The organism is Streptomyces sp. NPDC088762, assembly GCF_044750905.1.
GTDB lineage: Bacteria > Actinomycetota > Actinomycetes > Streptomycetales > Streptomycetaceae > Streptomyces.
The window spans coordinates 115,344-173,014 of record NZ_JBIVKT010000016.1 but is presented as its reverse complement, the minus strand read 5'-3'; the positions used below and the strand labels follow the sequence as shown (position 1 = coordinate 173,014).

Below are 57,671 nucleotides of genomic sequence, written 5' to 3'. Positions count from 1 at the left end.
ACCCCGTTCCAGTCGGGTCCCTGCGGGGAGAGTTCCGCGTCGGTCTCGGCCAGGACCAGGAGGCCGGTGAGCCCCGTCATGAGGAACGAGAGCACGCCGAAGAGCCACAACGAGACCGTGATGCCGGTGCTGGGAGGCTGCTTCCCGGTCGCCCGCAGGTAGGCCGCGGCCAGGTCCGGCTGCGGGATGCGGGAGGGGTCGCGGGGCGGCATGCGGACCACGGACGAGGACGGAACGCCGGCGTCCAGGGGTGCCAGCTGCGCGGCGGTGATGCCGTGCAGGGTCGGTTCGACGGTGACCGTGAAGCCGTCGTCGCCGATCAGGTGGCGGCCGCCGTCGGGGTAGACCTGCATGAGGGAGCACTCGGCGTAGCGCACGGTTGCCTGGCCCTGCGGAGAGACCAGGCTGATGCCGTCCTTCGCGATGATCAGCGCCACGCTCCCGTCCTCCACGGACGAGTGACGACGGCCGCTGACGATGTCCGCCGACACGGCGGGGGCGGCCGTGAGACCCGCCCAGTCCACGCCCCGGCCGGGCACCTGCATCAGGGCGTCGGCCCATACGGCCCGGGCGACCCCGTGCAGGTCCTCGACGGTGACCGCCTCGATCTCGGCGCGCGCCTCGGCGAGGGTGAGGTCGCGGTGGCGCAGCAGCAGGTTCATGGCGTGCCCGGGGAGCCTGGCGGAAGCGAGCTCGGGGGTGTCGAACTGCGCCAGCGCGGAAGCCCGTACGGAATCCAGGTCGGCCTGCTCGATCCGGCCGGCCCGCAGCTTCGCCAGGACGTCCACGAAGGCTCCGACCAGCGCGTCCTGCTTCCGGGGCAGGGCGTCGGCGTACGCGGTGATGGTCGCGGAGTCGGTGTCGCGGGGGGAGTAGTCGGCGGTGGCCGTGTAGGAGTAGCCGCCTTTCTGGCGCAGGTCGCGGAAGAGCTCCTTGCCCAGCACCTCGGCGAACAGTCGCGCCGCCGTGGAGCGGGGCACGACGGAGGTCAGGACCACGGCGCCGTCCTCGCCGCAGAAGTAGGCGGGAGTGGCGGGCAGGGCGGAGGTGGGCGCGGGGGCGGGGTGCCACTCACCGGACGGGAGGGTGAGGTCGAGCCCCTCGGGGAGGCGGTCGGAGGTCATCCACAGGACGGCGTTCTCGGCGGTGAACCGGGTGCGGGCCCATTCCTGTACGTCGTCCGCGGTGAGCTCGGGGAGGCCCGCTTCCGGGTAGCTGGTGAGGCCGTAGGAGCGGGAGCCGTAGCGCCACAGGGTCGTGGCGTGGCCGATGCCGTGGCTCTTGCCGGCGGCCTCGGTGCGCAGGATCTCCTTCTCGGTCTCCAGCCGCTGCAGGGGCAGGTCGCGGAGGGCGGCGCAGACGCCGTTGAGGTACTCGACGACGTCGGCGGGCGTGCCGGTGACGTGGAAGTGGGTGTAGGCGGCGGCGGTCGCGCCGTTGTAGTGCAGGTCGCTCAGGCCGTGCCGGTGCAGCGCGAGGTGCTCCACGAGATGGGTGATGCCGCTGGTGGCGAGGGTCTCGTCGGCGCGCCCGACGCGGAAGAGGAGGCCGGCGGTGACGAGGCCGGCGGCCGGGGCGAGGACGGTGCGGATGCCGTCGACGGTGGTGGTGGTGATGCCGTCGGCGTCGGTGGTGGCCTTGGTGACGGATTCCATGGGGCCTCAGCCCTTCCTCAGCGCGGTCTTGCGGTGGCGGACGAACTCCGCCTCGGGGTCGTAGCTGCCGAAGTAGCCCCAGAGGGAGTCGTCGGCGTGATCACCCAGCGCGCGGAAGTGGGGGGCCGCCTCGGCGTGCCGGCCGGCGGCGCAGTGCACGGCGGCGAAGGCGCTGTGCGCGCTGACGGCCGCGTACGCGTCGGAGCGGGAATCGGGGTGGAGCACGGAGTGCTCGGCGGCCTCACGGAGCCGGGCGTGGGTGTCCGGCTGACGCAGATACGTTTCTGCGGGGCGGGTGCCGCCCTTCTCCGACATCTCCAGGTACTGCTCCATCTGGGCGGTGGCGACCAGCGCGCCGTTCGGGCTGCCGGGCGGCGAGGCCTTCGCGCACTCCTCGGCGAATCCGTGGGCGTCCTCCCAGGTGCCGCCCCACTTGGGGCAGAGCTGCTGGAGCAGCTGCTGCTGTCCGGAGAAGTGGTGCGGGTGGTGCTCGGCGAGCCGGTCGTAGCGGCGCCGGGTCTCGCCCGGGCCGAGCTCGAGGCCGCGGGCCGTGATGATGCGCAGGTACCAGGCGAGTGCGAACTCGGGGTGTTCCGCGCAGACGTCCATGAGCAGCAGCTCCGCACGCCGCAGGTGGGCGTGGAAGTCCGTGAACTGCTGGTGCGTGACGTGCTGGGCGCGATGGGCGGTGCGGACGGCCCAGCCGGCATGGATCAGCCGGTCGGCCTGCCAGCTCCGGACGAGGGGATCGCGGGGGTCCGCCGCCGCGACCCGGTTGAGGAAGACGTCGGAGCCGCTCCTGGAGAGGGCGCGGCAGGCGACCGCGCGGTCGTTCTCGTCGGGCAGGGCCTGATAGGCGGCGGTGACGGCATCCCAGTCCTGGCGGTGGAGGCACTCGCGCAGGGCGGCGAGGGCGGGGATGCGGTCGGCGGGTGCGAAGACGGGCCGACCGAGCGGGGGATGAGCGGGCACGCGCGGATCATATGGCCGCGGGCGAGGGCGTCAACACCGGGTTCCGGCGTCGTGCGATCGCTGTCGTGCCTGCTCAGAGCCCCTGCGGGCGGGGCTGGGCTCAGGCCGCGGTCTTGCGGGCCACCTGGAAGGCGGCGTAGCCGCCGACGGCGAGGAAGAGGAACGTCATCGGCTCGGCGTTCTCCTTCCAGCCGTCGAAGAGCAGGGAGACGCCGAGGTTCAGCACGTCCGTGGTGGAGACGCCGGCCTCGTCCGCGGTGATCATGGCCATGCCGAACATCTGGCCGCCGAGGATGGCGGCCAGGGCGAGCAGGGCGCTGAGGACCGGCAGGAGGGGGTTGCGGCCGCCGAGCTTGCCCGCGGCGAGGCCGATCACGGCGCCCACGGCGAGGGAGGCGTAGCTGATCTCGTACTTGGTCGCACCGATGATCGCGCCGTAGGCGGCGGCGGTGGCCACGGCGGCCACGACGGCCGCGACGATGCCGAGGCCGACGTTGCCGCTCGCCTGGACGGGGGCCGGGGCCGGGGCCTCGGTGTACGAGGAGGGCGCGGGCGGCTGGAAGTTCTGGCTCATTGGGAAATCCCCCCCAGGGATTTTGGGCGCACGTCTGTCCGTCGGTCATAAGTGCGGGATAAGTGACGCCGCAGGTTAGCAGTCGTCCACGACATCCGTGAGGGGGAATTTCCCGGTCGAGGGGTGGGGTTGCGGGCCGGTCAGAGCCGGTGGGCCGCCCCCGCCGGGCTGGCGCCGCGGGTGTCGAGGAGCAACTGGGCCTTGACCGCCAGTCCTTGGAGGTCGTACGTGCGGTGGTGCTGGAGAAGGATCGTCAGATCGGCGTTGGCGGCGGCCTCGTACAACGATTCGGCACGGGGCACCGGCTGGTCCCTCACCCGCCAGCCCGAGATGAAGGGGTCGTGGTAGCTGACGAGCGCGCCCAGGTCGAGGAGGCGGCTGGCGATCTCGCGGGCCGGGGAGCCCTCCTGGTCGGCGAGGTCGGGCTTGTAGGTGACGCCGAGGAGCAGGACGCGGGCGCCGCGCGCGGATTTGCCGTGTTCGTTCAGGAGGGTGGCGGAGCGCTGGATGACGTACTGCGGCATCCGGTTGTTGATCTCCTGCGCCAGGCCCACCATGCGCAGGGGGTGGCCGGGGGTGCGGGTGGTGTGGGGGAGGTAGTTCGGGTCGAGGGGCACGCCGTGGCCGCCGACGCCCGGGCCGGGGCGGAAGGCCTGGAAGCCGTACGGCTTGGTCTCGGCGCAGCGGATGACGTCCCAGAGGTCGACGCCGAGGTCGTGGCACAGGACCGCCATCTCGTTCATGAGGGCGATGTTGACGTGCCGGTAGTTGGTCTCCAGGAGCTGTACGGTCTCGGCCTCGCGCAGGCCGCGGGCGCGGACCACCTTCTCGGTGAGGCGGGCGTAGAAGGCGTGCGCGGACTCCGTGCAGGCGGGCGTGAGGCCGCCGATCACCTTGGGCGTGTTGGAGATGCCGTGGGTGCGGTTGCCGGGGTCGTGGCGGCTGGGGGAGTAGGCGAGGTGGAAGTCCCGGCCGGCCTGGAGGCCCGAGCCCTCTTCGAGGATGGGGCGCAGGTAGTCCTCGGTGACGCCCGGGTGGGCGGCCGATTCGAGGATCACGGTGGTGTGGGGGCGCAGGCGGGCGGCGAGCGCGCGGCCCGCCTCGCCCACGGCGGAGAGGTCGAGTGCGCGATCGGCGCCGAGCTGGGTGGGGGCGCAGATGACGGCGGTGCGGACCCGGCCGAGCTCGGCGGGGTTGGTGGTGACCCGGAAGCCGGCCGCCGACATGCGGCGGATCTCGGCGGCGGTGAGGGTGGAGTCCGTGACCGGACCGCTGTCGTAGCCGACCGTCTCGATCCCGGCGGCGACGGCCGCCTGGGCGAGGGGGAGGCCGAGATGGCCGAGTCCGATGACGGCGAGGTCTGCGGGCATGGGGGTGCCGTCCCTTCCCTGACATGAGGGGGATGCGCGCGCAAGCCCTGTGGACAGGGACAGCCCCGAGAAGCTGGCGCAATGTCAGGTTAGGCGTATATATGACAGATATGCCGCATTCTGGAGTGGTGGTCACCCTTGTGTTGTCCACAGCCGGTGGCTGATGTGGGCGCCGGCGGTCAGAATCATGAAAACGGGGGATGTGAGCGGGATCACCCGCAGCTACGGGAGGCAGCCGTGAGGACAGCGACACTGGGGCCGGCGCAGCGCGCCGAGGCCCTCGCCCGGATGGCCGAGCGGGAACTGGACCTGCTGGTGGTGGGCGCGGGAGTGGTCGGTGCGGGCACCGCGCTCGACGCGGTGACCAGAGGGCTGTCGACGGGGCTGGTGGAGGCGCGCGACTGGGCGTCCGGCACGTCCAGCCGGTCGAGCAAGCTCATCCACGGCGGGTTGCGGTACCTGGAGATGCTCGACTTCGCCCTCGTACGGGAAGCGCTGAAGGAGCGCGGGCTGCTCCTGGAGCGCCTCGCCCCGCACCTCGTGAAACCGGTGCCGTTCCTGTACCCCTTGCAGCACAAGGGGTGGGAGCGGCTGTATGCGGGCTCGGGCGTCGCCCTGTACGACGCGATGTCGGTCTCCAGCGGGCACGGGCGGGGCCTGCCGGTGCACCGGCACCTCTCGCGCAAGCGCGCGCTGCGGGTGGCGCCGGCCCTGCGCAAGGACGCGCTGGTCGGAGCCCTCCAGTACTACGACGCCCAGATGGACGACGCGCGGTACGTGACGACGCTGGTGCGGACGGCCGCGGTGTACGGGGCGCACTGCGCCAACCGGGCGAGGGTGGTCGGCTTCCTGCGCGAGGGCGAAAGGGTGGTCGGCGCGCGGGTGCGGGACGTCGAGGGCGGCGGTGAGTACGAGATCCGCGCCAAGCAGGTCGTGAACGCCACCGGGGTGTGGACCGACGACACGCAGGCGCTGATCGGGGAGCGCGGACAGTTCCACGTGAGGGCGTCGAAGGGCATCCACCTGGTCGTGCCGAAGGACCGGATCCATTCGAGCACCGGGCTGATCCTGCGGACCGAGAAGTCGGTGCTGTTCGTCATCCCGTGGGGGCGGCACTGGATCGTGGGCACCACGGACACCGACTGGGACCTGGACAAGGCGCACCCGGCGGCGTCGAGCGCGGACATCGACTACCTGTTGGAGCACGTGAACTCGGTACTGGCGGTGCCGCTGACGCGCGACGACGTCCAGGGCGTGTACGCGGGCCTGCGGCCGCTGCTGGCCGGGGAGTCGGACGCGACGAGCAAGCTGTCGCGCGAGCACACGGTGGCGCATCCGGTGCCGGGGCTCGTGGTGGTGGCGGGCGGAAAGTACACGACGTACCGGGTCATGGCGAAGGACGCGGTCGACGAGGCGGTGCACGGGCTGGACCAGCGGGTGGCGGAGTGCGTGACGGAGGACGTGCCGCTGGTGGGGGCTGAGGGGTACCGGGCCCTGTGGAACGGGCGGGCCAGGATCGCGGCCCGGACGGGTCTTCATGTGGTGCGGGTGGAACACCTGTTGAACCGCTACGGGGCGCTGTCGGAGGAACTGCTGGACCTGATCGCCGTCGATCCGGGGCTGGGTGAGGCGGTGACCGGGGCGGAGGACTACCTGCGGGCGGAGATCGTGTACGCCGCCTCGCACGAGGGCGCGCGGCACCTGGACGACGTGCTGACGCGGCGGACGCGGATCTCGATCGAGACCTTCGACCGGGGGACGCGGTCGGCGCGGGAGTGCGCGGAGTTGATGGCGCCGGTACTGGGGTGGGACAAACAGCAGATCGAGAAGGAAGTGGAGCACTACGAGAAGCGGGTCCAGGCGGAACGGGAATCGCAGCGCCAGCCGGACGACCAGACGGCGGACGCGGCACGGCTGGGGGCGCCCGACATCGTTCCGTTGTAAGTCCGCGATGCGGAAAGGGGAACCGCGGACCCGGGGCTCCCGTCCGTTGCGGAGTGAGGAACAATGAGTGTTCCGCCGGGGCGGGTTATCGCGGACCCCGGCCGCCGGGTCGTTTCGGCCGCCGAGTCGCTCGGCCGCCGGGGCGGGCGGAGCAGCGGCACGATCGCAGAGGGGACGCATGTCGAAGCCGGAGACGCCTGCGGCGCAGCCAGACGGTGTGGAGCCCGTGCCCGTGCCTGTGCCTGCGGCCGCGAAGCCGGAGCCTGCCGAGGCGGGGGGTGCGGCTGAGCAGCCGAAGTCGGCCAAGGCCGGGGCTGAGGCTGCCGAGGCCGAGGATGCGGAGCCTGCCGCCAAGCGCGGGGCTGAGGTGAAGGATTCGGCCGGAGCCGGAGCCGGAGCCGGGGCCGGAGCCGGGGCCGGGACCGGCCGGACGGCGGAGGTCGAGGACGCGAAGCCTGCGGCTGCGGCCGTGCCAGCGGCCGAGAAGGCGGAGCCGGCCGAGCCCGCCGCTGCCGAGCCTGCGGACGCCGAGCCCGCCGCCGCTGCCGAGCCTGCGGACGCCGAGCCCGCCGATGCTGCCGGGCCTGCGGATGCCGAGCCCGCCGATGCTGCCGGGCCTGCGGATGCCGAGCCCGCCGCTGCTGCCGGGCCCGCGGATGCCGAGTCTGCCGATGCTGCCGGGCCCGCGGATGCGGAGCCTGCGGGTGTGAAGCCGCAACCGGCGGCCAAGGCCGAGCCTGCCGCTGCCACTGCCACTGCGAAAGCGGACCTGGTCAAGGGTGCGGCCGTGCCCGCGAAGGCGGCCGCTGCCGGCGAGCCCGCGGCTGGGAAGCCGGACGCCGCCGACGCCGGGGGCGTGGCCGACAAGCCGAAGACGGCCAAGGCCAAGGGCGGGGCTGCGCCTGCCCGGTCGGCGGAGGCCGCGGAGGCCGGAGACGCGAAGGCTGGGGACGCGAAGGCCGCGGCGAAGGCTGGAGAGGCGAAGGCCGCGGCGGCGAAGGCCGGGGACGTGAAGGCCGGGGACGCGAAGGCCTCGGCGGTGAAGGTTGGGGCGGCGAAGGACCAGGGGCGGTTGCTGGCCGGGCGGTACCGGCTGGGGGCCGTGCTGGGCAAGGGAGGGATGGGGACCGTCTGGCGGGCCGAGGACGAGACGCTGGGCCGGACCGTCGCCGTCAAGGAGCTCCGCTTCGGCCACGGGGTCGACGAGGACGAGAAGCGCCGCCTCATCACCCGCACCCTGCGTGAGGCCAAGGCCATCGCCCGGATCCGGAGCGGAGGCGCCGTCACCGTCTACGACGTGGTCGACGAGGACGCCCGGCCGTGGATCGTCATGGAGCTCATCGAGGGGCCCTCGCTCGCCGAGTTCATACGCGAGAACGGCCCCCTCACCCCGCACCGCGCCGCCGAGGTGGGCCTCGCGGTGCTCGACGTCCTGCGCGCCGCGCACGGCCAGGGCATCCTGCACCGGGACGTCAAGCCGTCCAACGTGCTCATCGCCGCCAACGGCCGCGTCGTGCTCACCGACTTCGGGATCGCCCAGGTCGAGGGAGACCCCTCCGTCACCTCCACCGGCATGCTCGTCGGCGCCCCCTCCTACATCTCCCCCGAGCGCGCCCGCGGCTACAAGCCCGGCCCGCCCGCCGACATGTGGTCGCTCGGCGGTCTGCTGTACGCCGCCGTCGAGGGTGTGCCCCCGTACGACAAGGGCTCCGCGCTCGCCACCCTCACCGCCGTGATGACCGAGCCGGTGGACCCGCCGAAGAACGCCGGTCCGCTGACCGAGGTCATCTACGGCCTGCTCGCCAAGGACCCGGCGCACCGGCTCGACGACGCCCGCGCGCGGGCGATGCTCACGGCGGTCCTCGACGCGCCCGAGCCGGTCCCGGCCCCCGAGGCGGTCCCGGCCGCCGACAAGACCCGGCAGATCTCGCTCGCGGACGCCAAGGAGGCCGCGGACAAGGCCGCCGCGGAGAAGGCCGCCGAGAAGGCGGCGAAGAGGGAACGCGAACGGCGGGAGCGCGAGCAGCGCGAACGCGCCCGCGCCGCCCTGAAGTCGGCCCGCAAGGCCGCGGCGGGCGCCGCGGCAGTGAAGGCCGCCTCGGCAGCGGAGGCACCGGTCGCGCCGAACGCCGGGCAGAAGCCGAAGCCGAGGACCGCCCCGGTGGCGGCGCCGCTCACCGACGTCATGCCGCGCCGCACCATCGCGCTCGCGATCGCCGCCGTGGTCGTGGTGCTGGCGGCGATCGGCTCGCTGATCGCCTATGCCGTCAGCGGTGACGACTCCGGCGGCCGGAAGAACGAGGGCAAGAGCGGCGGCAAGCCCACCCCTGCCGCGTCGGCGAGCAACTCGCCGGGCGCCACCCAGCCGGGCACCCCCCCGGCCTCGCCGCAGTCCACCCCGCAGACCGGCGATCCGGGCGGCGGCGGTCAGGGACAGCAGACGCCGTCGACCACCGGTGGCGGCGGCAGTGGCAGCCAGGGGCAGGGCGCCGCTCCCGGCGGCGCCGGCAGCGGACTCCCCGCGGGGTACGCCATGGTGACGGATCCCGGGTTCCACTTCTCGATGGCGATGCCCGAGGGCTTCCACCAGACGGGCACAGCGGGCAAGAAATCCGGCGCCATATACAGCCGTGACGGCGGCTTCCCGCGGATCCAGGTGGACTACAACAGCAGCCCGGGGGACGACGCACGCAAGGCCTGGATCGAACTGGCCCCCGGCACGGCCTCCAGCAGCACGAACTACAAGCTGATCGGGATCAGCCCGACGACCTACCGGAACTACCCCACCGTCGCCGACTGGCAGTTCGAGCGCGATCACGACGGGATCCGGGTCCGGGTGCTCAACCGCGGCTTCAAGATGGACGCGACGCACGGCTACGCCATCATGATCAGCTGCGCCGCCGACCAGTGGGACGGCGCCGAGTGCACGCAGATGCGTACCACCGCCTTCGAGACCTTCCAGCCGCTCGGCTGACCTCGGGACGCGGGCGGCCCCGGCGACGTATCGTGTCAGCGGGGCCACGGGGGTGCCCCCAGCACTCGGGGGAGGCGATGTGGAGGAGTACGCGGGCCGGATCCTGGCCCACCGGTACCGCCTGCCGCTGCCGCCGTCGGACGAGTACGAGCTGATCGAGACCCGCGCCTTCGACACGCGGAGCGGGCAGGAAGTCCTGGTACGGCAGGTGCCGTTGCCGGAGGTCGTGGACGCGGAGCTGCTCGACGGCCCGCGGGCCTTCCCGGCGGCCGGACGCCGCGATCCGGCGGACCTGCCGGCGGTGCGGCGAGCCATCGAGGCGGCGCAGGCGGCGGCCGCCGTCCCCGACCATCCGCGGCTGGACCAGGTCTTCGACGTGTTCGCCGAGGGCGGTTCGCTGTGGATCGTGAGCGAACTGGTCCCGGCGAGGCCGCTGGCGGCGCTGATCGCCGATCAGCCGCTGACCCCGTACCGGGCCGCCGAGGTGGCCTCGGACGTGCTGACCGCGCTGCGGGTGCTGCACGCGCACGGGTGGACGCACCGGAACATCACGGTGCGGACGGTGCTCGTGTGCGAGGACGGGCGCGTCGTGCTGACCGGCCTCGCGGCCGGCGCGGCGGAGGAGGCCCTGTGCGGCTACGACCCCCTCCCGGGCGGGGAAGCCCCGGGCGCGGACGGGGGTTGGGGCGGTCAGCCCGCTGCCGCGAGGTCCGCGGCCGGCTCGGAGCGGGACGCGTACGTTCCCGATGCCGGGTTCGGCGGTCAGGCCGTGACACCGGCGGACATTGACGCTGGGTTCGGCGGTCCGGCCCTGGCGGCGCCCGGGATTGACGCCGGGTCGGGTGGTCCGGCTGCCTCCGCGGCCGGCGGCGAGGACGCCGGGCCGGTCTACGCGCCGTTGGTGGCTCCGGGGTACGACACGGGGCCGCGGTACAACGACCACATCACCCCCGGGCGGCCCGAGGAGCGGCCGGACACCCAGGCCGCCGCGCGCGCCGGGGCCATCGCCGCGTACCGGGCCGGTGCCCGGGCGGCCGCCGCCAGGGTCACCGAGCAGCGCAAGGCCGGCTCCGACCCCATCGTGGTGTCGGAGCCGAGGCCCACGGGATCGACCCTCCCGCAGGGGTACTCGTACCCGTACGGCGCCCCGGAGACCGGCACCACCGCCTGGCACGGCGCGACCCCGCGCCGCCCGGCCCTTCTGGGGCCGGAACCGGATCAGGAACGGCCGCCGCAGGCGGACCCGTCCGGAGCCACGGTGGACCCGCAGGCCGGTCCGTGGCCTGAGTTGGAGCCGGGGCCCGCGGGCAGCCCGGTGGGGCCGGGACCGGCCGCGCGCCCGGGCGCCTCCCCGGAGGCCGAACGCGCCCGCGGGTCGGACAGTGCGAGCGGAACGGCGTTCGGCGCCCTGCTGGGACCCGGCACGCACCCCGCCCCGGCGGCACTGCCCGCGCAGCCGGCGCTGCCCCAGGGCTACCGGCAGGCCGACGAGGTGCCCGTCGTGAGTGGGCGGCACGCGCCGGCGCAGTCCGGTGCGTTGGGGGCCGAGCGGGCCCGGCAGACGCGCATGGCCGTCGTCGGGCCCGTCACCGAGCGGTGGGCTCCCGAGCAGGCCGGGCCCGTACGGGGCCACTGGCAGCTGGCGCCTCCCGTCGGTCCCGCCACCGACCTCTGGGCGCTCGGCGCGCTGCTGTACCGCGCCGTCCAGGGGCACGCCCCGTACCCCGAGGACAGCGTCGCCGAGCTCGTCGAGATGGTGTGCGCCGAGCCCCCGGCCTTCGCGGAGGAGTGCGGCGCGCTGCGCCCCGTCGTGGAGTCGCTGCTGCGTCAGGACCCTACGGAGCGCCCCGACTTCGAGGAGCTCCGCGGCTGGCTGCGTTCCCTCGTACGGTCCGCCCCCGAGCCGGAGGCGGCGCCGTTGCCGGAGCCGGACCCCGCGCGGCTGCCCGTCGTACGCCGGCGCGGCGACCTGCACGGGCGGCACCGCAATCCCGCGGCCCCCCGCAAGCCCCGCGCCCTCGGCCGGACCCTGCTCCTCGGCATCCTGGCCCTCCTCGCCGGGGCGGTGGCGTACGCGCTGCTGTTCATGCCCCGCTCCGCCGCCCCCGAGGAGCCGAAGCGGGAGCCGAAGCAGGGGCAGAGCCGGAGCCAGAGCCCGGCTCCGAGCCAGAGCCCGCGGGCCTCCCAGGCGCCCAGCGGGACTCCCGAGTCCGATCCGGCACCGCAGACGACCGCGCCCGCCGCGTCCGCCCCGCCCGGCTACACCACCCAGCAGGACCCGGAGCACTTCGAGATCGCCGTCCCCGACGGCTGGGAGCGCCGCGGCATCAACGAGGCGGGCCAGGTCCGCTACACCGACGGCGCGTTCGTCCTGACCGTCGTACCCGGCCGGGACAAGGTCCAGGGCAACCCGGACCCGGCGGCGTACCAGAAGGACAAGGAGCCGGAGCTGACGCCGTACCGGACCTCCACCTGGTCCACCGTCGGCGACATCAAGACCACCAAAGTCGGCCAGCAGCTGCGCGCCACGGGCCGCTACACGTGGATCGACGGCACCGGCCGCAACGTCTTCGCCCGCAACTTCGTCGTCGCGCTCGGCGGCAGCTACCACGTCGTCATGGTGACGGGCCCCGAGGACGAGCAGGGCAAGGTCACCGAGGTCTTCGAAAAGGCCACGACGAGTTACAAGTCGGGCGGCTGAACCGTGCCTGACGACGGATCAGTACGGCGATTGCGTCACAGTGCGGGCTTTCGACGGCCGGGCGGTTCCGGCAGCGCCCGTGCGCTCCGTAATCTGACCTGAAGTGCAGAGAGCGGCGGGATTTCGTGGAACAGCAGACAGGTGGGGGCGCCGTGCTGGCGGGCCGGTACCGGCTCGTCGAGCCGATCGGTCGCGGCGGCATGGGCAAGGTGTGGCGCGCGCATGACGAGCTGCTCCACAGGACCGTCGCGGTCAAGGAACTGACGGCGGGTCTCTACGTGGCCCAGACCGACCGGGACGTCATGCACGCCCGGACGCAGAAGGAGGCCCGGGCCGCGGCCCGGATCCAGCATCCGGCGGTCGTCACCGTCCACGACGTGCTGGAACACGACGACCGGCCGTGGATCGTCATGGAATACATCGACGGCCCCTCCCTCGCGGAAGCGGCCAAGGCGGCCGGCCGGATCGAGCCCCGCGAGGCCGCCAGGATCGGGCTGCACGTGCTGGGCGCGCTGCGCGCCGCGCACGCGGTCGGCGTCCTGCACCGGGACGTGAAGCCGGGCAACGTGCTGCTGGCCAAGGACGGCCGGGTGCTGCTCACGGACTTCGGGATCGCGGCGATCGAGGGCGACTCGTCCATCACGCGCACCGGCGAGATCGTCGGCTCCATCGACTACCTGGCCCCCGAGCGGGTCACCGGCGGAACCCCCGGCACGGCCTCCGACCTGTGGTCGCTGGGCGCCACCCTGTACACGGCGGTCGAGGCCCGCTCGCCGTTCCGCCGCACCTCGCCCATCTCCAGCCTTCAGGCCGTGGTCAACGACGAGCCCCCGGCGCTGAAGCAGTCCGGCGCGCTGGGACCGGTCATCACCGCCCTGCTGCGCAAGGATCCCGCGGAGCGCCCCTCGGCCGAGGAGGCCGAGCGGATGCTGATGGAGGCGATGGAGGGCCGGGAGCCGAAGGCGGCGCAGGCGTACGTACCGACGCGCGCGGTGACCCCGGAGGAACTCGCCCCGGCGCAGGACCGCCCTGAGGAGCCGGCCGCGCCGGCGGCGGAGACCGGGCGGACGGCCCCGCTGCCGGAGCCCCGCGAGACGGCGCCGGTCCCCGTGCCCGCTCCGGCGAACGGCTGGATCAAGCGCGCTTCGGTGATCGCCCTGGTGGCGGCGCTGATCGGCGGCGGTGGTGTCTTCGGCGTGCTCAAGTTCACCGGTGACGCCGGCAACGGCGGTGGTTCAGACCGGACCACGAGCACCTCCGAAGAGAAGTCGGGGGACGGGAGCGGGCAGAACCCGGCCCTCGCCCCGCCGGCCGGCTGGCACAAGGTCACCGACCCGGTCGGCCGCTTCACCCTGTTCGTCCCGGACGGCTGGACGCGCCAGACGTTCGGCGACCAGATCGACTACACCCCGGACAACGGGAAACACTTCATCCGGATCGCCGTCGACCCCTCCCCGGACTACCCGGACCCGTACGCGCACCTGCTCGACCTGGAGAAGCAGGTCCAGAAGCGGACGGACTACAAGAAGGAGCGGCTGAACCAGGTCACGTTCCGGGGCACCGTCCGGGCTGCCCTGTGGGACTTCTCCTGGACGGAGAAGCAGAACCACCCCGGTCCGCGCCGGGCCATCGAGCAGATGTACATCGCCCCGGACGAGACGGAGTACGCGATCTACATGTCGAGCCCGGCCGCCGACTGGGCGACGACCCGGCAGCAGTTCGAAGTCGTGCTCAGCGGCTGGGAGCCGCCCGCCGGAAAGTCCTGACGACGGGGCTGGTTCCGAGCCTGATCCCGTCATCCTGCCAGCGATCGCTGGCGGAAATGGCAAAATCCGGTTACCCACGGGTACCCAAAGGCCTCCGGGCGCAATACGCTCACCGCCATGACGGACTCGCAGGCCCCGGCCCCCCTCCGCACCGCACCGGAACCCACCAACCCGGTCGCCCCGGCCCCGGCGGGTGCCCGCACCGCCGCCGACGTGGTGACCCCCGATCTCGTCGCCCGCCTCACCCGCGGAGTCATCGGCTCCGGCCGCACCGCCAACCACACCCCCTTCACCGGGGACCGGCTCGCGGAGCTCCCCGAGGCCACCCCCGAAGACGTCGCCGAGGCCTTCGAGCGGGCCCGCGCCGCGCAGCCCGCCTGGGCCGCCGTCCCCGTACGCAAGCGGGCCGCGGTACTGCTGCGCTTCCACGACCTGGTCCTCGCCCGGCAGGCGGAGGTCCTCGACCTCATCCAGCTGGAGACCGGCAAGGCCCGCCTGCACGCCCACGAAGAGGTCCAGGCGGTCGCCGTCGCCGCCCGCCACTACGGCAGGAAGGCCCCCGCGTACCTGCGTCCCAAGGGCCACACGGGCGCCATGCCCACCCTCACCAAGGTCACCGAGCTGCGCCAGCCGCGCGGGGTCGTCGGCCAGATAGCCCCCTGGAACTACCCGCTCGAACTGTCGGTCGGCGACGCCCTGCCCGCCTTCGTGGCCGGCAACGCCCTCGTCATGAAGCCCGACACCGAGACCGCGCTGACCGCCCTGTGGGCCCGCGACCTGCTGATCGAGGCCGGCCTGCCCGCCGAGGTCTTCCAGATCGTCCTCGGCGAGGGCCCCGTCGTCGGCCCCGAGGTGGTCCGGCACGCCGACTACGTGTCCTTCACCGGCTCCACCCGCACCGGCCGCGAGGTCGCGCGCGGCGCGGCCGACCGGCTCGTGGGCGTATCCCTTGAACTCGGCGGCAAGAACGCCATGCTCGTCCTGCACGACGCCGACATCGAGAAGGCCGCCGCGGGCGCCGTCCGCGCCTGCTTCTCCTCCGCCGGCCAGCTGTGCATCTCGATCGAGCGGCTCTACGTGCACGCCTCGATCGCCGACGCGTTCGTCGAGCGGTTCGCCGCCCGCACCAAGGCCATGCGCCTGGGCAGCTCGCTGGCCTACGGCGCCGACATGGGCTCCCTCGTCGGCGAACGCCAGCTGGAGACCGTACAGCGGCACGTGGACGAGGCCGTCGCCAAGGGCGCCACCCTCGTCGCCGGCGGCACCGCCCGCCCCGACATCGGCCCGCTCTTCTACGAGCCCACCATCCTCGACGGGGTCGAGGCCCCCATGGCGGTGTGCGGCGAGGAGACCTTCGGCCCGGTCGTCTCGATCTACCGCTTCACCGACGAGGACCAGGCCATCGCCGAGGCCAATGCCACCGCCTACGGCCTCAACTCCAGCGTCTGGACCAAGGACTCCCGGCGCGGCCACGCCGTCGCCGCCCGCCTGCGCACCGGCACCGTCAACATCAACGAGGGCTACGCCCCCGCCTACGGCAGCGCCCAGGCGCCGATGGGCGGCATGAAGGACTCCGGGCTCGGCCGCCGCCACGGCTCCGAGGGCATCCTCAAGTACACCGAGGCCCAGACCGTCGCCCACCAGCGACTGCTCCCGATGGCGCCCTCGCTGGGCATGGACGACGAGAAGTACGCGGCGTTCATGACCCGCAGCCTCAAGGTGATGAAGACCCTCCGATTCCGCTAGGCACGACCGCCCGGGAGGCACAGCAGTGTCGTACGACTACGACTACGACTACGACTACGACTACGACTACGACGTCATCGTCATCGGATCGGGCTTCGGGGGGTCGGTCTCGGCGCTGCGGCTGACCGAGAAGGGGTACCGGGTCGGCGTCCTGGAGGCAGGACGCCGCTTCACCCGCGACACCCTGCCGAAGAACAGCTGGGACCTGCGCAACTACCTGTGGGCCCCGGCCCTCGGGCTGTACGGGATCCAGCGCATCCACCTGCTCGGCAACGTGATGGTGCTCGCGGGCGCCGGCGTGGGCGGCGGCTCGCTCAACTACGCCAACACCCTCTACGTGCCGCCCACCCCCTTCTTCGAGGACCGGCAGTGGGCGTCCATCACCGACTGGCGCGAGGAACTCGCCCCGTACTACGACCAGGCCAAGCGGATGCTCGGCGTCCGGCTCAATCCGACGCTGACGCCCTCCGACGTCCACCTCAAGGCCGTGGCCGAGACGATGGGCGTCGGGGACTCCTTCCACATGGCCCCGGTCGGCGTCTTCTTCGGAGACGGTGACGACGCCGAGGGGCAGCAGCCGAAGGTGCGGCCCGGGGACGAGGTCGCCGACCCCTACTTCGGGGGCGCCGGCCCCGCCCGCAGGGCCTGCACCGAGTGCGGCGAGTGCATGACCGGCTGCCGGCACGGCGCGAAGAACACCCTGAACGAGAACTACCTGCACCTCGCCGAGCGTGCGGGCGCCGTCATCCACCCCATGACCACGGTCACCGCCCTCTCCGAGCACCCCGAGGCCGGCTACCGCGTCCGCACCGTCCCCACCGACGGCCGGCGCCGTGGCAGGGCGAAGGTGCTGCGCGCCCGGTACGTGGTCGTCGCGGCGGGCACCTACGGCACCCAGACCCTGCTGCACACGATGAAGGACCGCGGCGAGCTCCCGAGGATCTCCGACCGGCTCGGCGAGCTGACCCGCACCAACTCGGAGGGCCTGGTCGGCGCGCAGACCGACGACCGCCGCTACCGCAAGCGCCACGGAGCGGACCGGCGGGCCGACTTCACCCGCGGCGTGGCGATCACCTCCTCGGTGCACCCCAACGCCGACACCCACATCGAGCCCGTCCGCTACGGCAAGGGCTCCAACGCCATGGGCTTCATGACCGTCCTGCAGGTGCCCTACGCCAGGCACCGGGTCCGCGCCTGGTTCGCCCGCACCGCACGGCACCCCCTGCAGCTGGCGCGCTCGCTGTCCAACCGGCGCTGGTCGGAGCGGACCATCATCGGCCTGGTGATGCAGTCGCTGGACAACTCCCTGACGACCTACCGCAAGCCCGGCGGCATCGGGAAGGGCCTGCTCACCGCCCGCCAGGGCCACGGCGCCCCCAACCCGGTCCAGATCGCCGAGGCCACGCAGGCCGCGACCCTGCTGGCCGAGGAGATCAACGGGTTCCCGGGCAGCAACATCGGCGAGCTGATGGGCACCCCGCTGACCGCGCACTTCCTCGGCGGCTGCCCGATCGGCGCCTCGGCGAAGGAGGGCGTGGTGGACCCGTACCACCGGCTCTACGGGTACCCGGGCATCTCGGTGGTGGACGGCGCGGCCGTCTCCGCCAACCTCGGGGTCAACCCGTCGCTGACGATCACGGCGCAGGCGGAGCGGGCGATGTCGTACTGGCCCAACAACGGCGAGCAGGACCCGCGGCCGGCGCAGGGGGAGGCCTACGTACGCCTCGCGGCGGTGGAGCCGGCCCGTCCGGCCGTACCGAAGGACGCCTTCGGCGCGCTGCGGCTGCCGTTCCTGGCGGTCCCGGAGATCCCCCCGAGGGCACCGGACCCGGCCGGATAGGCCGGGGCGGTACCGCACTCCCCCTCCGAGCGCGGTACCCACCGCGGTTACATGAGTGACAGGCGGTCGCTACGGAAGGTTGTACCGGAATCCCGCAGACCGGTCTGTGGCGTCCCTCACACGGTGAACGCGGCAGGTGCCGGACCACGCGGAACGGCCGGCCCGGGGCGTCCCCTGGGCCGGCCGTTCTTTACGGGGTGACCGGGCTGCTGTCCCCTGCCGTCCGGTCACGCGAGGGAGCGAGGTCCCACGACGCACGCTCCACGGGGCGTACGTCTCATCGCTCCTGCGGAGCCACGCGTGGTGTTGCGGTCCCGCACCTGGCTGGCGCGGACATCCTCACCAACGAAGGGCGCCGGGGGCGGTCACGCTCCGGACGAGTGACGAACACCCGCTCAGGGCGACGGGCACCCGGGGGGCCCTGGGCCCGGGGCCCGGGGCTCAGACGCGGCCGCGGCACAGCTCCAGCAGCGTCATGGCCAGGGCGGTGCCGGGCTTGCCGAGGGCATCGCTCCAGTGGGAGAGCACCTCCATCTCGCGTGAGAGGTGGACCCGGCGGCCGCCCGAGGAGATCCGGGCCTCCTGGATGACGGTGGAGACGGCCATGCGCTCCTGGATCAGGCCGATGATCCGGTCGTCGAGGGCGTCGATGCGCTCGCGGGAGTCGGCGATGAGCTGCTCGGGGGTGGTGGCGACGGTGGTCATGACGGTTCTCCTGTGGCGGGGTGGGTGGAGGCAATCCGTGCCGGCAGGAGCGGAAACGCCAGAGCGCCCCGGTCCTGTCGGACCGGGGCGCTCTGGGAAGTCAGCGGCTCAAGCGAGCATCACGAGGACCCATGGCGACCGGACCGGCCGGTGCCATAGGTAAAGAGGAAGCTCAGCTGCTTGCGCATGAAGGGGATTATTGCCTTCCGTCCCCCTCGAGGCCAAGCCGGTTCGGATGGTGAGACGAATACCCGTGTGGGTCCCCCGTTAGAATCGACAAAACAGCCACCACTTCCGCCGGAAGGCCGTCCCCGTGCCAGAAGTACCCTCCGCCGCCCACGACAGCGCCCCGGACACGGTTCTCGTCGTCGACTTCGGCGCCCAGTACGCCCAGCTCATCGCCCGCCGCGTCCGCGAGGCACGGGTCTACAGCGAGATCGTCCCCAGCACGATGCCGGTGGCCGAGATGCTGGCCAAGGACCCCAAGGCGATCATCCTCTCCGGTGGTCCGTCCTCCGTGTACGAGGAAGGCGCCCCGCGCCTGGACGACGCCCGCGGCCTCTTCGAGGCCGGTGTCCCCGTCTTCGGCATGTGCTACGGCTTCCAGCTGATGGCGACCACCCTCGGCGGCCAGGTCGACAACACCGGCGCCCGTGAGTACGGCCGCACCCCGCTGGCCGTCTCCAAGGCCGGCTCGACCCTCTTCGAGGGCACCCCCGAACACCAGTCGGTGTGGATGTCCCACGGCGACGCCTGCTCCGCCGCCCCCGAGGGCTTCGCCGTCACCGCGTCGACCAACGTCGTCCCGGTCGCGGCCTTCGAGAACGACGCGAAGAAGCTGTACGGCGTGCAGTACCACCCCGAGGTCATGCACTCCACGCACGGCCAGCAGATCATGGAGCACTTCCTCTACCGCGGCGCCGGTCTGGCCCCCACCTGGACCACCGGCAACATCGTCGAGGAGCAGATCGCGGCCATCCGCGAGCAGGTCGGCGACAAGCGCGCCATCTGCGGCCTCTCCGGCGGCGTGGACTCCGCGGTCGCCGCGGCCCTCGTCCAGAAGGCCATCGGCTCGCAGCTGACCTGCGTCTACGTCGACCACGGCCTGATGCGCAAGGGCGAGACCGAGCAGGTCGAGAAGGACTTCGTGGCCGCCACCGGCGTGCAGCTGAAGGTCGTCGACGCCCAGGAGCGCTTCCTGAACGCGCTGGCCGGGGTCTCCGACCCGGAGACCAAGCGCAAGATCATCGGCCGCGAGTTCATCCGCGTCTTCGAGCAGGCCCAGGCCGAGATCATCGCCGAGGCCGAGGGCGGCCCGGACGTGGCGTTCCTGGTCCAGGGCACGCTCTACCCGGACGTCGTCGAGTCCGGCGGCGGCACCGGCACCGCGAACATCAAGTCCCACCACAACGTGGGCGGCCTCCCCGAGGACATCGAGTTCGAGCTGATCGAGCCGCTGCGCCAGCTGTTCAAGGACGAGGTCCGGATGGTCGGCCAGGAGCTCGGCCTGCCCGAGGAGATCGTCCAGCGCCAGCCCTTCCCGGGCCCCGGCCTCGGCATCCGCATCGTCGGCGAGGTCACCAAGGAGCGCCTGGACCTGCTGCGCGAGGCCGACGCCATCGCCCGCCAGGAACTCACCGCGGCCGGCCTGGACCGCGAGATCTGGCAGTGCCCGGTCGTCCTGCTCGCGGACGTCCGCAGCGTCGGCGTCCAGGGCGACGGCCGCACCTACGGCCACCCGATCGTGCTGCGCCCCGTCTCCTCCGAGGACGCGATGACCGCGGACTGGACGCGCATGCCCTACGAGGTGCTCGCGCGGATCTCCACCCGCATCACCAACGAGGTCAAGGACGTGAACCGCGTGGTCCTGGACTGCACGAGCAAGCCCCCGGGCACCATCGAGTGGGAGTAATCCCCACCCGTACCCCCACCCGTACACCGTGAAGCCGCCGCTCCGCCCGGAGCGGCGGCTTCGCCGTTCCTCTGGCCACTTGACGGCCGCGCCGGTACCTTGCGCCGCGAACCGAAGGAGGGCCCATGCCGGATCAGCCCGTGCCCGTCCCCGTCCCCGTGGAGCGGCTCGGCTTCGAGATGCCGCCCGCGCACGACACCGTCGAAGCGGCGCGCGAGCACCGCAAGGCGCGGCTCGCCGAGGCGCTGCGCCTGCTGGGGCGGCTGGGGTACGGGGAAGGGGTGGGCGGGCAGGTCACCGCGCGCGATCCCGGGTTCGAGGACTGCTACTGGGTGAACCCCTTCGGGCGGGCCTTCGGCGGTCTCGGCCCCGACGACCTGCTGCTGGTCGACGGGGACGGGCGGGTGGTCCGCGGGGAGCGCCGGGTCAACGAGCTGGCCTTCGCCGTGCACGCCGCGGTCCACCGGGCGCGCCCCGAGGTGGTGGCCGTCGTCCGCGCGCAGGGCCCGTACGGCCGCGCCCTCGCCTGCCTCGGCGAGCTGCTCGCCCCGATCACCCAGGAGGCCTGCGCCTTCTACGAGGACCACGCGCTGCTGGACGAGTTCACCGGGGGCGGGGACGGGGACCCGGCACGGATCGCCCGCGCGCTGGGCCCGTACAAGGCGCTGATCCTGCGCAACCGCGGGCTGCTGACGGTCGGGGACTCCGTGGACGCCGCGGTCTGGTGGTTCCTTGAGGCGGAGCGGGCGGCCCAGGTGCAGCTGATCGCGCGGGCGGCCGGGAAGCCGGTGCCCATCGACCACCGCAGCGCGGTCGCGACCCGCGAGCGGTTCGGGTCCGATCTGGCCGCCTGGGTGAGCTACCAGCCGCTGCGCCACAACGGTGACACGCCGGTGGCGTCAACATCATGAACGGTTAATCACCTGCTCTGACATCGTGCGCAATCCGGAGCACTGCCGCAGTGGTGCACAATTCGCTGGCATTGCCCCGTAGTTCAGAGAGGCGGCACGCACGTGGCTGTCCAAGAGATCTCCCGAAGTCCCCATACCGGCGCCTGCACCTGCGAGGACTGCGCGCGAGAAGGGCACCGCCGCGCCGTCGCCGCGTTCCTGGAGAAGCGCGACGAGTTCGCCTCCGGGCAGGGCGTACCGGCCGCCGTGGCCCACTCGCTGGGGGCCTCCCGGCAGTGGGTCTCCGACGAACTGACCCTCTCGGCGCGTTCCGTCGCCGACCGGGGCCGGGAGGCCGGGAACTCCTGGCTGTACCTGTTCTCCCGGCGGGCCGTCCTCGCCGTGTGGATCGCCGCCGGCGTGCTGCTGCTCGTCCAGGTCGGCACCGCGCTCGGCACCGGCTGGTCCACGGCCCGCACCGCCGGGCTGCTGGCGGCCCTGGTGCTGGCCGGGCTGCTCACGGTCGCGGCCCGCGCCCAGTCGGTGCGCGGCGGGCTGCTGGCCCCGCTGGTCGGCGAGGACAACCGGCTGTCCACCTCGAAGACCGTGCCGAGCGCCTGGGTGGTGCTGACGGCGTTCGCCGCGCTGCTGCCCGCCCTGCGGCTGGCGGCCTCGGCGCCGGGGCCGGAGCGGCAGGCGCTGTACGCGGGGCTGGCCCTGGACCGGGCGCTGCCGCTGCTGTCGGTGGTCGCGCTGACCTCGGTGGTGGCCGTCCTGGTGCGCCGGGTGGTCTCCGTACGGATCATGGGCCAGCGGCTGCAGAAGCTGCCGGCCGACCGGCCGCGCGGGGTGGACCTGCTCACGGACGACGCGGGGCGCGGGAGCTTCCCGGACGCCCAGTACGTGCTGGTCTCGACGGTGGTGCTGGCCTACGCGGCGGTGTCGCTGGCCCGCTTCCCGGAGCGGCTCCCGCAGCTGCCGTGGGCGCTGGCGCTCCTGGTGGCGCTGTCGGCGGCCGTCTACCTCGCCGCCAAGTACGCCGAGGGCACCCGCCCGCTGGTGCTGTCGGTGGTGCGCAGACGGGAGCCCGGCGATCTGGACGCGCCCGTCCGCCCCGGGGACGACATCGAGATCCGGGGGGTGGGCTTCGTGCCGCCCGGGGCGCAGACGCCGGAGATGCTGGCGCGGCTGGTGGTGCGGGTCGGAGCGGTGCACGTGCACGTGCCGCTGGTCCCGGTGGCCGGCGGGTTCACCAACCCCTCGGACACCGTCCTGACGGTGCCCGTGCCGGCCGAAGTGGAACCGGGCCGCACCGAGATCCAGGTGGTGACCGCCGCAGGAGTGGAATCCAACCGCTGCAGCATCGACGTGGCCGAGTGAGCGGGGTAGACATGACGGGTGACCCGAACCGACGTTCCTGACGTCTCCCGGCTGAGCGACTCCCCGATCAAGGAGCAGGCGGTCCGCCACGCCCTGCTGCCGCTGCGGATCTTCCTCGGCGTGACCTTCGTGTACGCGGGCCTCGACAAGCTGACCGACTCCGCGTTCCTCTCCGCCACCGGCGAGGGATCCATCGGCGACCTGATGCGCGGGGTGCGCGACACCTCCGCCGTTCCGCCCCTGGTGGACCTGGCGCTCAAGGCTCCCGTCGGCTTCGCCGTGTGCCTGGCCATCGCCGAGCTGCTGGTCGGCCTGGCGGTCCTGGCCGGTCTGCTGACCCGTGTCGCGGCCGTCGGCGGAGCGCTGATCTCGCTCAGCCTGTGGCTCACCGTGTCGTGGGCGGTGACCCCGTACTACTACGGCAACGACCTGATCTACCTGATGGCCTGGACCCCGCTGATCCTCGCCGGGGCCTCCTACCCGTCCCTGGACTCGCTGATCCGGTCGCGCCGGTCCCGCCGTACGGCGTAGGTGGTCATCCCGACGAGCGCGGCGAGCGAGAGCCCGCCCATCGTGATCGGGATGACCAGGAACCACGGCAGGTCGGCCGCTCCGGTGCCGTCCAGCAGGTAGAGCACGCCCGCCGTCAGCAGGGCCAGGCCCGCGATCAGCCGTCCCGGCTGGAACTCATGACGCCGCACGGGCCACCTCCACCTGTCCCACACCCGCGCTGAGGTGCAGCTCGATCGTTCCGCCGGCCTCGGTGCCGACGGCCGGCGACAGCGTCGTCCGCCGGTTCTGCCCGCCGAGGTGCTCGATCCGGTCCGCCCGGTCCCCCGGCAGTCGTACGTCCCCCAGCCGGCGGATCGTGATGTCCGCCTCGGCGGTGACCTCCCGGGGGAGGACCACCTTGAGCCGGCCCGCGTCGATGGAGGCCCGGACGGGGACGGTGGTGCCCTTCGGAACGTCCAGGCGGCTCAGGTCCAGGGTGGCCAGCCCGGTGCCCGCCTCGTAGACCGGCCGTACGTCGGCCACGGCGGCCGGACGCCAGTCGGTGTCCCGCCAGTCGGTGCCGATCTCGCGGGGGAGTACCGCCGCCCCCGCGAGCAGGCCCGCGGTCAACAGGGACAGCAGGATCGTGCCGAAGCCGGTGCGCCCCAGCAGGGAGCTGACCACGAGACCCAGCCCGAAGACGGCCAGCGCGGCGGCGAGCCCGGTCTGCAGGGCCGCCCCCATCGGGTGGCCCTCCCAGGCGGCGGCGGTGGCGGCCGTCCCGGCCAGCAGGGCCAGGACGAAGACCCGGCCGCCGATGCCGCCGCGCGGGCGGGCCGCGGCGGCGGGCTTGCGCACGGCCGCGGCCGGAGCGCGCACCGATCCGGCGTCGTCGAGGGCCGCCGCGTCGTCCGGACCCCACAGGTAGCCCGTGGCGCCGACCGGGCCGGTGGTGCCGTCCTTGACCAGCGGGTCCCGCCACCAGGACGGGCCGCCGGGGGCCGGCGGAGCCTTCGTCTCCGGCGGGGCGGGGGAGTGCGCGGCCGGGGCCTGCGCCTCGGGCGGCCGGGTGTGCCGCCGCTGCTGCGACCAGTACGAGGCTCCGCCCAGCGCCAGGATGACCAGGACCGAGAAGACCGCGAGGCCGCCGTTGTCCAGCATCGACAGGAACAGCGCGCAGCCCACCAGGGCGGCGAAGACCGCCGCGAGGGTGGCGCCCTCGATGCGGCCGGTCAGCATCTTCTTCGCCTCGCTGTCGTCCTCGCCCTCCACGGGGAGCAGCAGCCACGCGAAGCCGTAGAAGATCAGGCCGACGCCGCCGGTGACCGCGAGGACACCGAGGACGATCCGGAAGATCACCGGGTCCAGTTCGAAGTACCGGCCCAGGCCCCCGCACACGCCCGCGAGGAGCTTGTCGCGCTTGCTGCGGCGCAGGGGAGGACGGTCGTCCGGCGGGGACGCGGCCCCCGGATCCTCCGGCGGGGCGGTGTGCACTTCGGTCATGCGTCCATGGTGACGGGCCGCCCGGGCCCGCGGCACCGGGCCCGACCCTGGCGCAACCCTGATATCCCCCCGACAGAACTGGGGGGCTGCCCTGATGCCCGGCCGGGCCCGCCCGTGTGACCATCGGTGCCATGCCGCCCGTAGCCGCCCCCCGCACCCCTCTCGCACCGGATCCCGACGAAGCGCCGCAGCGCAAGCTGTACCGCAGCGCCGACGGCCGGATGCTCGGCGGTGTCGCGCGCGGTCTCGCCGGGCACCTCGGGCTGCGGGTGGTCTGGGTCCGGCTCGCCTTCCTCCTGCTGTTCATGTGGGGCGACGGCCTCGGCATCCTGCTCTACGCCGCGTTCTGGGTCTTCGTACCGCTCGGCGTCGGCGGCCGCGCCGGGCACCGCTCCTTCCTGGAGTCCCTCGCCGACGGCAGCCGCCGGCTGCGCAAACCCGACCGGGGGCAGATCACCGCGTTGGTCGCGCTGCTCATCGGCGTCGGCATCTTCATCTCCAAGGTCCAGGTCGGCGGCGCCTCGGGCCGGTACGTGTGGCCCACGCTGCTGGTCGGGGCCGGTGTGGTCCTCGTCTGGCGACAGGCCGACAACGCCCGCCGCGCCCACTGGAACGAGACCATCGGACGGCACGGGCGCCTCTTCCAGGCCGCCCGGGCCCTCGCCGGGGTCGCCCTCGTCGGCGTCGGCCTGACCGTCTTCATCGTCGTACGGGGCTCCGCCGCCCAGCTCGGCAACGTCCTGACCGCCACCCTCGCCGTCCTCGTCGGCGTCGCGCTGCTCGCCGGACCCTGGCTGATCCGCATGACCCAGGACCTCTCCGAGGAGCGCCTGATGCGCATCCGCGCCCAGGAACGCGCCGAGGTCGCCGCCCACGTGCACGACTCGGTGCTGCACACCCTCACCCTGATCCAGCGCAACGCGGAGGACGCCGGAGAGGTGCGCCGGCTCGCGCGGGCCCAGGAGCGGGAGCTGCGGAACTGGCTGTACCGGCCCGAGGGCACCGGCAAGGACGAGGCCGAGGAGCCGGCCACCCTCGCGGAGGCCGTCAAGAAGACCGCCGCCGAGGTGGAGGACCACCACGGCGTCCCCATCGAGGTGGTCCTCGTCGGCGACTGCCCGCTCGACGAGCGGCTGGCCGCCCAGGTCCAGGCGGCGCGCGAGGCGATGGTCAACGCCGCGAAGTACGGTGGCGAGGGCGGCCCCGTGCAGGTGTACGCGGAGGTCGAGGGGCAGACGGTGTTCGTGTCCGTACGGGACCGGGGACCGGGCTTCGACATCGACGCGGTACCGGACGACCGCATGGGCGTACGAGAATCGATCATCGGCCGGATGCAGCGCAACGGCGGGACCGCGGTGCTGCGGTCCGCGCCCGACGGCGGCACGGTAGTCGAACTGGAGATGGAGAGGGCGGCGAACGCGGCATGACCGAGGACAGCGCTGTGACGGAGACCAGGAGGGTCCGGGTGGTCCTCGTCGACGACCACCGGATGTTCCGCACGGGCGTACAGGCCGAGATCGGCGACACCGGGCGGACCGGCGTCGAGGTCGTCGGAGAGGCCGCCGACGTGGACCAGGCCGTCACCGTCATCACCGCCACCCGGCCCGAGGTGGTCCTGCTCGACGTGCACCTGCCCGGCGGCGGCGGGGTCGAGGTGCTGCGCCGCTGCGCCCCGCTGATGGCGGCGGCCGAGCACCCCGTACGGTTCCTGGCCCTGTCGGTGTCGGACGCCGCCGAGGACGTCATCGGCGTCATCCGCGGCGGCGCGCGCGGCTACGTCACCAAGACCATCACCGGCACCGACCTGGTGGACTCGATCTTCCGGGTGCAGGACGGGGACGCGGTGTTCTCGCCGCGGCTGGCGGGCTTCGTGCTCGACGCCTTCGCCTCGACGGACGCGCCGCCGGTCGACGAGGACCTCGACCGCCTCACGCAGCGCGAGCGCGAGGTGCTGCGGCTGATCGCGCGCGGGTACGCGTACAAGGAGATCGCCAAGCAGCTCTTCATCTCGGTGAAGACGGTCGAGTCGCACGTCTCGGCGGTGCTCCGGAAGCTCCAGCTCTCCAACCGCCACGAGCTGACCCGCTGGGCGACGGCGCGCCGTCTGGTGTGACCTCACGGGCGGGGCCGGCCTGCGCGGATACCGGCGGATGTGATCCACGACGCAGGGGGAAGGGGCAACCGGACGCCGTCCCGCCGCCCTCTTGGGTGGCGTGATGAGCCTGACGGGGACCCCCCTCTTCGCGACGGTGGCCGTGCTGGCCGCGCTCGCCGTCGTCCTGCCGCTGGCCGTGTGGAGCAAGGTGCGCGGCCCCGCCGTCGTGCGCGTCGCCACCCGCGGCCTCATGGTGGTCTTCGCGCAGGTCACCGCCATCGCGCTGGTGTTCGTCGCGGTCAACCGCGACATGAACTTCTACGCCTCCTGGGGCGACCTCCTCGGCACCGGCAAGTACGTCACCGCCGCTCCCGACCTCGGCCCGGACGGTCTCGGCGGGAAGAAGGCCTCGGAGGTCAAGGCCGAGCCGAAGGTGAAGCAGACCTTCCAGCCCGTCGAAGGGCTCGGCGGGCGGGTCCGGAAGACCGAGCTCGACGGAAAGATCTCCGGGGTCAAGGGCGACGTGATGGTGTGGCTGCCGCCGCAGTACGACGAGCCGGAGTTCAAGGACAAGAAGTTCCCGGTGGTCGAGCTGATCCCGGGCATACCCGGAACGGGCAAGTCCTGGTTCCAGGGGCTCAAGGCGCACGAGGTGCTGGAACCGCTGATGAAGAGCGGCAAGGTCAAGCCCTTCATCCTGGTCTCGCCACGCGCCATGCTGCTGGGCAACGCCGACACCGGCTGCGCCAACCTGCCGGGCAAGGTCAACGCGGACAGCTGGTTCAGCGTCGACGTCCGCAAGATGGTCACCGACAACTTCCGGGTCTCGGACGAGGCCCGCACCTGGGGCGTCGCCGGGTACTCGGCCGGCGCGTACTGCGCCGCCAAGCTGGCGATCTCGCACCCCGACCGCTACAGCGCGGCCGTCTCCCTGTCCGGCTACAACGACCCGGGCCAGGAGCCCTCGTCGCTGGTCGCCCAGGATCCGGAGCTGCGCCGCACCCACAACCTCAAGCACGTGCTCAAGACCGCTCCCACGCCGCCGGCGGTCTCGCTGTGGATGTCGGGGGCCGAGCAGGACGGCTACCTGTCCGGCACGGACCTCAAGGCGCTCGCGCAGAGCCCGACGACGGTGCACGCGGAGAAGGTGACCGGCGGCCACAACCTCGACTCGTGGTCGAAGCAGCTCCCGCAGACCTTCGACTGGCTGAGCAAGACGGTCAAGGCGCCGTAGCGGCGCTTCGCGCCGCGTGTCGCCCGGCGGGGCGATGCGGCGCTATGCGGGGCGGGCGGCGCCGGCCCAGGGCATCGAGTCCACCGGGGCCACGCGGACCGTCGAGCCGGGGCGCGGGGCGTGGATCATCTGGCCGTTGCCGATGTAGAGCCCGACGTGGGTGATCCCCGAGTAGAAGAACACCAGGTCCCCGGGGGCCAGCTGATCGCGGGAGACGCGCCGCCCCGCGTTGATCTGCGTGTAGGTGGTGCGGGGCAGCGAAACCCCGGCCGCGCGCCAGGCCGCCTGGGTCAGGCCCGAGCAGTCGAAGGACCCCGGGCCGGTGGCGCCCCAGACGTACGGCTTGCCGATCGCGCCGTGCGCGAAGGCCACGGCGCGGGCGGCGCGGGAGCCGTCGGCGGGCGCCGGGGGAGCCGAGTGCGCGGAGCCGGCGGAGGCGGAGGCGGGGGTCGTGGCGGCGCCCGACCGGGCCTCGTACGCGGCACGCTCCTCGGCGGTGAGCCGGGCCAGCAGCCGCTTCGCGGTGCTGAGCTTGCCCTCGATCTCGGCCTTGCGCTCGGCCAGCTCGTCGCGCCGCGCGCGCAGGTCGGCGAGCCGTCCGGCGGCCTGCTCGCGCAGCTTGCCGACCTCGTCGAGCCGGCGGCGCACCGTGCTGATGCCGGCGGCGTTGCGGTCCCCGGCGCGGGTGATGAAGGAAGCCTGGGCGAGGTACTCCTGCGGATCGGCGGCGGTCGCGAGCGTGACCGCGGTGCCGAGGCCGCCGCCGCTGCGGTACTGGGTGGCGGCCAGTGACCCGAGCGCGCTGCGGGCGCTGTTGAGCTGGTCGGTCTTGCGGGCGGTCTGGTCGCGCAGGTCCGTCAGTGCGCGCTCGGCCTCCTCGGCCTTCTGCTTCGCCCCGTTGTACCGCTCGGTCGCGGCCTCGGCCTCCTCGTAGAGCCGGTCCACCTCGGACTCGACCTGTGCGGGAGTCATGCGGGGGTCGGCCTGGGAGGTGCCTTCGAAGGCGGTCGCGGTGGCAGCGCCCGCGAGGGCGAGGGTGGTGGCGGCGGTCCTTACGGTGCCGCCTGCGAGCGGGCGCTGCCTGGGCTTTCGATGACTGGCCACGAGGGCCTCACGTCCTTCCTCTGTCGGTGCTTGGAGGAGGACGCTAGAGCGGAGGTAACGGGCCGATGACGAGATGATCGCAAGTGGCCTGATGCGACCGGGGATGGCCGACCGGGACCGATGTGGATCAGTGCCAGAGGACGGCGATGAAGATATTGACCACGGTCAGTCCGCCGACCGCGCCGAACAGCGCCTTCTCCACCCGCTCCTCGTCGCGCTTGACGTAGACGAGGGCGAGGACCACGAAGAGGACCGCGAGCTTCACGCCGATCTTGACCTGGTTGACGGCGGACCCGTCCATCTCGCGGAAGCCGACCAGGAGCACACCGGTGACGAGCATGGTGAGCGCGCCGTGCAGCATGGCGGGCACGAAGCGGGCGGTGCCCGCGCCCATCGCCTTCATCTGGGTCAGGAAACCGCCGAGGAGCGAGGCTATGCCGATGATGTGCAGGCCGACGAAGGCGTTGGTGAGGACAGTCATGGCGTCGAGCGTACGAGACGAATTTCCGGGGGCGGAACCGGCTGTCGGTCCCGCCCCCTAGACTCGGAATGCGATGAGCAGCCTCTTTGACGACAGTTTCCTGGCGGACCTCACCCCCTCCGACGAGGTCCCTCCGCCGCCCGAGGATCACGCCGCCCCCGAGCCGGGCGCCGACGATCTCTTCGGCGGCCGCTTCGACATGCCCATGTCCGGGGACGCGTACTACCGGGACGGCGCCCCGCGGCCCGTCATCGACCCGGCGACGCTCCTCGACGGGCTGAACGAGCAGCAGCGCGCGGCCGTGGTGCACGCGGGCTCCCCGCTGCTCATCGTGGCCGGCGCAGGCTCCGGCAAGACCCGGGTGCTGACCCACCGCATCGGCCACCTGCTCGCCGCGCGGAACGTCCACCCCGGCCAGATCCTGGCGATCACCTTCACCAACAAGGCCGCCGGCGAGATGAAGGAGCGCGTCGAGAGCCTCGTCGGCCCGCGCGCGAACGCCATGTGGGTCTCCACCTTCCACAGCGCGTGCGTCCGCATCCTGCGCCGCGAGTCCAAGCGGCTCGGCTTCACGTCCTCCTTCTCGATCTACGACGCCGCCGACTCCAAGCGCCTCATGGCGCTCGTCTGCCGCGACCTGGACCTGGACCCGAAGAAGTTCCCGCCGAAGTCCTTCAACGCCAAGATCTCGAACCTCAAGAACGAGCTGATCGACGCGGAAGCCTTCGCCGACCAGGCCGCCGACGGTTTCGAGAAGACCCTCGCCCAGGCGTACGCCATGTACCAGGGGCGGCTGCGCGAGGCCAACGCGCTCGACTTCGACGACATCATCATGACCACGGTCCACCTGCTCCAGGCGTTCCCGGACGTCGCCGAGCACTACCGGCGCCGCTTCCGGCACGTCCTCGTCGACGAGTACCAGGACACCAACCACGCCCAGTACACGCTCGTGCGCGAGCTGGTCGGCACCGGCTACCCGGACCTGCCGCCCGCCGAGCTCTGCGTGGTGGGTGACGCCGACCAGTCGATCTACGCCTTCCGCGGTGCGACCATCCGCAACATCCTCCAGTTCGAGGAGGACTACAAGGACGCGACGACGATCCTGCTGGAGCAGAACTACCGCTCCACGCAGACGATCCTCTCCGCCGCCAACGCGGTCATCGAGCGCAACGAGAACCGCCGCGCCAAGAACCTGTGGACCCAGGCCGGCACCGGCGCCGTCATCACCGGTTACGTCGCGGACACCGAGCACGACGAGGCGCAGTTCGTCGCCGACGAGATCGACCGGCTGACCGACGCGGGGGACGCCAAGGCGGGCGACGTCGCGATCTTCTACCGGACCAACGCGCAGTCGCGTGTCTTCGAGGAGATCTTCATCCGCGTCGGCCTCCCGTACAAGGTCGTCGGCGGCGTCCGCTTCTACGAGCGCAAGGAGGTCCGCGACGTTCTCGCGTACCTGCGCGTCCTCGCGAACCCCGAGGACAACGTGCCGCTGCGCCGGATCCTGAACACGCCCAAGCGGGGCATCGGCGAGCGCGCCGAGGCGATGATCGACGCCCTCGCGATGCGCGAGAAGATCACCTTCCCGCAGGCGCTGCGGCGCGTGGACGAGGCCTTCGGCATGGCCGCGCGCTCGACGAACGCGGTGAAGCGGTTCAACGTGCTGATGGAGGAGCTCCGCACGATCGTCGACTCGGGCGCGGGCCCGGCGGTGGTCCTGGAAGCGGTGCTGGAGCGCACCGGCTACCTCGCCGAGCTCCAGGCGTCGACGGATCCGCAGGACGAGACGCGCATCGAGAACCTCCAGGAACTCGCCGCCGTGGCGCTGGAGTTCGAGCAGGCCCGGGAGGCGGCGGCCGCCGAGGCGGCCGAGACCGGCGCCCCGGCTCCCGGCGCCGGCACCCTGGCCGAGTTCCTGGAGCAGGTGGCGCTCGTCGCCGACTCCGACCAGATCCCGGACGAGGACACCGAAGGCACGGGCGTCATCACGCTGATGACCCTGCACACCGCCAAGGGCCTGGAGTTCCCGGTGGTCTTCCTGACCGGCATGGAGGACGGGGTCTTCCCGCACATGCGGGCGCTCGGCCAGACCAAGGAGCTCGAGGAGGAGCGCCGCCTCGCGTACGTGGGCATCACGCGGGCGCGCGAGCGGCTGTACCTGACGCGCTCCTCGATGCGCAGCGCCTGGGGCACGCCCTCGTACAACCCGCCGTCGCGGTTCCTGGAGGAGATCCCGGACGAGTACCTCCAGTGGAAGCGCACGGGCGCGGCACAGAAGCCGGCCGGTCCGATGCGGAGCTCCGGGTACGGGTCTTCGGGGTCCGGCTCGGGCTTCGGCGGCGGAAAGGCCTCGTTCGGCACCTCGCCGGAGGCGTTCCTGTCCTCGTCGCGTACGAAGTCGGGCCCGTCCGGCTTCGCCACGCGCCGGGCCGCCGACAAGCCGGTGATCTCCCTGGCGGTCGGGGACCGGGTCACGCACGACCAGTTCGGGCTCGGCACCGTGATGGAGGTCAAGGGCGCGGGCGCCGACGCGCAGGCCACCATCGACTTCGGGGACGACAAGCCGAAGCGCCTGCTCCTGCGCTACGCGCCGGTCCAGAAGCTGTAGCGGGCAGTCTGGGGGCCGGCGGCCTGGCAGCGGGGCGGCTCGAGGCCGTCGGCTAGCGCGGGTCCAGGCCGTGGCTGCGCAGCCACGCCAGGGGATCGATCGCGGAACCGCCACCGGGCCGTACCTCGAAGTGGAGGTGCGGGCCGGTGGAGTTGCCCGAGTTGCCGGAGTACGCGATGACGTCGCCCGCCTTGACCTTGCCGGACCGGATCTTGGTGCTGCTGAGGTGGCAGTACCAGGTCTCCGTGCCGTCGGGCGCGGTCACTATCGCCATGTTGCCGTAGGCGCTGTTCCACTGGGTGCGCACGGTGCCGTCGGTGGCGGCCATGACCGGGGTTCCGTAGCCGACCGGGAAGTCGATACCGGTGTGCACGGACATCCACATGCCGCCGGCCTGCCCGAAGCTGGCGCTGAGGCCGTGCTGTGCGACGGGGATCGCGAACTTGGGGCGGGCGGCTTCCTTCGCCGCCTCTTCCTCGGCCTTCTTCTTCTTTTCCTCGTCCTGGCGCTGGCGCAGGTCGATGCGCTCCTGCGTGCGGCTCGCGCGGTCCGCGAAGTCGCCCGCGTCGGCGCTGAGCGCGGCCAGTTGGGTGTCGAGCTTGGTGTTCGCCGCGACGGGCTTGACCGAGGCCGGGTCGGGCGCGGCCATCGTGGTGGTGTCCTCGGCCGGCTTGTCCGTGCCGGTCAGTCCGCCGACGGAGGCGGCGGCGACACCCGCGACACCCATCACGCAGGCGGAGGGCACGGCCACGGTCAGCAGGGCGGAACGCTTCGCCGGGGTGCGCCGACGGGTGTTGCCCGCCTTGCCGTTGCCCTTCGCGCCGGCCTTGGCGTTGCCCTTGCCGGCGGTCCGGCGCGCGGAGCGCGGAGCGGAGGTCACGGGCATGGCCTGGGTCGGGAGGTCGTGCACCTCGGGCGTTTCGCCGTCGACCAGCTCTTCGAACTCTCCGAGCCCGTCGAGTACTTCGTTCCCGTCGAAGACGGTGGTCTCGGCGTACGCGTGGGGCTCGGGGGCGGGCGCAGGGGTTTCGTAGGCGTAGGCCTCGTACGCGTATTCCTGCTGCTGCTGCTGCGGATGGTGCAGCTGCTCCGTCGGCGCAGGCTGGTAGGCGTCGTACGCGTACTCGTACGCGTAGCCGGCGTCGGGCTGCTGTACCGGTGCTTCGGTGGCGTCGGGCGTGACGGGGGCGGCGGTGTTCCAGGCGGTGGCGTCGTACGCGCCGGTCTCGCCACCCATCAGCGTCTCGTAGCCCGGCACCGTCCAGTGCCCGGTCTGCGTCTGCTCGGCGGTGGTGTCGTAGCCGAAGGACGGCTGCGGCTGGTACTGCGCGTAGCCGGAGTAGTCGGTGTCCGGCGTGTTCCAGGCGTTGGTCTGAGCCGGGATCGTGGAGAGGTAGGCGTCCTGTGAGGTCCACGCCGTGGTGTCGTACGCGCCGGTCTCATAGGAGCCGTATGCGGCGTAGTTGACGCCCTGACCCTGCGTTTCATAGGAAACGTAGGTGGAATCACCAGCGAAAGTGGTGGTGGCAAGGCCGTCATACCCGGGATCCGGGTACTGGCCCGGCGAGGGGCGGTCGTTCACCAACTTCTCTTTCGCCTCGGCAGTGGTGGCCTGGGTGGCCGGGGAATCAGAGGTTCCCCGGAGGAGAGCAGTGGCGTGACTGTACCCGGCGGTTACTCACAACGACAATCTTCGGCGGGTTTCCACATCGCGGGAACCGGGCATTCGGCCGCCTTTCGGTCGCCGAAAGACGCAGCCTTGGCCTTGAGTTCGAAATTCGTTCGACTTCTGGCGGTCCGGCGTCTAAGCGACGGACGCGGCTCCCGCACGCTCCACGGCGGTCGGCCCGGGGCCGTCGAGCGCGCGCCGCACCGCAGCGATCACGGTGGGGTGGGCGGGGAGCGCGAGGTGTCCGATGCCCGTGACCTGCACGTTCTCCACGCGTAGATCCGGATGCTCGATCCGGGCCGTGCCGACGGGGGCCATCACGACGTCGAACTCGCTCCAGAACGCCACGCATCGCGTCGCGCAGCCGGGCGCGGGACCGGCCAGCTCGGCCAGCACCTCGGAGTCGGGCCGCATCTGGCGCACCAGCGGGTGCGCGTCCATGAAGGGGGCGACCAGCGTCCCGGAATGCGGGGTGCCGAGCGTGACGAGCGTACGGACGCGGGCGTCGCCGCCGAGGCGCTGGACGTAGTACCGGCCGACCAGCCCGCCCAGGCTGTGCCCCACCAGATCCACCCGCTCCTGCCCGGTGCGCGCGCACAGCTCCTCGACGCGCCGGGCGAGGTGGCGGGCGGTGACACGCAGGTCGCGGGTGAAGGGCGAGTAGTTGTACGCCTCCACGTGCCGGCGGCCGTCCGCCCCGAGGGCGCGGCGCAGGAGGACGAAGACGGAGCGGTTGTCGGAGAAGCCGTGCAGGAGCAGCACGGGAGGCCGCGCACCGGCGGACCCGGCGGTGCCCGCCTGGCTGCCGGTCCTCTCCTGGCGCACCCCGGTGGGATAGAGGAGGAGATGCCCCCCGAGGACGACCACCTCGAGCGCCCCGGCCCGCAGCGCGGCACCGGACAAGGGTATGGACAGCCCCATGACGGCCTCCCCTGAGCCTTTTCGGGACTGCGGCCGGTAGCGCCACCGTGCCGTGCGGCTGTCGGCACGGTGGCGCAATGCCGTCCCTCGTGTGATTTCCCCCTCCTGGTTGACCGTGAAACGGTGGCGTGCGCGATGCTGTACTTAACGTTCGTTCACTCGGGAGGCAGTGCGATGGGTGTGACCGGTCCGATCCGTGTGGTGGTGGCCAAGCCGGGTCTCGACGGCCACGACCGCGGCGCCAAGGTGATCGCGCGCGCCCTGCGGGACGCGGGCATGGAGGTCATCTACACAGGCCTGCACCAGACCCCCGAGCAGATCGTGGACACCGCGATTCAGGAAGACGCCGACGCGATCGGCCTCTCGATCCTCTCCGGCGCCCACAACACGCTGTTCGTGCGCGTACTGGAACTCCTGAAGGAGCGCGACGCGGAGGACATCAAGGTCTTCGGCGGCGGCATCATCCCGGAGGACGACATCGCCCCCCTGAAGGCGAAGGGCGTGGCCGAAATCTTCACCCCGGGCGCGACGACGACCGCGATCGTCGACTGGGTCCGCGCCCACGTCCGCGTGTAGCCCCCGGCGGGCGCGGCCTGGCGAAGCCCGGGGGCTCCGCCCTGGAACCCGCGATGTCGCCGGCGCAGCCTGGTGGAGCTCGGGGGTGCCTCGCCCCGGAACCCGCGATGTCGCTGGCACGGCTTGGTGAAGCCCGGGGGGCTTCGCCGTGGAACCCGCGACCTCGCCGGGCGCGGCCTGGTAGAGCTCGCGGGCTTCGCCATGGAACCCGCGACGTCGTCGGCGCGGCCTGGCGGAGTTCGAGGGCTTCGCCATGGAACCCGAGACCTAGCCGCCACGGCCTGGCGGAGCTCGGGGCTGCGCCCCGGAACCCCGCGCCTCATACGCCGCAGGGGCTGACTGCGTCTGCTCGGCTGTTGCCAGGCCCAGGGCAGGGAACCAGCTGCGCGCCCGCACCTACCCACTCAGGCGGGCAAAATCCAGCCCCTCCGGCGTTTGAGGAGCGGGGTACGGGGCGGAGCCCCGATCTGTGAGGGGCACTTGACGGCCACGCGGGACCCCATGCAGCCCCTCCGGCGTTTGAGGAGGCGGGATCCGGGGCGGAGCCCCGGATCCTTGAGGGACACCTGACGGCGGACGGCACCCTGTTCAGCCTCGCCGGCGTTTGAGGCGCGGGGCCCGGGGCGGAGCCCGAGGGGTTACACCGAGGCCAGTTCGGACAGCATCGCCTCGCGCAAGCGAAGGGTGGCCACCAGCCGCTGAAACGCCTCCCCCCAGTACGCGGCGGCGCCGGGCGACGTGTCCGCCGGATCCTCCGCCCCCGCGGTCAGGGCCTCCAGCCGCCCGGCCTCCGCAGGATCAAGGCAGCGCTCCGCCAGCCCCATCACCCCGCTGAAGCTCCACGGGTAGCTGCCCGCCTCCCGCGCCGCCTCCAGCGCGTCCACGACAGCCCTCCCCAGCGCCCCCGCCCACGGCACCACGCACACCCCGAGCAGCTGAAAGGCCTCCGACAGCCCGTGGGCCCGTATGAACTCCGCGACCCAGTCAGCCCGTTCCGCATCCGGCAGGGTCTCCAGCAGCTTCGCCCGTTCCGCGAGCGAGGCCGTCCCCGGGCCCGCCGCGGGCGGGGCGGAGGCCGGGCCGAGCAGGGCCCGCGACCACTCCGCGTTCCGCTGCCGCACGGCCGCCCGGCACCACGCCGCGTGCAGCTCCTCCCGCCAGACCTCGCCCTCGGCGACCGGAAGCGCCACCAGCTCCGCCGGCCGCATCCCCCCGAACCGCTCCGCCCAGCAGGACAGCGGCGCCGCCTCCACCAACTGCCCGAGCCACCAGGCGCGTTCCCCCCGTCCGGCCGGTGGCTGTCTGACCACCCCGTCCCGCAGCATCCCCGCGTCGCATTCGGCCGGCGGGGTCACCCCCTCGGGACCCACGCAGGCCAGGGCGCGCTCCGCCATCCGCCCGGCCAGTGCCGAGCCGGGCAGAGCGGACAGCAGCTCGGCGGCCGTCGCGCGGACATTGCGACTGCGGTCACCCAGCGCCGCCTCCAGGAACGGCTCGTCCCCCTCCGACAGCCCCACGCGCAGCGAATCGAGGAACATCAGCCGGTCCTCGGCCCGCTCGGTGGCCCAGGTCGTCGCCAGCAGCCTCGGCGCGGCCGCCGCGTCGTGGGCCCGTACCGCACCCAGGAGCGCCACCCGCTCCGCGAACAACCCTTCCTGCCACAGCCGTTCCACTCCGGCCGCGTCCGTCACGTCCGGCAGCTGCCCGGCCCCGCCCACGCCACCGCGCAGGGCGAAGCGCCAGTCCGGATTCAGCCGCGCCAGCCACATGCCGCGCGCCCCGGCCAACGCCAGCGCCTGCGGCCGCAGATCCGTACGGGCCCGGGCCGCGTCCAGCAGCGCCGGTACGAGCGCGGCCGGCGAGCGGTAACCGTGCCGCCCGGCCGCGGCCAGCCATTGGGGCAGCAGCTCCGTCAGGTCCGGCGCGGCCCCGCGCCGCCCGCCGCCGCTGCCCGCACCGGTCCGGCCGGCCAGCAGCTGTGCGAGCCGCCGCCGGGCCGCCGCCGGTGGCGCCGGACGCGGATCCAGCGGCGCGGGCTCCGGGCGGGGCCCCGCCGCGGCCGGCCTCAGCCCGGCCCGCCGCCGCGCGGTCTGCACGGCCGCCGCGTCCAACAGGGCCTCCGGACCGCGGCCGTCCTGCCGCCGGTCGGTGCCCAGCAGTGCCGCACCGACCAGCTCCTCCCAGTCCCCGTACTCCTCGTCACCCATGCCCATCAGCCCTCTCCCCTCCCTGGATACCGCGCTCCGGTCCCGCCCCCTCCGCGGGACCGGAGCAGTCCATGTGCCGCTCAACTGCGCTCAACTGGCGTGGTTGTCGTTCACAAAAGCCCCCCGGCTTCTCGTTGCTCCCCGTTCCCCGTACGGCGCCCCGGCGCCGCGTGTTTCCCTCCCCGCCGTCCGCGCGGACGGCATACGGGCCCCCAGGCCCCCGCGGTTTCCTCAGTGGTTTCCCTCGGCGATCTCTTTGTCCCCGACCCCACCCCCGCGCCCGTCAGGCCAGCGCCACCGGTTCCGGAGCGTCCGGCTGCCAGGCCGTCAGGGGGGTGAAGCCACGGTGGCCGCACTCCCCGAACACCGTCACCGGGCCCCCGCCCGACAACGCGGCCAGCTGCCACAGGCCCGGCCGGGACCGGCTCCCGGCCCCGGTCTGCGGCACCGGCAGGGCGGAGTCGCCCTCCGCGTCCGCCAGCTGCCAGCCCAGCTCTCCCGGTATGGGGATCACCGGACCCAGCACCACCGGCCAGGACTCCAGCCACGGGTCCTCCCGCAGCGCCGCCCCGTAGGCCTCCAGAGCCGCCCCCGTACTCACCGCGACCGGAACCTCCGTGCACGGCGCGGCCGCCGCGAACCTCTCCCCGAGATCCGCCAGCAACCCCGCCGACCCGGGCCGGAAGCGCACTTCCGCCTCCAGCACCAGCCCCACCGGCAACGCCAGCCCCGGAGGCCGGCCGGGCGGTCCGAAGTCCAGTACCAGCGCCGGCCGGCCGCCCTCCAGCCCGCGCAGCCATATCCGGCGGGTGGTGAGCCGCCCGTCCGGCGACACCGAGTCGTTCTGGGCCAGCACCAGCCATCGGTCCCGTACGGCCTCCCCCTCCCCGGAGGCCGGCAGTCCCACCCGGCTGCGCACCGTCGCCGCCAGCTGATCCGGCAACGCGGCCACCCCGAGCCAGGCCCGGTCCAGCAGGTGCAGCAGCGCCGCCTCCTCCAGCATCCGGGCGGGCCAGCCGGGGCCGCAACTGGGTATCGTGCCCAACTCCCTTACCCGCCCCGCCAGTCCGGGGGCCTGGGCGTCGACCATCCGCGCCGCGGTCTCCTCCCACGCCGCGTACCCGGCCTGCTCCTGGCCCGCGAGGCCGCCGCGCAGCAGATCGGCCAGCCGCTGCTCCAGCTCGGTGACGCCCGCGCCGATCCGGGCCGCCCGCCGCTCGGCCCGCCGCCGCGCCGCCTCCTCGTCCACCGGTCTGCCGGCTCCCGCAGCCGGCGCCGCGGCCTTCGCCGCCCGGTCCGCCAGCCACTGCGCGGCCCACTCGGGCGGCTCGCCCGGCTCGCCCACCCCCTCGGCCGACCAGAGCAGCAGCAGCCCCAGCGCGTGCTTGCACGGGAACTTCCGGCTCGGGCAGGAGCACTTGTACGCCGGCCCGGCCAGATCCACGACCGTGCGGTACGGCGTACTGCCACTGCCCTTGCACAACCCCCACACCGAACCGGAAGCGGAACCTCCGATCTGCGACCACGGCCCCGCCCCGCCGAGTCTGCTTCCCGCCTTGCGTGAGGCATCGTCAGGAGCCAGAGCCAGTACCTGTTCCGCCGTCCAGCGGACCCCCTGCTCAGTCATGTGAACCACCGTACGGACCCCCACTGACAATCGCCCTGACCTGCAACAACAGTCTGGGCAGGGGGCGTTGTCAGTGGTGTGGTGCACCGTGGATCCCAGCAGTCGGGAGCGGCTGCCGAGCATTGGAGGGGGACCATGACCATGCCCGAGAACACCACGGGAGCCCAGGCGCTGCGACCGCACGCCGAGGACGCCTTCGCGCACGAACTGAAAGCCCTGGAAGCCGCCGACGACCGGCCCCGCCCGACCCGTTGGAAGCTCTCCCCGTGGGCCGTCGCCACCTACCTGCTCGGCGGCGAACTGCCCGACGGCACGGTCATCACACCCAAGTACGTGGGACCGCGCCGCATCGTCGAAGTCGCCGTCACCACCCTGGCCACCGACCGGGCCCTGCTCCTGCTCGGCGTTCCCGGCACCGCCAAGACCTGGGTGTCGGAGCACCTCGCCGCCGCCGTCAGCGGAGACTCCACCCTCCTCGTCCAGGGCACCGCCGGCACGCCCGAGGAAGCCATCCGCTACGGCTGGAACTACGCCCGGCTCCTCGCCCACGGCCCCAGCCGCGAAGCCCTCGTCCCCAGCCCCGTCATGCGGGCCATGGCCGACGGCATGACCGCCCGCGTCGAGGAACTGACCCGCATCCCCGCCGACGTCCAGGACACCCTCATCACCGTCCTGTCCGAGAAGACCCTCCCGATACCGGAGCTCGGCGAAGAGGTGCAGGCCGTGCGCGGGTTCAACCTCATCGCCACCGCCAACGACCGCGACCGCGGGGTCAACGAGCTCTCCAGCGCGCTGCGCCGCCGCTTCAACACCGTGGTCCTGCCCCTGCCCGCCACCGCCGAAGCCGAGGTCGACATCGTCGCCCGCCGCGTCGACCAGATGGGCCGCTCCCTCGACCTGCCGGCCGCGCCCGAAGGCCTGGAGGAGATCCGCCGCGTCGTCACCGTCTTCCGCGAGCTGCGCGAGGGAGTCACCGACGACGGCCGTACGAAGGTGAAATCGCCCAGCGGCACCCTCTCCACCGCCGAGGCCATCTCCGTCGTCACCGGCGGCCTGGCCCTGGCCGCCCACTTCGGGGACGGCGTGCTGCGCCCCTCCGACGTGGCCGCCGGGATCCTCGGCGCGGTCGTCCGCGACCCGGCCGCCGACAAGGTGGTCTGGCAGGAGTACCTGGAGGCCGTGGTCCGCGAGCGGGACGGCTGGAAGGACTTCTACCGCGCCTGCCGGGAGGTGACCGCATGAGCAGGACCGCGCAGGGCCCGCTGCTGCTGGGCGTACGGCACCACGGGCCCGGCTCGGCGCGCGCCGTACGGGCGGCCCTCGACGCGGCCCGGCCGAAGGCGGTGCTCATCGAGGGACCGCCCGAAGGGGACGCGCTGCTGCCGCTCGCCGCCGAACCGGGGATGCGGCCGCCCGTCGCCCTCCTCGCGCACGCGGCGGACGACCCGGGCCGGGCCGCGTTCTGGCCACTGGCCGGATTCTCCCCCGAATGGGTCGCCATCCGCTGGGCCCAGTCGCGGGACGTCCCGGTCCGGTTCATCGACCTCCCGGCGGCGCACACCCTGGCGGCCGAAGGGGACCGGCAGGACGGGGGCGAGCCCGACGCGGTCCGGCTGGACCCCCTCGCCGTGCTGGCCGAGACCGCCGGGTACGACGACCCGGAGCGCTGGTGGGAGGACGTGGTCGAACACCGGGGCGCCGACGGCCGACCGCAGGACCCGCTCGGCGCGTTCGAGGCGCTCGGCGAGGCCATGGGCGCCCTGCGCGAGGCCTACGGCGACGGCGGCCACGCCCGAGACCCGGTCCGCGAGGCGTACATGCGGCAGCGGATGCGGGCCGCCCGCCGCGAGTTCGGCGACGCGTACGCCGTGGTGTGCGGAGCCTGGCACGTCCCCGCCCTGCGTACGAAGACCACCGCGGCCGCCGACAAGGCACTGCTCACCGGTCTGCCCAAGGTCAAGGTGGAGACCACCTGGGTGCCCTGGACCCACCGCAGGCTCGCTCGGGCCGGCGGGTACGGCGCGGGCATCGCCTCGCCCGGCTGGTACGCCCACCTCTTCTCGGCCCCGGACCGGCCCGTGGAGCGGTGGCTGACCAAGGTCGCGGGGCTGCTGCGGGAGGAGGACCGGCAGGTCTCCTCGGCGCACGTCATCGAGGCGGTCCGGCTGGCCGGGACCCTGGCCGCGATGCGGGGGCGGCCGCTGCCCGGGCTGACGGAGACCCTGGAAGCGGTCCGGGCGGTGATGTGCGACGGTTCCGAGATACCGCTCGCGCTGATAGAGGACCGCCTGGTCGTCGGCGACGTGCTCGGCGAGGTCCCGGACACGGCCCCGGTCGTACCGCTCCAGCGCGACCTGAGCCGGCAGCAGCGCTCGCTGCGGCTCAAGCCCGAAGCGCAGGAACGCGAGCTGGAACTCGACCTGCGCAAGGAGACGGACGCGGCCAAGTCCCTGCTGCTGCACCGGCTGCGGCTGCTCGGCATCGGCTGGGGCACGCCCACCGCCTCCCGGAGCAGTACCGGCACCTTCCGGGAGACCTGGCGGCTGTGCTGGGAGCCGGAGCTTTCGGTGCGGGTGGCCGAGGCCGGGATCTGGGGCACCACCGTCCTGGCCGCGGCCACCGCCAAGGCCGAAGCGGACGCCGCGGGCGCCGGGGAGCTGGGCGAGGTGACGGCACTGGCCGAGCGGTGCCTGCTGGCCGGGCTGTCGGAGGCGCTGCCCGCCGTACTGCGGACGCTCGCGGACCGGGCCGCGCTGGACACCGATGTGGCGCGGCTCGCCAAGGCCCTGCCGGCACTGGCCCGGTCGCTGCGGTACGGGGACGTCCGGGGCACCGACGCGGCGGCGCTGGGCACGGTGGCGGCCGGGCTCGCCGAGCGGATCTGCGTGGCGTTGCCGCCGGCCTGCGCGGCCGGGCTGGACGCCGACGCGGCGGCGGAGCTGCGGGGCCATGTGGACGGGGTGCACGGGGCCGTCGCACTGCTGGCCGACGCCGAGGAGGGGCTGCGGGACAGGTGGTCCGCGGTGCTGCGGACGCTGGCCGGTCGGGACACCGTGCCGGGGCTGATACGCGGCCGTGCCGCCCGGCTGCTGCTGGACGAGGGGCGGCTCCCGGCCGGGGAGACGGCGCGGCTGATGGGGCTCGCCCTGTCCCCGGCGGCCTCCCCGGCCGACGCGGCGGGGTGGATCGACGGCTTCGCGGGCGGCGGCTCGGGCGGCGGGACCCTGCTGGTCCACGACGACCGGCTGCTGGGGCTGATCGACAGCTGGCTGGTGGGGGTGCCGGAGCGGGCCTTCACCGACGTACTGCCGTTGCTGCGGCGGACGTTCGGAGCGTACGAGCCGGGCGTGAAGCGGACCCTGGGCGAGCTGGTCCGCCGCGGGCCGTCCGGCACCGCTGCGGCGACGGCCGGCGGCGCGGCCCCCGAGGGCTTCGCGCCGGAGCTCGACCCCGCCCGGGCGGACGCCGTGGTGGAGCTGGTCCGCCTGCTCCTGGCCGCTCCGCCGCCCGGCACACCGGAGGCCTGAGCCGCCTTCAGCCAGCCGGCCCCGCGGCCGGGGCTCCGCCCCGCACCCCGCGCCTCAATCGCCGGCGGGGCTTGATTTGCCCCCGTCGTCCTGTGGGTGCGGCGCCGTTGCCGGGGGCCGGCCCCGGACCCCTGCGCCTCAATCGCCGGCGGGGCTGATTGTGCCCCCGTGGTCTTGTGGGTGCGGCGCCGTTGCCGGGGGCCGGCCCCCGGACCCCCGCGCCTCAAACGCCGACGGGGCTGGGTGTGTCGGACGGGAGCAGCCATATTCAGCCTCGCCGGCGTTTGAGGCGCGGGGTCTGGGGCGGAGCCCCAGGGTTTTGAGCCGCGCCCGGCGATGGAGGCGCGGGTCCGGGCGGAGCCCGGGGAACGGAGAAAGGGCGGGGCGGGGAGAGGCTCCGCGCAGCGGCCCCCGAAGCGGCCCCGAAGCGGTGCCCTGCAGCGGTGCTCTGCAGCGGTGTCCCGCGGTCGTGGCCGCGGTGGTGCCCCGCGGTGGTGCGGAGCAAAGAGAGGCGGTCGGCGGCACGGGTCGCAGACCATGACACGGACAGGGGACGGGACGTATGGGCAGGACTGCAGACGCGGCGGCAGCGCGGGACGCGGAGGCCGCCGGTGACGGCAACGGCGTCGACGCGGGGCCCGCGGCAGGCGAACGGCTCCGGCGGTGGCGGCTGGTGCTCGGCGGGGGAGAGGGCGACGGGACCGGGTACGCGTTGAGCGGGCGGGACGCGGCCATGGACGGGACGCTCGCCGCGCTGTACGGCGGGGGCGCGGAGCGCGGCGGGAGCGGCCCTCGCAAGGCGCAGGGGTCCCGGTCGGCAGGCCTCGGGGGGTCCGCCCCGCACGTGGCCCGCTGGCTCGGGGACATCCGTACGTACTTCCCCAGCTCCGTGGTCCAGGTCATGCAGCGCGACGCGATCGAACGGCTCGGCCTCTCCGCCCTGCTGCTGGAGCCGGAGATGCTGGAGGCCGTCGAGCCCGACGTCCACCTGGTCGGCACGCTGCTCTCACTGAACAAGGCCATGCCCGACACCACCAGGGAGACGGCCCGGGCAGTGGTCCGCAAGGTGGTCGAGCAGCTGGAGCAGAAGCTCGCGACGCGGACCCGGGCGACCCTCACCGGCGCTCTCGACCGGTCCGCCCGGATCAGCCGCCCCCGCCACCACGACATCGACTGGAACCGCACGATCCGGGCCAACCTCAAGAACTACCTGCCCGAGTACCGCACCGTGGTCCCCGAACGGCTCATCGGATACGGCCGTGCGGCCCAGTCGGTGAAGAAGGAGGTGATCCTCTGCATCGACCAGTCGGGGTCGATGGCCGCGTCCGTCGTCTACGCCTCCGTGTTCGGGGCGGTGCTGGCCTCGATGCGCTCGATCGCGACCCGCCTCGTCGTCTTCGACACCGCCGTCGTCGACCTCACCGACCAGCTCGACGACCCGGTCGACGTCCTCTTCGGCACGCAGCTGGGCGGCGGCACCGACATCAACCGGGCCCTCGCCTACTGCCAGTCGAAGATCACCCGCCCCGCCGATACCGTCGTCGTCCTGATCAGTGATCTCTACGAGGGCGGCATACGCAACGAGATGCTCAAGCGCGTCGCCGCCATGAAGGCCGCCGGGGTCGAGTTCGTGACCCTGCTGGCCCTGTCCGACGAAGGGGCCCCGGCCTACGACCGCGAACACGCCGCCGCCCTTGCGGCGCTTGGCGCCCCGGCGTTTGCCTGCACCCCCGACCTGTTCCCGGAGGTGATGGCCGCGGCCCTCGAGAAGCGCCCTCTGCCGGTGCCCTGACCGGCCCCGGCGCGGATCACAGGGAATGGGCAGATCACACGAAGTTCCAGTTCAACCGTGAGGCGATCTGTGACAGGTATCACCGCTCAGGTGTGATCTGCGATTTAGGGACCTACGTCCCACGGGGATAACCTGCGGGACGGACATGCCGCGTCCACGGTCACCGTGTGCGCCTTCCTTGTGACAGCGCCGTCACGTTGCCCTCCGCGGCACGCCCACGCAGATAGCAGACAACCGCGAATCACTGCGAATCTTTAAAAAGACAAGGGACGGACGCGCGTGGACCTGTTCGAGTACCAGGCGAGGGACCTCTTCGCCAAGCACGGTGTACCGGTGCTGGCCGGTGAAGTCATCGACACGCCTGAGGCGGCTCGCGAGGCCACCGAGCGGCTGGGCGGCAAGTCGGTCGTCAAGGCGCAGGTGAAGGTCGGCGGCCGCGGCAAGGCCGGCGGCGTGAAGCTGGCCGCCACCCCGGACGAGGCCGTCGCCCGGGCGACGGACATCCTCGGCATGGACATCAAGGGCCACACGGTCCACAAGGTGATGATCGCCGAGACCGCTCCGGAGATCCTGGAGGAGTACTACGTCTCCTACCTCCTCGACCGCACCAACCGCACCTTCCTGGCCATGGCCTCGGTCGCGGGCGGCATGGACATCGAGCAGGTCGCGGAGGAGACCCCCGAGAAGCTCGCCAAGGTCCCGGTGAACGCCAACGAGGGCGTGACCATCGAGAAGGCCCGCGAGATCGTCGCCCTGGCGCAGTTCCCGGCCGAGGTCGCCGAGAAGGTCGCCGAGGTCCTCGTGACCCTCTGGAAGACCTTCATCGCCGAGGACGCGCTCCTCGTCGAGGTCAACCCGCTCGCGAAGGTCGCCTCCGGCGACGTCATCGCGCTCGACGGCAAGGTCTCGCTCGACGAGAACGCCGAGTTCCGCCAGCCGGGCCACGAGGAGTTCGTGGACCACGCCGCCGCGAACCCGCTCGAGGCCGCCGCCAAGGCGAAGAACCTCAACTACGTCAAGCTCGACGGTGAGGTCGGCATCATCGGCAACGGCGCGGGTCTCGTCATGAGCACCCTCGACGTCGTCGCCTACGCCGGCGAGAACCACGGCGGCGTCAAGCCCGCCAACTTCCTGGACATCGGCGGTGGCGCCTCCGCCGCCGTCATGGCCAACGGTCTCGAGATCATCCTCGGCGACCCGGACGTCAAGTCCGTCTTCGTCAACGTCTTCGGCGGCATCACCGCCTGCGACGAGGTCGCCAACGGCATCGTCCAGGCGCTGCAGCTGCTCGAGGACAAGGGCGAGGCGGTCACCAAGCCGCTGGTCGTCCGTCTCGACGGCAACAACGCCGAGCTGGGTCGCAAGATCCTCTCGGACGCCAACCACCCGCTGGTCCAGCGCGTGGACACCATGGACGGCGCGGCCGACAAGGCCGCCGAGCTCGCGGCTGCGAAGTAAGGGCAGAGGTCACAGACTCACATGGCTATCTTCCTCAACAAGGACAGCAAGGTCATCGTCCAGGGCATGACCGGTGCCACGGGCATGAAGCACACCAAGCTGATGCTGGCTGACGGCACCAACATCGTCGGCGGCGTGAACCCGCGCAAGGCCGGCACCACCGTCGACTTCGACGGCACCGAGGTCCCGGTCTTCGGCTCCGTCGCCGAGGCGATGGAGAAGACGGGCGCCAACGTCTCCGTCCTCTTCGTCCCGCCGGCCTTCGCCAAGGCCGCCGTCGTCGAGGCGATCGACGCCGAGATCCCGCTGGCCGTCGTCATCACCGAGGGCATCGCGGTGCACGACTCCGCCGCCTTCTGGTCGTACGCGACCGCCAAGGGCAACAAGACGCGGATCATCGGCCCGAACTGCCCGGGTCTGATCACCCCCGGCCAGTCCAACGCCGGCATCATCCCGGGCGACATCACCAAGCCCGGCCGCATCGGCCTCGTGTCCAAGTCGGGCACGCTGACCTACCAGATGATGTACGAGCTCCGTGACATCGGCTTCTCCTCGGCCGTCGGCATCGGTGGCGACCCGGTCATCGGCACCACGCACATCGACGCCCTGGAGGCGTTCGAGGCCGACCCCGACACCGACCTGATCGTCATGATCGGCGAGATCGGCGGCGACGCCGAGGAGCGTGCGGCGGACTTCATCGCGAAGAACGTCACCAAGCCGGTCGTCGGCTACGTCGCGGGCTTCACCGCCCCCGAGGGCAAGACCATGGGTCACGCCGGTGCCATCGTCTCCGGTTCTTCTGGCACCGCACAGGCCAAGAAGGAAGCCCTGGAGGCCGCGGGCGTCAAGGTCGGCAAGACGCCGACCGAGACGGCCAAGCTCGCGCGCGAGATCCTGAACGCCGCGCAGTAGTCACCGGCGCAGCAGCAGTACGCACACGGGCGTGGCCCGCACCCCTCCGGGATTCCGGGGGTGCGGGCCACGCCCGTTCTCGCGTCCGCCGCTCAATCGATCCGCGGGGCGAGGCGGGCCGGGCCGGCGGCCGGGTCGCCGCGCAGCTTCTCCTGGAGCTCCTTGCCCTGATCGGTGAGCCGCTGCGGCCCGCTGAGCGGGGGCACCCCGGAGACGCTCTCGCCGGGCGCGATCGGGGGCTCGTACTGGGTGGGCGCGGTCGCGACGGTGTAGGCGCTCGCCACGGCGATCACCGCGGTGAGGCTGAGGGCGGCGCGTGCCCACCGCCGGCTGCGGCGCTCGGCGGCGGCGCGTACGGCGGCCGCCCGGCGGGGTTCGAGCCGGACGGCGGGCCGCAGCGTCGAGAGCCGTTCGTGCAGCAGCGCGGACCGGTTCTCCGGCGGTACGCCGGCCAGTTCGGGGACCCGGTCGGCGAGGTCGGCGTGGGCGTGGAGGAGACGGCTGCCGGCGGCGGGGGTGCTGGCCTCCGTCTCGGCGGCGGTGTCGGGGAGGTCGAGGCCGACGCCGTCGTAGAGCAGGACGGTACGGCGGTGGACGGTGGGCAGCGCGAGCACGGCGTCCAGGAGGATCCGGTCGGCGGGCTCGGCGGGGGCCTTGTCGGGGTGCCGGTGGGCGCGGCGGAACTGGTGCCAGGGGGAGAGGGCGTACTCGTACGCGGCCGCGCGCACCCAGCCCACGGGGTCGGGGTCGGTGGCCACCTCGGGCCAGCGGCTCCAGGCCTGCTGGAAGGCCCGCTCCACGGCTTCCAGGGCGAGGGCCCGGCGGCCGGTGAGCAGGTAGGTCTGCCGGGCGAGGGCGGGTGCGGCGTACCCGTAGAGCGCGTCGAACGCACCCCCGGGCCCGGACCCCACCGCGGGGCGGCCGCAGGCGGTGCCGCCCTGGGGCTCCGCCTCAGGCTCAGGCTCCGGCTGCGCCTGCGACCGCATGGGCCCGGCGGCGGCGTCCGGCTGCGCCTGCGTGGCCCCGGCCTTCGCCTCCGGCTGCGCTTGGGGGCCCGCGTTCCCGGCCCCAGCCTCCGCCTGCGCCTGCGACCTCGTGGGCCCGGCTGCGGCGTCTGGCTGCGCCTGCTCCTGCTCCTGCAGGGGGCCGACTGCGGTGTCCGGCTGCGCATGCGCGTTTCCGGTCTTCGCCTCCGGCTGCGCTTGCTTGGTCGCCTTCCCGGCCGCGGTGTCCGGCTGCGCCTGCGCCTGCAGGGGCCTGGCTGCGGCGTCCGGCTGCGCCTGCGTGGCCCCGGCCTTCGCCTCCGGCTGCGTCTGCGTGCCTGCGTTCCCGGCCGCGGCCTCCGGCTGCGCTTGCTTGGTCGCGTTCCCGGCCGCGGTGTCCGGCTGCGCCTGCGCCTGCAGGGGCCTGGCTGCGGCGTCCGGCTGCCCTTGCGTGGCCCCGGCCTTCGCCTCCGGCTGCGTCTGCGTGCCCGCGCCCCCGGCCTCCCGCTGCGCCTGCGGCTGCGTGGGCCCGGCCTCGACACCGAACCCGCCGCCTCCGGCCCACCCGATCCGGGGATCGGCCGGGCCGGGCGGCGCCGGGTCTGCCGCCGTGCGTGCGGCGCCTTTCGCTCGGGACTCGGTCCCTCCGGACGCGTCGGCTGCGTCGGCCGGAGGCGCCGTGACGGCGGCGCCTGTCGTGTCGTCAGCGCAGGCCCCGTTTCCTGTGGTCGGGGCGGCCGGGTTGCCGGGCCGGCCCGGCTCCCTGCGCCCATCGGACCGGTCGGTCGCTGTGGGGCCGGTGGTGTCCGCCGGGAGCGTGACCCGGTTGGCCGCGTCCGATCTGCTGGTTCCGCTGGGCCGGTTGGCCCCGTCGGAGCTGCCTGCTTCCTCGGTCGCGGGGGTGCTTGCGGGGTGTGCGGCCTCGTCGGCCGCGCCCGATCCTTCGGCGCCGTACGGCTCGTTGACCGCGTCGCGCCTGCCGGCTGCGGTGGGCGCGACGGCGGAGCCGGCCCTGGCCGGGAGCTTGCCGGCGTCGTGGCGGGGCAGGGCCCCCGGCGGCTTCGCGGCGCGCTTGGCGGCGGGCTTGGGGCGGGTCCCGGCCCCGGAGGGCCGGCCCGGCTGGTGGTGCACGGGGTCCGGTGCGACTCCGGTCACGGCGGGCGGGGTCACGGCTTCCGTGGGCGCGGGCGCGTCCGCCCGGGGGTGCGTGGCCTCGGGCTCGACGGGCGGGGCTGCCGGTGCCTCGGCGTCGGCGGGCCGGTCCGCCGGGCCCGCGGCGGCGCGTTCGGGTACGGGCTCCCGGGCCGGGGGTTGCGCAAGGCTCGTCAGAAACCTTGCGTAGGCCTCCCGTTTGCGCCCGCGCGGAGCCGTACGGCCCGTTTCCCATGACCGCACCGTGGATGCGGTCACCCCCACCGCCGCCGCGACCTCCTCGTATGACAGCCCCGCCGAATCGCGCAGTCTGCGGCGTTCCTTCGGGGAGGGGAGGCCCAGCCCCGAGCTCGTCTCGACGCCTCGTGTCATGCCACACTCCCCGCGACCCGGCAGCCCTGGGCGAAAAAGTACATAAACGTATATTGAGCGACACCACGGGCATTCGCCTGTTACCCGCTCATAGCGCGTGTCGTTGGCACCATGGCGGGGTGACCCAAGTGACCGAACGCGGGACCCCGTTGTCCGCGGCCCCGCGACCCGCCGGTCGACGCCGTTCCCCGGCGGCGGCCGCCTGCGTGGTCGGCGGTGCCGTGGCGGCCGGACTGGGGCTCGGCTTCCTCGCCGTGCTCGTCATCGTGCTGTGGATCAGCTCCCCCTACCCCGACAGCGGCCCCGGCGGGGCGCTGCACCTCGCCGCCGGGCTGTGGCTGCTCGCGCACGGCACGGAGCTCGTGCGGTACGAGACCCTGTCCGGCGCGCCCGCGCCCGTCGGCCTGACCCCGCTGCTCCTCGTGGCGCTGCCCGTACTGCTCATGCGGCGGGCGGCCCGGCTCGGCAGCGCCTCGGAGGAGGAAGGGGAGGAGGCGCCGGTGCTGCCCGCCGGCGCGGTCTTCTCCGCCGTGGTGTGCGGGTACCTGGCCGTCGGGGCCCTCGCCACCGTGTACGCGGCCGGCGGCCCCATGCCCGCCGATCCGCTGAGCGCGGCCTGGCACGTTCCGCTGGTCGCCGTGCTCGCCGCCGCCGGTGGGGTGTGGGCGGCCCGGCGGCGTCCGCTCGGGCCGCCCCCCTCCTGGGTGCCGGGGGGCGTACGGCGGGCACTCACGCGCCCCCGTTACGCGCTGGCGCTCCGGGCCGGCGCGGGCGGAGCCCTCGTACTCCTGGGCGGCGGTGTGCTGCTCGTGGGGGCCTCGCTCGCCTGGCACGGCGCGGAGGTCCAGGGGACGTTCCTGGCGCTGACGGGGGTGTGGTCGGGCCGCTTCGCGGTCCTGCTGCTCGCGGTCGCGCTGATCCCGAACGCCATGGTGTGGGGCGCGGCCTACGCCCTCGGGCCGGGCTTCGCCCTCGGCGTCGGCACGACCGTGACCCCGCTCGGCTTCGAGGGGCCGCCCCCGCTGCCGCGGTTGTTCCCGCTGCTGGCGGCACTGCCGGGCGAGGGGCCGGGGAACCCGGTGACGTGGGCGGTCGCCGGGGTGCCGGTGGTGGCCGGGCTGGCGGTGGGGTGGTTCGCGGTGCGCCGGGCGCGGGAGGTCTCGTACGGGGAGACCGCGCTCACGGCCGGTCTCGGCGCGCTGGTGTGCGGGCTGGTCATGGCCGGGCTCGCGGCGGCCTCGTCGGGGCCGCTGGGGTCGCGGGTGCTGGCCGACTTCGGGCCGGTGTGGTGGGCCGTCGGGGCGGCGGCCTTCGGGTGGACGCTGGTGTTGGCCGTGCCGGTGGCGGTGGGGGTGCATGCGTGGCGGCTGCGGCCGGCCGTCGCGGGGGGTGCGGGGGAGGAGGACGGGTGGCACGACAGTGGGGTGCGGGAGATCCGGTGGGAGGCGCTTCGCCAGGCGGCGGCCTCGGCCGCCGTTTCCGCCCCGGCGGCGTCGGCTCCAGTCCCGGTGGCCCCGGCCCCGGCCTCTGAGGCGGTGGCTGCTCCCGATGCCGGTGAGGTGGCGGTGGCGCCGGTGGGGGCGGCGCGGCCGCAGCGGGCGTTGACGATCGTCCGGGGCTTCTCCCTGGAGGTGCCGGTGCCGGTGGTGGCGCGGCAGCCGGAGCCGTTGGCGCCGCCGGTGGTGGGGGTGCGGGTGCTGGCGCGGCGCAAGCCGCCCGCCTAGCGGCGAGCCGCCGGGCTCCGCCCCGGGCCCCGCGCCTCAATCGCCGGCGGGGCTGGAGTTTGCCGGTCTGCGTGGGCGGGTGCGGGTCCAAGATCGGGGCTCCGCCCCCGACCCCGCGCCTCAATCGCCGGCGAGGCTGGACTTTGCTGGTCTGAGTGGGCGGGTGCGGGTGCAAGAACGGGGCTCCGCCCCTGCACCCCCGCGCCTCAAGCGCCGGCGGGGCTGGAGTTGTTCGTGCGGGGGCAAGGCCGGGGGAGTTACTGGCGGACCTTCAGGATGGTGCCCACCATGTTGTCAGGGAGGAGGGTGTTGCACTGGAGTTCCGCCGACTGGGTCAGGGCGTCGTCGCGGCAGACGTAGAAGTCCTTGTACGCCAGCTGCAAGGCGTACGAGGTCATCGCCAGCAGGATCGCCAGCGAGGCCGTGATCAGGCCGCTCACCGCCGCCGTGCGCTGGGGGCGGGCGGCTTCGCCCAGGGCGGCCAGGCCGCCGGGGGACGGGGGCGTCGCCGAGGGGGCGTCCGCGCGGGACGGCACCGGCTTGCCGCGGAGGGCGCTGATGCCCCAGTACAGGGCCAGGGCCCCCAGCAGCAGGCCCACCGACGGGATGCCGAAGATGCCGAAGAAGAAGCCCCACATGCCGGCCAGCAGCGCATAGCGGGCGCGGCGCTGGATCGGGTCCGTCGGGTCCCAGCGCGCCGGGCCGCCCCGGCCCTCGGAGTCCTTCGGGTCGGTCCCGCCGGGCCCGCCGGTGCCGCCGCCGTCGACGCCGCCGCGCGGCTGCCACGGCTGGTCGGGCCGGCCTTCCGGGGGAGCCGCGAAGGGGTTGTCGTCGGTGGAGGAGTCGGGCTGGCGGCGGTCCGGCATCGGGTGCTTTTCTTCCCCTGTGTCATGGACGTCACGGCGACGTCGTGGCGAGGTGAGGCCTGATTGCGGCTTGTTGGGCCTGCTTGCGGCTTGTAGGCCAGACGCTACCCCTCGGCCGTCCCCCCGTACCTCGGGGGCCGTCCGGTGTGCCGGTATCGTTGCAGGCGGTCGGTGGCTTCGTATGGTTCCCCGTATATCGGTACCCCGAAGTTTCGTATGACCGCACAAGACGAACACCGTATTTCCCGCGAGAAAGGGCCCCCATGGCCGCCTCCCGCCTGGTCGTGCTGGTCTCCGGTTCCGGCACCAACCTCCAGGCCCTGCTCGACGCCATCGACGCCCACCCCGGCGGACCCGAGGGCTTCGGCGCCGAAGTCGTCGCCGTGGGGGCCGACCGCGAGGGCATCGTCGGCCTGGAGCGGGCCGAGAAGGCGGGGATCCCCACCTTCGTGTGCTCGGTGAAGGACCACGCGAGCCGCGAGCAGTGGGACGCCGCGCTCACCGAGGCGACCGCCGCCCACGCGCCGGACCTCGTCGTGTCGGCCGGGTTCATGAAGATCGTGGGCAAGGCGTTCATCGACCGCTTCGGCGGACGGTTCATCAACACCCACCCCGCCCTCCTCCCCGCCTTCCCCGGCGCGCACGGCGTACGGGACGCGCTCGCCTACGGCGCGAAGGTCACCGGCTGCACGGTCCACTTCGTGGACTCCGGCGTGGACACCGGTCCGATCATCGCCCAGGGTGTGGTCGAGATCCGGGACGAGGACGACGAAGCCGCTCTCCATGAGCGCATCAAGGAAGTCGAGCGACAGCTGCTCGTCGACGTCGTGGGGCGCCTGGCCCGGCACGGCTACCGCATTGAGGGACGAAAGGTAACAATCCAGTGACCGCCGCAGACACCGCAGCGAGCAACGACCCGACCACGAACCGGCGGCCGATCCGGCGTGCGCTCATCAGCGTCTACGACAAGACGGGACTGGAAGAGCTGGCCCGCGGCCTGCACGAGGCGGGCGTGGCGCTCGTCTCCACCGGCTCCACCGCTTCGAAGATCGCCGCGGCCGGGGTGCCCGTCACCAAGGTCGAGGAGCTGACCGGCTTCCCCGAGTGCCTGGACGGCCGGGTCAAGACCCTGCACCCGCGCGTGCACGCCGGCATCCTCGCCGACCTGCGCCTGGAAGACCACCAGCGGCAGCTCGCCGAGCTGGGCGTCGAGCCCTTCGACCTCGTGGTCGTCAACCTCTACCCCTTCCTGGCCACCGTCCAGTCGGGTGCCACCGAGGACGAGTGCGTGGAGCAGATCGACATCGGCGGCCCCTCCATGGTCCGCGCGGCCGCCAAGAACCACCCGTCGGTCGCGGTCGTGACCAGCCCCGAGCGGTACGCGGACGTGCTCGCCGCGGCCCAGGGCGGCGGCTTCGACCTGACCGCCCGCAAGCGCCTGGCGGCCGAGGCCTTCCAGCACACCGCCGCCTACGACGTCGCCGTGGCCTCCTGGTTCACGAACGCGTACGCGCCGGAAGAGGGCGCCGTCCTGCCCGAGTTCCTCGCGGGCGCGTGGGAGCGCAAGTCCACCCTCCGGTACGGCGAGAACCCGCACCAGGCCGCCGCCCTCTACACGGACGGGCAGCCGGGCGGGCTCGCCAACGCCGAGCAGCTGCACGGCAAGGAGATGTCCTTCAACAACTACGTGGACACCGAGGCCGCCCGCCGCGCCGCCTACGACCACGAAGAGCCCTGCGTCGCGATCATCAAGCACGCCAACCCGTGCGGCATCGCCGTGGACGCCACGGACGTCGCCGCCGCGCACCGCAAGGCGCACGCCTGCGACCCGCTGTCGGCCTTCGGCGGCGTCATCGCCGTCAACCGCCCGGTGACCGTCGAGCTCGCCGAGCAGGTCGCGGAGATCTTCACCGAGGTCATCGCCGCCCCCGCCTACGAGGACGGCGCGGTCGAGATCCTGGCCAAGAAGAAGAACATCCGCGTCCTGAAGGTGGACGGGACCCCGCACCAGCCGGGCGACCTCAAGCCCATCTCGGGCGGCGCGCTGCTCCAGCAGAGCGACGTCTTCCAGGCCGAGGGCGACGACCCGGCCAACTGGACCCTCGCCACCGGCGACGCCCTGTCCGCCGAGGAGCTCGCCGAGCTGGTCTTCGCGTGGAAGGCCTGCCGGGCCGTCAAGTCCAACGCGATCCTGCTCGCCAAGGACGGCGCCTCGGTCGGCGTCGGCATGGGTCAGGTCAACCGCGTCGACTCGGCGAAGCTCGCCGTCGAGCGGGCGGGTGCCGAGCGCGCGCAGGGCTCGTACGCCGCGTCCGACGCCTTCTTCCCCTTCCCGGACGGGCTGGAGATCCTGACGGCGGCCGGTATCAAGGCCGTGGTCCAGCCGGGTGGTTCCGTGCGCGACGAGCAGGTCGTCGAGGCCGCGAAGAAGGCCGGCGTGACGATGTACTTCACCGGGACCCGGCACTTCTTCCACTGAGCACCGCACCTCCCGTACACGGCGAAGGCCGCGTCCCGCGCACTGCGGGTCGCGGCCTTCGCCGTAGGTGTCGTACGTGCCGTACGAGGATCAGTAGCGCGGGCGCTTGAACCAGGCGGCGCCGGGCGAGCTGACCATGGCGGCGAGGATGAGGCCGCCGATGGCCAGGCCGACGATGCCGCTGGCGGCACCGTTGGCGCCGTTCGCGGACGTGTTGGCGAAGTTGGCGAGGCCGCCCAGGATCGACAGCGAGGCGTAGACGATCGAGGTGATGCGGACGCCGTTGCCACCCTTGGCGTACTTGACGCCGAGGATGATGGCCAGCACGCCGAGCGCGAGGACGAAGAGGCCGAGCGCCAGGACGACGCCACCGACGACGTCACCGGCGGCGCCGCTGTCCGTGGTGGACAGCGCCGCACCGCCGATCAGGGCGACGATGCCGACGATGAGCTGCAGGCCGCCGACGATGAAGAGCAGCACGCGAGCGGTCTTCACCAGACCGGGCATCTCCATGGGCATGCCCGGGTAGCCGCCGGGGTAGCCGGCCGGGCCGCCCGGGTAGCCCTGCGGGGCCTGCTGCGGGTAGGCGTAGCCACCCTGCGGCGGGACGCCCTGCGGGGGCTGCTGCGGGTAGCCGTAGCCGGGCTGGCCCTGCGGGGCCTGGGGCTGCTGGCCGTACGGGTTGTTCGGGTCGCCGAAGCTCATCTTGGGGTGTTCCTCCGTGGAAGTGCGGGGACGCACGGCAAACGCACGGAGGAAATCTGCATCTTTGCGGTCCGCCCCCCGGCACTGCCCGCGGCACTCTGTCCTTGCATCGTCCTCGGACACGCAAGTGCTTGTCCAGTTGGTTGCGATGGGGGCCGTCACTTGTTGTGCAAGTGCAATGAACCGCGCGCACGCGCGAGCGCCCCGTCCGGGTCCGTGACTGGAATCGGGGCCGCTCCATCCGGGAGGATGGGTACATGACCGCCCAGATTCTCGATGGCAAGGCCACCGCAGCCGCGATCAAGTCCGAACTGACCGCCCGGGTGGCGGCGCTGAAGGCCCGGGGCATCACCCCCGGCCTCGGCACCCTGCTGGTCGGCGACGATCCGGGCAGCCGCTGGTACGTCAACGGCAAGCACAAGGACTGTGCCGAGGTCGGCATCGCCTCCATCCAGCGCGAACTGCCCGAGACCGCCTCCCAGGAGGACATCGAGGCGGTTGTACGGGAACTCAACGACAACCCGGAGTGCACGGGCTACATCGTCCAACTCCCCCTCCCCAAGGGAATCGACACCAACCGGGTCCTGGAGCTGATGGATCCGCTCAAGGACGCCGACGGCCTGCACCCCATGTCGCTCGGCCGGCTGGTGCTGAACGAGCCGGGTCCGCTGCCCTGCACCCCGTACGGCATCGTCGAACTGCTGCGCCACCACGACGTCGAGATCAACGGCGCCCACGTCGTCGTCCTCGGCCGCGGCATCACCGTCGGACGCTCCATCGGGCTGCTGCTGACCCGCAAGTCCGAGAACGCCACGGTGACGCTCTGCCACACCGGTACGCGCGACCTGTCGGGCCTGCTCCGCCAGGCGGACATCGTCGTCGCGGCGGCCGGTGTCCCGCACCTGGTCAAGCCGGAGGACGTGAAGCCGGGCGCGGCCGTGCTCGACGTGGGCGTCAGCCGCGACGAGAAGGGCAAGATCGTCGGCGACGTGCACCCGGGCGTCGCGGAGGTGGCCGCCTGGATCTCCCCGAACCCGGGCGGCGTCGGCCCGATGACCCGGGCCCAGCTGCTCGTCAACGTCGTCGAGGCGGCCGAACGGACCACCAGTGCGGGCTGAATCCGACGCGGCCGACGCCGCCGGCGCCGCCGAGCAGGCCGGCCCGGCGGGCCCGCCGGAGGCGCAGGCGCCCCGGTCCCGCCGCTTCCCGTCCATCACCCGGGACACGGCCCGCCCCGAGGGCAGCGGCCGTGCCGTCCCCGGGGCCGTGTCCACGCCTGTACGGCAGTGGCCGATGCTCGCCGTGCTCACCGCGACCGCGGCCGGGCTGCTGGCCACGGCGCTGGGGCACCCGAAGTTCGGCTGCCTGCTGATCGGGCTGGCCCTGATCGCGGCCTCCGCGCTGCGGCGCGCACTGCCTTCGGTGGGCATGCTCGCGGTGCGCTCCCGCTTCACGGACATGGTCACGTACGGGGTGCTGGGCGTGGCGATCACGCTGCTCGCGCTGGTGATGGAACCCAAGCCGTGGCTGGAGATCCCCTTCCTGGAATCTGCGGTCCGCTTCACCGTTCGCTAGACCGGCTCAAGGGACGGGCCCGGGCTGCCGACCGATTCGTCGGCGCTCACGGCCCGTTCGCCTTCGAACTCCCGGCGCCGTGTGCGACGTGCCACACGGACCCGGGGATTCGGCCCCTCCGGGGTCGGATAGCCTGACCGCGGATGTCTCTTCACATCAAGATGTGCCCGGAAGCGGCGTCCGTCCAGCACATGGGGCAGGGACGCCCCACCGCCAGCTGTCTAACGGAGAAGGCCATGACCCGCACTCCTGTGAATGTCACCGTCACCGGCGCCGCCGGCCAGATCGGCTACGCGCTGCTCTTCCGCATCGCCTCCGGTCACCTGCTCGGCGCGGACGTGCCGGTCAAGCTCCGGCTCCTGGAGATCCCCCAGGGGATGAAGGCCGCCGAGGGCACCGCCATGGAGCTCGACGACTGCGCCTTCCCGCTGCTCGCCGGCATCGACATCTTCGACGACCCGAACAAGGGCTTCGAGGGTGCGAACGTCGCGCTGCTCGTCGGCGCCCGCCCGCGCACCAAGGGCATGGAGCGCGGTGACCTGCTCTCCGCCAACGGCGGCATCTTCAAGCCGCAGGGCGCCGCGATCAACGCGCACGCCGCGGACGACATCAAGGTCCTGGTCGTGGGCAACCCGGCCAACACCAACGCGCTCATCGCGCAGGCCGCCGCCCCGGACGTACCGGCCGAGCGCTTCACCGCGATGACCCGCCTGGACCACAACCGCGCGATCTCGCAGCTGGCCGCCAAGACCGGCGCCGCCGTCTCCGACATCAAGCGCCTCACCATCTGGGGCAACCACTCGGCTACCCAGTACCCGGACATCTTCCACGCGGAGATCGCCGGCAAGAACGCCGCCGAGGTCGTCAGCGACGAGCAGTGGCTCGCCGACACCTTCATCCCGACCGTCGCCAAGCGCGGCGCCGCGATCATCGAGGCCCGTGGCGCGTCCTCGGCCGCCTCCGCCGCGAACGCCGCCATCGACCACGTCCACACGTGGGTCAACGGCACCGCCGCGGGCGACTGGACCTCGATGGGCATCCCGTCGGACGGCTCCTACGGCGTCCCGGAGGGCCTGATCTCCTCCTTCCCCGTCACCTGCAAGGACGGCAAGTACGAGATCGTCCAGGGCCTGGACATCAACGAGTTCTCCCGCACCCGCATCGACGCCTCCGTGCAGGA

42 protein-coding genes (2 of these 42 cut by a window edge) are annotated in these 57,671 nt (G+C 73.2%); 26 read left to right on the top strand and 16 right to left on the bottom strand.

The window, feature by feature from the left end; all coding sequences use genetic code 11:
• The 4 genes from ACIP5M_RS29260 to ACIP5M_RS29245 all read right to left on the bottom strand — a co-directional run.
• On the bottom strand, positions 1–1,655 hold the 5' portion of the coding sequence (locus ACIP5M_RS29260) for a M16 family metallopeptidase (RefSeq protein ID WP_401202265.1). 82 nt of this gene lie to the left of the window's left edge; 1,655 of the gene's 1,737 nt are visible here — the first part of the coding sequence; it begins with the start codon at positions 1,653–1,655; its stop codon lies off the left edge, out of view.
• Positions 1,656–1,661: 6 nt separating this feature from the next.
• Positions 1,662–2,627 (bottom strand): hypothetical protein, encoded by a 966-nt coding sequence (locus tag ACIP5M_RS29255; protein WP_401202263.1) that lies wholly within the window; start codon positions 2,625–2,627, stop codon positions 1,662–1,664.
• 100 nt (positions 2,628–2,727) lie between these two features.
• Positions 2,728–3,201 carry a hypothetical protein gene (locus ACIP5M_RS29250; protein ID WP_401202261.1) on the bottom strand — a complete coding sequence of 158 codons (474 nt, stop codon included), beginning with the start codon at positions 3,199–3,201 and terminating at the stop codon, positions 2,728–2,730.
• Between the two features lie 140 nt (positions 3,202–3,341).
• A complete protein-coding gene (locus ACIP5M_RS29245) occupies positions 3,342–4,571 on the bottom strand; it encodes a nucleotide sugar dehydrogenase (protein ID WP_401202260.1) in 1,230 nt (409 codons plus the stop codon).
• Between the two features lie 237 nt (positions 4,572–4,808).
• Between ACIP5M_RS29245 and ACIP5M_RS29240 the strand changes: the two genes are divergently transcribed.
• From ACIP5M_RS29240 to ACIP5M_RS29215, 6 genes are all read left to right on the top strand, one after another.
• The gene (locus tag ACIP5M_RS29240; RefSeq protein ID WP_401202258.1) at positions 4,809–6,515 is read left to right on the top strand and encodes a glycerol-3-phosphate dehydrogenase/oxidase; all 1,707 of its coding nucleotides are present in this window, start codon (positions 4,809–4,811) and stop codon (positions 6,513–6,515) included.
• Positions 6,516–7,221: 706 nt separating this feature from the next.
• Complete coding sequence (locus tag ACIP5M_RS29235; protein WP_401202257.1) at positions 7,222–9,489, top strand: serine/threonine-protein kinase; 2,268 nt, start codon at positions 7,222–7,224, stop codon at positions 9,487–9,489.
• A gap of 79 nt (positions 9,490–9,568) precedes the next feature.
• The gene (locus tag ACIP5M_RS29230) at positions 9,569–12,190 is read left to right on the top strand and encodes a protein kinase (RefSeq protein ID WP_401202255.1); all 2,622 of its coding nucleotides are present in this window, start codon (positions 9,569–9,571) and stop codon (positions 12,188–12,190) included.
• A gap of 125 nt (positions 12,191–12,315) precedes the next feature.
• On the top strand, positions 12,316–13,956 hold the full coding sequence (locus tag ACIP5M_RS29225) for a protein kinase (RefSeq protein ID WP_401202253.1): 1,641 nt from the start codon (positions 12,316–12,318) through the stop codon (positions 13,954–13,956).
• 117 nt (positions 13,957–14,073) lie between these two features.
• Positions 14,074–15,702 carry a succinic semialdehyde dehydrogenase gene (locus tag ACIP5M_RS29220; protein ID WP_401202252.1) on the top strand — a complete coding sequence of 543 codons (1,629 nt, stop codon included), beginning with the start codon at positions 14,074–14,076 and terminating at the stop codon, positions 15,700–15,702.
• 25 nt (positions 15,703–15,727) lie between these two features.
• Positions 15,728–17,542, top strand: a complete 1,815-nt coding sequence (locus ACIP5M_RS29215; RefSeq protein WP_401202251.1) for a GMC oxidoreductase — start codon at positions 15,728–15,730, stop codon at positions 17,540–17,542.
• 441 nt (positions 17,543–17,983) lie between these two features.
• On the opposite strand, the gene ACIP5M_RS29210 is transcribed toward ACIP5M_RS29215, so the two are convergent.
• A complete protein-coding gene (locus ACIP5M_RS29210; RefSeq protein WP_401202249.1) occupies positions 17,984–18,247 on the bottom strand; it encodes a chorismate mutase in 264 nt (87 codons plus the stop codon).
• Positions 18,248–18,560: 313 nt separating this feature from the next.
• Here ACIP5M_RS29210 and guaA point away from each other — a divergent pair, with 313 nt between their 5' ends.
• The 4 genes from guaA (at position 18,561) to ACIP5M_RS29190 (ending at position 22,960) form a co-directional block, all read left to right on the top strand.
• Positions 18,561–20,159: a glutamine-hydrolyzing GMP synthase gene (gene guaA / locus ACIP5M_RS29205; protein WP_401202247.1), complete on the top strand. Its 1,599-nt coding sequence runs from the start codon at positions 18,561–18,563 to the stop codon at positions 20,157–20,159.
• A 125-nt stretch (positions 20,160–20,284) separates the two neighbouring features.
• Positions 20,285–21,070, top strand: a complete 786-nt coding sequence (locus tag ACIP5M_RS29200; RefSeq protein ID WP_401202245.1) for a class II aldolase/adducin family protein — start codon at positions 20,285–20,287, stop codon at positions 21,068–21,070.
• 102 nt (positions 21,071–21,172) lie between these two features.
• The gene (locus tag ACIP5M_RS29195; protein ID WP_401202243.1) at positions 21,173–22,429 is read left to right on the top strand and encodes a hypothetical protein; all 1,257 of its coding nucleotides are present in this window, start codon (positions 21,173–21,175) and stop codon (positions 22,427–22,429) included.
• Positions 22,430–22,447: 18 nt separating this feature from the next.
• Positions 22,448–22,960, top strand: a complete 513-nt coding sequence (locus ACIP5M_RS29190; protein WP_401202241.1) for a DoxX family protein — start codon at positions 22,448–22,450, stop codon at positions 22,958–22,960.
• Here the strand turns inward: ACIP5M_RS29190 and ACIP5M_RS29185 are convergent.
• Together ACIP5M_RS29185 and ACIP5M_RS29180 are read right to left on the bottom strand one after the other, a co-directional pair.
• Positions 22,906–23,130 carry a hypothetical protein gene (locus ACIP5M_RS29185; RefSeq protein ID WP_401202239.1) on the bottom strand — a complete coding sequence of 75 codons (225 nt, stop codon included), beginning with the start codon at positions 23,128–23,130 and terminating at the stop codon, positions 22,906–22,908. The two genes, ACIP5M_RS29190 and ACIP5M_RS29185, sit on opposite strands and share 55 nt — an antisense overlap.
• Positions 23,117–24,424, bottom strand: coding sequence for a PspC domain-containing protein (locus ACIP5M_RS29180; protein ID WP_401202238.1), 1,308 nt, complete (start codon positions 24,422–24,424; stop codon positions 23,117–23,119). Before ACIP5M_RS29180 ends, ACIP5M_RS29185 begins: the two co-directional genes overlap by 14 nt.
• Before the next feature lie 131 nt (positions 24,425–24,555).
• Between ACIP5M_RS29180 and ACIP5M_RS29175 the strand changes: the two genes are divergently transcribed.
• From ACIP5M_RS29175 to ACIP5M_RS29165, 3 genes are all read left to right on the top strand, one after another.
• Positions 24,556–25,851, top strand: a complete 1,296-nt coding sequence (locus ACIP5M_RS29175) for a PspC domain-containing protein (protein WP_401202237.1) — start codon at positions 24,556–24,558, stop codon at positions 25,849–25,851.
• Positions 25,848–26,537: a LuxR C-terminal-related transcriptional regulator gene (locus ACIP5M_RS29170; RefSeq protein WP_401202235.1), complete on the top strand. Its 690-nt coding sequence runs from the start codon at positions 25,848–25,850 to the stop codon at positions 26,535–26,537. The genes ACIP5M_RS29175 and ACIP5M_RS29170 overlap by 4 nt, the downstream gene beginning before the upstream one ends.
• Before the next feature lie 103 nt (positions 26,538–26,640).
• Entirely contained in the window at positions 26,641–27,753 is a 1,113-nt protein-coding gene (locus ACIP5M_RS29165) for an alpha/beta hydrolase (protein ID WP_401202233.1), read from the top strand.
• 42 nt (positions 27,754–27,795) lie between these two features.
• Here ACIP5M_RS29165 and ACIP5M_RS29160 read toward each other — a convergent pair whose 3' ends face one another.
• Entirely contained in the window at positions 27,796–28,857 is a 1,062-nt protein-coding gene (locus ACIP5M_RS29160; protein ID WP_401202232.1) for an NlpC/P60 family protein, read from the bottom strand.
• 127 nt (positions 28,858–28,984) lie between these two features.
• Positions 28,985–29,338 (bottom strand): hypothetical protein, encoded by a 354-nt coding sequence (locus tag ACIP5M_RS29155; RefSeq protein ID WP_401202230.1) that lies wholly within the window; start codon positions 29,336–29,338, stop codon positions 28,985–28,987.
• A gap of 73 nt (positions 29,339–29,411) precedes the next feature.
• Between ACIP5M_RS29155 and pcrA the strand changes: the two genes are divergently transcribed.
• Positions 29,412–31,946, top strand: coding sequence for a DNA helicase PcrA (gene pcrA, locus ACIP5M_RS29150; protein ID WP_401202228.1), 2,535 nt, complete (start codon positions 29,412–29,414; stop codon positions 31,944–31,946).
• A 52-nt stretch (positions 31,947–31,998) separates the two neighbouring features.
• Here pcrA and ACIP5M_RS29145 read toward each other — a convergent pair whose 3' ends face one another.
• Both ACIP5M_RS29145 and ACIP5M_RS29140 read right to left on the bottom strand, forming a co-directional pair.
• The gene (locus ACIP5M_RS29145) at positions 31,999–33,528 is read right to left on the bottom strand and encodes a M23 family metallopeptidase (protein ID WP_401202226.1); all 1,530 of its coding nucleotides are present in this window, start codon (positions 33,526–33,528) and stop codon (positions 31,999–32,001) included.
• Between the two features lie 222 nt (positions 33,529–33,750).
• On the bottom strand, positions 33,751–34,536 hold the full coding sequence (locus ACIP5M_RS29140; RefSeq protein ID WP_401202224.1) for an esterase/lipase family protein: 786 nt from the start codon (positions 34,534–34,536) through the stop codon (positions 33,751–33,753).
• A 174-nt stretch (positions 34,537–34,710) separates the two neighbouring features.
• Here ACIP5M_RS29140 and ACIP5M_RS29135 point away from each other — a divergent pair, with 174 nt between their 5' ends.
• Positions 34,711–35,112 carry a cobalamin B12-binding domain-containing protein gene (locus tag ACIP5M_RS29135; RefSeq protein WP_401202222.1) on the top strand — a complete coding sequence of 134 codons (402 nt, stop codon included), beginning with the start codon at positions 34,711–34,713 and terminating at the stop codon, positions 35,110–35,112.
• Between the two features lie 638 nt (positions 35,113–35,750).
• Here the strand turns inward: ACIP5M_RS29135 and ACIP5M_RS29130 are convergent.
• Together ACIP5M_RS29130 and ACIP5M_RS29125 are read right to left on the bottom strand one after the other, a co-directional pair.
• The gene (locus ACIP5M_RS29130) at positions 35,751–37,325 is read right to left on the bottom strand and encodes a DUF5691 domain-containing protein (protein WP_401202220.1); all 1,575 of its coding nucleotides are present in this window, start codon (positions 37,323–37,325) and stop codon (positions 35,751–35,753) included.
• Between the two features lie 277 nt (positions 37,326–37,602).
• A complete protein-coding gene (locus ACIP5M_RS29125; RefSeq protein WP_401202218.1) occupies positions 37,603–38,946 on the bottom strand; it encodes an SWIM zinc finger family protein in 1,344 nt (447 codons plus the stop codon).
• A 135-nt stretch (positions 38,947–39,081) separates the two neighbouring features.
• Here ACIP5M_RS29125 and ACIP5M_RS29120 point away from each other — a divergent pair, with 135 nt between their 5' ends.
• The 5 genes from ACIP5M_RS29120 (at position 39,082) to sucD (ending at position 46,635) form a co-directional block, all read left to right on the top strand.
• On the top strand, positions 39,082–40,188 hold the full coding sequence (locus ACIP5M_RS29120) for an AAA family ATPase (protein WP_401202216.1): 1,107 nt from the start codon (positions 39,082–39,084) through the stop codon (positions 40,186–40,188).
• Positions 40,185–42,473 carry a DUF5682 family protein gene (locus ACIP5M_RS29115; protein WP_401202214.1) on the top strand — a complete coding sequence of 763 codons (2,289 nt, stop codon included), beginning with the start codon at positions 40,185–40,187 and terminating at the stop codon, positions 42,471–42,473. Before ACIP5M_RS29120 ends, ACIP5M_RS29115 begins: the two co-directional genes overlap by 4 nt.
• Positions 42,474–43,035: 562 nt before the next feature.
• A complete protein-coding gene (locus ACIP5M_RS29110) occupies positions 43,036–44,265 on the top strand; it encodes a VWA domain-containing protein (protein ID WP_401202213.1) in 1,230 nt (409 codons plus the stop codon).
• A gap of 279 nt (positions 44,266–44,544) precedes the next feature.
• Positions 44,545–45,723 (top strand): ADP-forming succinate--CoA ligase subunit beta, encoded by a 1,179-nt coding sequence (gene sucC, locus ACIP5M_RS29105; RefSeq protein WP_401202211.1) that lies wholly within the window; start codon positions 44,545–44,547, stop codon positions 45,721–45,723.
• A gap of 21 nt (positions 45,724–45,744) precedes the next feature.
• The gene (gene sucD, locus ACIP5M_RS29100) at positions 45,745–46,635 is read left to right on the top strand and encodes a succinate--CoA ligase subunit alpha (protein WP_215016991.1); all 891 of its coding nucleotides are present in this window, start codon (positions 45,745–45,747) and stop codon (positions 46,633–46,635) included.
• 92 nt (positions 46,636–46,727) lie between these two features.
• Here sucD and ACIP5M_RS29095 read toward each other — a convergent pair whose 3' ends face one another.
• Entirely contained in the window at positions 46,728–49,142 is a 2,415-nt protein-coding gene (locus tag ACIP5M_RS29095; protein WP_401202209.1) for a helix-turn-helix domain-containing protein, read from the bottom strand.
• A gap of 119 nt (positions 49,143–49,261) precedes the next feature.
• Here ACIP5M_RS29095 and ACIP5M_RS29090 point away from each other — a divergent pair, with 119 nt between their 5' ends.
• Positions 49,262–50,866, top strand: a complete 1,605-nt coding sequence (locus tag ACIP5M_RS29090; RefSeq protein WP_401202207.1) for a DUF6350 family protein — start codon at positions 49,262–49,264, stop codon at positions 50,864–50,866.
• Between the two features lie 257 nt (positions 50,867–51,123).
• On the opposite strand, the gene ACIP5M_RS29085 is transcribed toward ACIP5M_RS29090, so the two are convergent.
• Positions 51,124–51,732: a hypothetical protein gene (locus ACIP5M_RS29085; RefSeq protein ID WP_401202206.1), complete on the bottom strand. Its 609-nt coding sequence runs from the start codon at positions 51,730–51,732 to the stop codon at positions 51,124–51,126.
• 263 nt (positions 51,733–51,995) lie between these two features.
• Here ACIP5M_RS29085 and purN point away from each other — a divergent pair, with 263 nt between their 5' ends.
• Positions 51,996–52,619: a phosphoribosylglycinamide formyltransferase gene (gene purN / locus ACIP5M_RS29080; RefSeq protein WP_401202204.1), complete on the top strand. Its 624-nt coding sequence runs from the start codon at positions 51,996–51,998 to the stop codon at positions 52,617–52,619.
• Positions 52,616–54,211, top strand: a complete 1,596-nt coding sequence (purH, locus tag ACIP5M_RS29075) for a bifunctional phosphoribosylaminoimidazolecarboxamide formyltransferase/IMP cyclohydrolase (protein ID WP_401202203.1) — start codon at positions 52,616–52,618, stop codon at positions 54,209–54,211. The genes purN and purH overlap by 4 nt, the downstream gene beginning before the upstream one ends.
• A 90-nt stretch (positions 54,212–54,301) precedes the next feature.
• On the opposite strand, the gene ACIP5M_RS29070 is transcribed toward purH, so the two are convergent.
• Positions 54,302–54,916: a hypothetical protein gene (locus tag ACIP5M_RS29070; protein ID WP_401202201.1), complete on the bottom strand. Its 615-nt coding sequence runs from the start codon at positions 54,914–54,916 to the stop codon at positions 54,302–54,304.
• A 257-nt stretch (positions 54,917–55,173) separates the two neighbouring features.
• Between ACIP5M_RS29070 and ACIP5M_RS29065 the strand changes: the two genes are divergently transcribed.
• The 3 genes from ACIP5M_RS29065 to ACIP5M_RS29055 form a co-directional block, all read left to right on the top strand.
• Positions 55,174–56,034, top strand: coding sequence for a bifunctional methylenetetrahydrofolate dehydrogenase/methenyltetrahydrofolate cyclohydrolase (locus ACIP5M_RS29065; protein ID WP_401202199.1), 861 nt, complete (start codon positions 55,174–55,176; stop codon positions 56,032–56,034).
• Positions 56,024–56,491, top strand: a complete 468-nt coding sequence (locus ACIP5M_RS29060; protein WP_401202197.1) for a DUF3017 domain-containing protein — start codon at positions 56,024–56,026, stop codon at positions 56,489–56,491. Before ACIP5M_RS29065 ends, ACIP5M_RS29060 begins: the two co-directional genes overlap by 11 nt.
• A 236-nt stretch (positions 56,492–56,727) precedes the next feature.
• A protein-coding gene (locus ACIP5M_RS29055; RefSeq protein WP_401202196.1) for a malate dehydrogenase crosses the window boundary here: on the top strand, positions 56,728–57,671 show its 5' portion. It continues 46 nt past the right edge of the window; only the first 944 of its 990 coding nucleotides appear in the window; the start codon lies at positions 56,728–56,730; its stop codon lies beyond the right edge, outside the window.

Excerpts from the sequence above, each read along its gene's own strand:
- ACIP5M_RS29250 (WP_401202261.1), bottom strand. The coding sequence starts at position 3,201 with ATGAGCCAGAACTTCCAGCCGCCCGCGCCCTCCTCGTACACCGAGGCC.
- ACIP5M_RS29245 (WP_401202260.1), bottom strand. The coding sequence starts at position 4,571 with ATGCCCGCAGACCTCGCCGTCATCGGACTCGGCCATCTCGGCCTCCCC.
- ACIP5M_RS29220 (WP_401202252.1), top strand. The coding sequence starts at position 14,074 with ATGACGGACTCGCAGGCCCCGGCCCCCCTCCGCACCGCACCGGAACCC.
- ACIP5M_RS29210 (WP_401202249.1), bottom strand. The coding sequence starts at position 18,247 with ATGACCACCGTCGCCACCACCCCCGAGCAGCTCATCGCCGACTCCCGC.
- ACIP5M_RS29200 (WP_401202245.1), top strand. The coding sequence starts at position 20,285 with ATGCCGGATCAGCCCGTGCCCGTCCCCGTCCCCGTGGAGCGGCTCGGC.
- ACIP5M_RS29180 (WP_401202238.1), bottom strand. The coding sequence starts at position 24,424 with ATGACCGAAGTGCACACCGCCCCGCCGGAGGATCCGGGGGCCGCGTCC.
- ACIP5M_RS29175 (WP_401202237.1), top strand. The coding sequence starts at position 24,556 with ATGCCGCCCGTAGCCGCCCCCCGCACCCCTCTCGCACCGGATCCCGAC.
- ACIP5M_RS29170 (WP_401202235.1), top strand. The coding sequence starts at position 25,848 with ATGACCGAGGACAGCGCTGTGACGGAGACCAGGAGGGTCCGGGTGGTC.
- ACIP5M_RS29165 (WP_401202233.1), top strand. The coding sequence starts at position 26,641 with ATGAGCCTGACGGGGACCCCCCTCTTCGCGACGGTGGCCGTGCTGGCC.
- ACIP5M_RS29155 (WP_401202230.1), bottom strand. The coding sequence starts at position 29,338 with ATGACTGTCCTCACCAACGCCTTCGTCGGCCTGCACATCATCGGCATA.
- pcrA (WP_401202228.1), top strand. The coding sequence starts at position 29,412 with ATGAGCAGCCTCTTTGACGACAGTTTCCTGGCGGACCTCACCCCCTCC.
- ACIP5M_RS29140 (WP_401202224.1), bottom strand. The coding sequence starts at position 34,536 with ATGGGGCTGTCCATACCCTTGTCCGGTGCCGCGCTGCGGGCCGGGGCG.
- ACIP5M_RS29135 (WP_401202222.1), top strand. The coding sequence starts at position 34,711 with ATGGGTGTGACCGGTCCGATCCGTGTGGTGGTGGCCAAGCCGGGTCTC.
- ACIP5M_RS29130 (WP_401202220.1), bottom strand. The coding sequence starts at position 37,325 with ATGGGCATGGGTGACGAGGAGTACGGGGACTGGGAGGAGCTGGTCGGT.
- ACIP5M_RS29125 (WP_401202218.1), bottom strand. The coding sequence starts at position 38,946 with ATGACTGAGCAGGGGGTCCGCTGGACGGCGGAACAGGTACTGGCTCTG.
- ACIP5M_RS29120 (WP_401202216.1), top strand. The coding sequence starts at position 39,082 with ATGACCATGCCCGAGAACACCACGGGAGCCCAGGCGCTGCGACCGCAC.
- ACIP5M_RS29115 (WP_401202214.1), top strand. The coding sequence starts at position 40,185 with ATGAGCAGGACCGCGCAGGGCCCGCTGCTGCTGGGCGTACGGCACCAC.
- ACIP5M_RS29110 (WP_401202213.1), top strand. The coding sequence starts at position 43,036 with ATGGGCAGGACTGCAGACGCGGCGGCAGCGCGGGACGCGGAGGCCGCC.
- sucD (WP_215016991.1), top strand. The coding sequence starts at position 45,745 with ATGGCTATCTTCCTCAACAAGGACAGCAAGGTCATCGTCCAGGGCATG.
- ACIP5M_RS29095 (WP_401202209.1), bottom strand. The coding sequence starts at position 49,142 with ATGACACGAGGCGTCGAGACGAGCTCGGGGCTGGGCCTCCCCTCCCCG.
- ACIP5M_RS29085 (WP_401202206.1), bottom strand. The coding sequence starts at position 51,732 with ATGCCGGACCGCCGCCAGCCCGACTCCTCCACCGACGACAACCCCTTC.
- purN (WP_401202204.1), top strand. The coding sequence starts at position 51,996 with ATGGCCGCCTCCCGCCTGGTCGTGCTGGTCTCCGGTTCCGGCACCAAC.
- ACIP5M_RS29070 (WP_401202201.1), bottom strand. The coding sequence starts at position 54,916 with ATGAGCTTCGGCGACCCGAACAACCCGTACGGCCAGCAGCCCCAGGCC.
- ACIP5M_RS29065 (WP_401202199.1), top strand. The coding sequence starts at position 55,174 with ATGACCGCCCAGATTCTCGATGGCAAGGCCACCGCAGCCGCGATCAAG.